Source organism: Streptomyces sp. NPDC059816, assembly GCF_042732055.1.
Classification (GTDB): Bacteria; Actinomycetota; Actinomycetes; order Streptomycetales; family Streptomycetaceae; genus Streptomyces.
The window spans coordinates 1-57671 of record NZ_JBHWIQ010000003.1 but is presented as its reverse complement, the minus strand read 5'-3'; the positions used below and the strand labels follow the sequence as shown (position 1 = coordinate 57671).

The window sequence follows — 57671 nt, the reverse complement described above, 5'->3', positions numbered from 1 at the left end:
GGCGGCCGTTCTCCATCGCCTTCACGTAGTCGATGTGATAGTTCGCCTCGTCGCTCAGCGCTTCCCGAGTGACCGACGAGACCTGGCGCCACAGCTTGATCTGATCGCCACAGTAGCTCCACGAAACGGGTGGTGTCGAAGCGTTGGTCATGGGCATTCCTCTGGCCAGGACAGGGTGGGGTCGTCGCGCGCTGTACCTGCGCGGTCACTTCCGGACGGTAGTACGACTCGACCACGCTGATCCCCATGGATCGTGCAAATCCCCCTCACCCCAGCACTTTTGAGTGGCGCTTCCCGCGAAACCCCCGCACGGTGGGCCTCTCGCGTCACCTCCTCGGCCGGCAACTGCACGCGTGGAAGGTCATGGACGACGTCAGCGACACCACCGTGTTGCTGGTGAGCGAGCTGATGACCAACGCGGTGTGTTACGCCCGGGTGCCGTACGGGCGGGACCTGGTGCTGCGGGCGCAGGTCGTGGACGACACCCTGCGCGTGGAGGTGACCGACGGCAGCGTGGCGATGCCGATCGCGCGCAGCGCCGGGCCGGAGGAGGAATCGGGCCGCGGACTCGCACTGGTGGAGGCGCTGTCGCACAGCTGGGGCGCCTTCCCGCGCCCCTACGGCATCGGCAAGACCGTGTGGTTCGAGATGGAACTGTTCGGCGCCGGGCCCCGAGGTGGGGTGGACCCGGCGGCCGGGTGAGGGGGCGTCACTCCCAGACGACCGACCAGATGGCCGTGCCCTCGGGCACCTTCGGGACCTCGCAGTAGCAGTCGGCGAGGCCGAGGAACACGTCCGCTTCGAATCCGTCGACCCACTGGGCGCAGACTTCCTCCTCGGCGTACGTGCACACGGCTATGCCCTCGGCGGCCAGCGTGCCGCTCGCGGTCTCCGCCGTCCGCGGGTGGAGCTGGACCCGGGTCCAGACGACGTCCTCGCGTTGGTCGATCTCCCGCAGGCGGGCGGCGAGTTCGGCGATCGGAGGGCGGCCGTAGCCCCACTGGTTGGGGCCGATGCACTCCTCGTCGGTGTTGCCCTCGAAGAACTCGTCCAACGTGAGCAGGGGCATCGGGCCGGTCCCGCCCGTGCGTCTTTTGACTTCGCTCGCGGTGATCATGGGACCGGATCGTCGCACGAGGGGCGGCCTCTTGGGGAGAGGTCGATGGTCACCCGTTTGCCGGACGGTAGGCAGGGCCCCGGACCGTGCGGCCCGCGATGACGTCCGTGCGGCGGCCGTCGCGCATGACGAACTTCCCGTCGATGAGGACGTGCGGGATGCCCGTGGGGTAGGCGCGCGGCACCTCGTACGTGGAGCCGGCGGCGACGGTGTCCGCGTCGAACAGGACGAGGTCGGCGCGGTACCCCTCACGGACCGTCCCCCGGTCGGCGAGGCGGAGCCGGGCGGCGGGGCGGGAGGTGAGGTGCGCGACGCACTCCTCCAGGGACAGGACGCCCAACTCGCGTACGTACTTGCCCAGGTACTCGGGGAAGGTCCCGTACGCGCGGGGGTGGGGCTTGGCGCCCTGGAGGATGCCGTCGGAGCCGCCGGTGTGGACCCGGTGGCGCATGATCGTCCGGACGTTCTCCTCGTGGCCGACGTGCTGGAGGATCGTCGCGCCGAGCCGGTCGTCGAGGAGCAGACGGCGGGCGGTGTCCCAGGGGGTTCGACCGGTCGCGGTGGCGGTCTGGAGGATCGTACGGCCGACGTAGTGCGTGTGCGCGGGATCGGTGACGCCGGAGATCTCGATGGTCTCCCACTCGACGGGCACCCCGTGGCAGCCGTCCGAGCCGATCTCCTCCAGGTGGTGGCGGATGCGTTCGGCGGTGGCGTCGTCCCGGAGCCGGTCGAGGGTCGCGTCGGGGCCGCCCTCGCTGGCCCAACTCGGGAGCACGGCGGCCAGGGTGGTGGAGCCGGGGGTGTACGGGTAGGTGTCGAGGGAGATGTCGGCGCCCTCGGCCAGCGCCTTGTCGAGGAGGTCCAGCAGGTCGCCGGCGCGGCCCTTGTTGACGCCGAAGTTCATGGTGGCGTGGGCCAGGTGCAGCGGACAGCCGGCCTCCCGGGTGAGGGCGACCATCTCCTCGTACGCCTGGAGGGCGCCCGCGCCGTAGCTGCGGTGGTGCGGGCAGTAGTAGCCGCCGTGTTCGGCGACCACCCGGCACAGCACGGTGAGTTCGGCGTCCTGGGCGTACATGCCGGGCGTGTAGGTGAGGCCGGAGGACATGCCCACGGCGCCCTCGCGCATCGCCTTGGCGGTCTCGGCGCGCATGAGGTCCAGTTCGGCGGGGGTGGGCGCGCGGTCCTCCCAGCCGACGGCGAGCATCCGGAGGCTGCCCTGCGGGATCAGGTACGCGGCGTTGACGGCGATGCCGCGGTTGCCGTCGGGGTCGGTGTGGGCGCGGTCGAGGCGGTCCAGGTACTCGCCGACCGAGCGCCAGTCGAAGTCGATGTCGGAGCCGTCGCCGTTCCAACCGGCGATGGCCCGGCGGATCGCGGCCAGGGTGGTGTCGTCGACGGGCGCGTAGGACAGCCCGTCCTGACCGATGACCTCCAGGGTGACGCCCTGCGCGGCCTTCGAGGTGTGCGCGGGGTCGCGCAGCAGGGCCAGGTCGGTGTGGGCGTGCATGTCGATGAAGCCGGGCGCCAGGGTGAGCCCGTCGGCGTCCAGGGTCTCCCCGCTGGTGGCGGGGGGTGGGCCGGTGCGGTGGATCTCCGCGATCCGGCCCGCCACGACGCTCACATGGGCCCGGTACGCGGGGACGCCCGTCCCGTCGGCCACACGAGCGTTCTTGATCACCAGGTCCATGCGTTTCCTCCGGGCTCGGGCTAGCGGAAGGTGCAGCGGGATAGAGGGGGCAGAAGGGCTAGAAGCACTGGAAGCGCTAGAAATACGTGCGGATGAAGTCGGTGACCGTGCCGTCCGCCTCGACCAGGGGGATCAGCTGCCACTTGTCGAAGGCGGTGCACGGGTGCGACAGGGCGAGGGAGAGCCAGTCGCCGACCTCCAGGTCGGCCTCGGGCGTGGTGACGAGCCAGCCGTGCTGGTCGGACAGGGCGGTGAGCGTCACCCCGGTCGCCGGGTGTTCGACGCCGTCGCGGTGCACGGTCCGGGTGGCCGGCAGGTCCAGGTCGTAGGCGGCGTCCCGCTTGCCGGCGTTGGTGAACGCCTGCTCCGGGGACGGCCGGGACACCACCTGCGTCCACAGCCGGAACGCCGGGTGCAGGGCGCCCTCCTCGGGGACCCGGTTGAAGGGCGTGACGTGCTCGTAGTGGCCCTCGTCGTGGGAGACGTACGCACCGGAGCGCAGCAGCTTCAGCGCCGGTGCGGAGAGCGCGGGGAGCTCCGCGAAGACGTCGGCGACCGCGTCGAACCAGGCGCTGCCGCCCGCGCTGACCACGATGTCGTCCAGCCCGGCGAAGCGGCCCGCCGCGTCGAAGGCGACGGCGAGCGCGTTCAGCCGGCGCAGCCAGGACCGCACCCGCTCGGGGTCGGCGCCCGGGACCTCGCCCTCGTAGCCGGCGACGCCGACGAGGCGCAGCGTGGAGGTGGCGGCGACGGCGTCCGCGACGGCCGCGCACTCGGCCTCGGTGCGGGCGCCGGTGCGGGCGCCCTCGCCCGCGCCGAGTTCCACCACCACGTCCAGGCGGCGGGCGGAGCCGGTCAGGGCCCGGTCCATCTGCTGCACGCCGCGCACCGAGTCGACGTAACACAGGAACCGGAAGTCGGGGTCGGCCGCGAGTTCGGCGGCCAGCCAGCGCAGGGCGGCCGGGTCGACGAGTTCGTTGGCGAGGAAGATCCGCTGCACGCCGAACGCGCGGGCCACCCGGACCTGGTGGGGGAGCGCCAGGGTGACGCCCCAGGCGCCGCGCTCGATCTGCCGGGCGAAGAGCTGCGGGGCCATGGAGGTCTTGCCGTGCGGGGCGAAGGCCAGGCCGTGGCGCTCGGCGTACTGCTCCATCAGCGCGAGGTTGTGCTCCAGGCGCTCGGCGGACAGCGCCAGGACCGGGGTGGTGAAACCGCCGGTGAACAGGTTGCGCCGCTGGGCCGCGAGGGCGCCGACGGTCAGGCCCTCGGCGTCCGGGGGCAGCCCCTTGAAGCGGTGGTCGACGCGTTCGGCGGCGAGTGCGGCCAGGGCGGCGGCGCGCTGCGGGGTCGCGGTCTGCTCGTCGTCGTTGACGGCGGCCATGGGAGCCTCCCGGGGTCGGGGCGAGGGTGCCTGGGGGTCTGCGACTTCCAGTGTGCGTTTTGCAACATGTGCAACACTCATTGCGTATGTCGCACGTAGCTGTCTAACATCCGAGCCGACGCCGGGTCAACGGAGCCCACCGGCCGATCGCCCGCCCCCCGACCGGTCCCACGGTCGGCCGACCACGAGCCGACGACCAGTGAGGAGCCCCACCGCCGTGACCGCATCCGGAGCCGCCACGCCCCGCGCCACCCCCGCCCCCGACGCCCCCCTGCGGTCGGACGGCGACCGGCGCGGCGACCGGCCGGACGCCGTCACCCTCGGGGAGTCGATGGTCACCTTCCTGCCCTCCGAGCCCGGCCCGCTGGAGGACGTCCCCTCCTTCGCCCGCGGCATCGGCGGCGCCGAGTCCAACGTGGCCTGCTCCCTCGCCCGCGCCGGCCACCACGTGCGCTGGATCAGCCGGGTCGGCGAGGACGGCTTCGGCGCCCACCTCGTCCGCGCCATCGGGGAACACGGCGTCGACACCAGCGGGGTCCGCCGCGACGAACACCGACCCACCGGGATCTACTTCCGCACCGCCGGGGAACGCGCCGTGCGCAAGGGCGAGGCACCCGGCGCGGACGGCGCCCCCCTCGCCGAGGTCGTCTACTACCGCGCCGGCTCCGCCGCCTCCGCGATGTCCCCCACCACCATGGACCTGCCCGCGCTGCTCGCCGGCCGCGTGCTGCACCTGTCCGGGATCACCGCCGCGCTCTCCGCCGACTGCCTCGCCCTGCTGGAAGAGCTGACCGGCCCCCGCGAGGACCGCCCGCTGCTCTCCTTCGACGTCAACTACCGCGTCAACCTGTGGCGCGACCACGAGCGCGCCGGCCGGGTGCTGCTGTCCCTGGCCCGCTCCTGCGACCTGGTGTTCGTCGGCGAGGACGAGGCCGCCGTCGCCTGGGGCGTCACCGGCGGGCCCGCCGCCATCCGGGCCGCCCTCCCCGAACCCGACCTCGTCGTCGTCAAGCAGGGCGCCCACGGAGCCGTCGCGCTCGCCGCCGACGGCACCCGCACCTTCGTCCCCGCCCTCACCGTCGACGTGGTCGCCCCGGTCGGCGCCGGCGACGCCTTCGCCGCCGGGTTCCTCTCCGCCACCCTGCGCGGGCTCCCCGTCCGCGACCGGCTCCGGCACGGCCACCTGATGGCCGCCGCCGCCCTCACCGTCCCCGGCGACCTCGCCGTGCCCCCGACCCGGGAACGCGCCGACCACCTGGCCGCACTCGACGACGCCGGGTGGGGGAGACTGCGACTCGGCCCCGGCTGGACCGACGCCGACCCCAGGGCCCAGGAGGAGGTACCCACCAGATGAGCCAGACCGTCGACCGAGCGCTGTCGATCCTGCCGCTGCTCGCGGAAGGCCCCGCCGACCTCGGCAAGGTCGCCGAACGCCTCGGCGTCCACAAGTCCACCGCCCTGCGGCTGCTGCGCACCCTCCACGAACACGGACTCGTCTACCGGCAGTCCGACCAGCGCTACCGGCTCGGCGCCCGGCTCTTCGCCCTCGCCCAGGAAGCCGTCGAGAACCTCGACGTGCGCGAGATCGCCCACCCGCACCTCGTCGCCCTCAACGAGAAGATCGGCCACACCGTCCACCTGGCCGTCTACGAGGAGAACGAGGTCCTCTACATCGACAAGGTGGAGAGCCGCTACCCCGTCCGCATGTACTCGCGGATCGGCAAGCCCGTCGCGATCACCGTCGCCGCCGTCGCCAAGCTGCTCCTCGCCGACCTCCCCGAAGCCGAGCGGCGCGCCATCGCCGAACGGCTCGACTACCCCATGTACACGTCCCGTTCGACGCCGAGCGCCGCCGCGTTCCTCCGGGAACTGGCCGCCGTGCGCGAACAGGGCTGGGCCACCGACCTCGGTGGCCACGAGGAGTCCATCAACTGCATCGGCGCACCCGTGCGCGGCACCGACGGGCGGCTCGTCGCCGCGATGTCGGTGTCCGCGCCGAACGTCGTCGTCACCGCCGACGAACTCCTCACCCTGCTGCCCCTGGTGCGGCGCACCGCCGACGCCATCAGCCGCGAGTACTCCGGCAACCCCCACCCCTCGGGGACGGGGGCGCCCGGTGCCGCCACCCCGGGCCCCGCCACCGGTGGACCCGGGCCGTCCCGTACCACCCCGACCGAGGAACGCCCATGACCGAGAAGACCGCCCTCACCCCCTCCACCCACACCACCCCGCCCGCGAAGTTCTCGCACGGTGTCCGCAAGGGCAACCTCCTCCAGGTCGCCGGCCAGGTCGGCTTCCTGCCCGCCGTCGAGGGCCAGCCCCCGACGCCCGCCGGCCCCACCCTGCGCGAGCAGACCCTCCAGACCTTCGCCAACGTCAAGGCGATCCTGGAGGAGGGCGGCGCCAGCTGGGACGACGTGATGATGGTCCGCGTCTACCTCACGGACGTCGACCACTTCGCCGAGATGAACGAGATCTACAACGCGTACTTCGAGGAGCAGGGCCTGACCGCCCCGCCCGCCGCGCGCACCACCGTGTACGTGGGCCTGCCCAAGGGCCTCCTCATCGAGATCGACGCGCTCGCCGTCCTCGGCTGACCGCTCGATCGTCCACGTCTCGCGTCGAGGGGCCGTCCCGGGCCTGAGTCCCCCGGGGGCAGTCCGCGGCCCCTCGACGCGGCGCCCGCCGTGCGCACGGCGCGCGCCGGCCGGTCCGGGTGCCCCCTCTTGCCACGGGGGCGCCCGGACCGCCACCGCACCACTGTGCCCGCCCGTACCGGGCCCGGTACGTGTTCCGCCAGGACCACCGGGCCCCGGGCTCCCCACGACTCACTGAGGCCCCACCACCGCACTCGTCACGGTGCGACGCCCCCGCAGGGCGCCGTGCCGCGATCCGTCCTGCCCGCAGCGCCGGTGAAGGTGTCCGACGGCCCCTCGTGCGAAGGGGCGAACGGCGTCGTACCCGACCGCCCGGCGCGCAACGGAAGTACGAGGCTCCCTCATGTATCCCCTGGCCGCCCCCACCTCCATAGCCGGGCCCGCGCTCGCCGCGGGCAGCGCCCCCGCCGCCACCGACCCGCCCACCACCGGTCTGCTGGCCCTGATCCCCGGCACCGCCGGACTCCTCACGGTCGCCGCCCTCGGCATCGCCCTGCTGCTGTTCCTGATCATCAAGGTCAGGCTCCAGCCGTTCGTGGCGCTGCTCACCGTCTCCATCGCGGTCGGCCTGGCCGCCGGACTCTCCGTCACCCAACTCTTCGGCACCGTCCAGAAGTCGGACGCCGTCTCGCTCATCGAGTCCGGAATGGGCGGCACCCTCGGCCACGTCGCCATCATCATCGGCCTGGGCACCATGCTCGGCGCCATCCTGGAGGTGTCCGGCGGCGCCGAAGTCCTCGCCTCCCGGCTGCTCGGCCTCTTCGGCGAGAAGCGGGCGCCCCTCGCGATGGGCCTGACCGGCGTCATCTTCGGCATCCCGGTCTTCTTCGACGTCGGCATCTTCGTGCTCGCGCCGATCGTCTACGCGGCGGCCAAGCGGGGCGGCAAGTCGATCCTGCTGTACTGCATGCCGCTGCTCGCGGGCCTGTCGATGACCCACGCCTTCCTGCCGCCGCACCCCGGCCCCGTCGCCGCCGCGGGACTCCTCAAGGTCGACCTCGGGTGGGTCATCCTGATGGGCGTCGTCGTCGGCGTGCCGGCCGTGGTCGCCGCCTGGGGGTACGCCGCGTGGATCGGCAAGCGGCTGTTCGTGCCCGTTCCGCAGGACATGGTCGAGGCGGCCGAGGAGTCGCGGGCCGCGCTCGCCGAGGAACAGCGCGCCTCCGGTACGGTGCCGACCGAGGCGCCCGTCCCGCTCGGCACGGTGCTGTTCATCATCGGCACCCCGCTGGTGCTGATCCTGCTGGCCACCTTCTCGTCCATCGCCTTCGACCCGTCCACCGCCCGTTCGGTGATCGAGTTCTTCGGGCACCCCTTCGTCGCCCTGACGATCGCCCTGCTGATGGCGTACTGGCTGCTCGGCGTGCGCCGCGGCTGGTCCCGCAAGTCCCTGGAGACGGTCTCCACCTCGTCCCTGAAGCCGGTCGGCAACATCCTGCTCGTCGTCGGCGCCGGCGGGGTCTTCGGGGCCGTGCTCAAGGGCAGCGGGGTCGCCCAGGCCCTGTCGGACACGTTCAACGACCTCGGGCTGCCGGTGATCGTGCTCGCCTACCTGATCTCGCTGGTGCTGCGGGTCGCCCAGGGTTCGGCGACCGTGGCGATCGTCACCACCGCGGGCATCGTCTGGCCGCTGATCGAGGCCGGGGACCACTCCCAGCCGTTCGTGGCCCTCGTCATCATGGCCATCTCGGCGGGCTCGATCTTCGCGTCCCACGTCAACGACGGCGGGTTCTGGATCGTCGCCAAGTACTTCGGCATCTCCGAGCGCGACACGCTGAAGTCCTGGACCGTCCTGGAGTCGGTGCTGTCGGTGGCCGGGTTCGCCGTCGCCGCGGTACTCAGCCTGTTCGTCTAGCCACCGGCACCGAAGGAACCGGCCTTTCCGGGCGTGTCCGTCACGATTGGGTACCCCGCTCATGCACGTCACAGGAATCTCGGCCATACTGCGGTGCCGTGGAGCCCATAGGCAAGAACCCCTCGCTCGTCGACGCCGCCGCCATCGACCCGGCGCACGTCCCCGGCCTCGCGACGCCCGTCGCGGTTCCCCAGCCGGGGGTGGTGGACCGCACGGAATCCGGCCCGGACCCGGACCCGGAGTCAGACCCGGAACCGGAAGCCGACGCGGCCTCCCGGGCGGAGGCGGACGACGACTCCTCGGACTCCGACTCCGACTCCGACTCCGCCGACGGTGAGTCCGGTGCGCAGGACGGGCCCGTGTTCGAGGTGTCCGACCGGCGCGGGTCGATCGTGGTGGACGAGACCGGTGTCCGGTTCACGCTGGACGACCAGGCCGCGGAGTGGACCTGGGACGAGATCGGCGCCCTGGAGATCACCACCGGCCGCTTCCCGCGCCGGTTGACGCTCTACGTCCACACCCCGGACCGGCGTTGGTACCCCAACGAGATCCGGGCCTCGTCCCGCGCCGAGCTCACCCGCTGGTCCGAGGAGCTGGACGCGGCGCTGGACGCCTGGTTCGACGACGCGGACGCGGATGACACCACCGAGGCCGAGGACCGCCCGGAGGTGGAGCCCTCGGAGCCCACAGAGCCCACGGACTCCGCGGACGCGACGGACGCGACGGATGCCGAGCCGGCCGCGAAGCCGGGGAAGCCGGGGAAGCCGGCCAAGAAGAAGGACTGAGGCACGGCAGGGGCCGGCTCGGGGAGACCCCGGGCCGGCCCTCGCGCGTCCCGCACGCGGTCGCCGCACCCCGAGCGCGGGGACGGCGGGCCTTGTGGGACGGGGGCGTCTGCGGTTCCTTGGAGGGATGGCCGAGACGACGGACACCCCCACATCCGTGCCGGAAGCCTCCGGTACCCCTCCGCGCAAGTCGAGTTGGCGCCACATCGGACCCGGCATCGTCGTCGCGGCGACCGGCGTCGGCGCCGGCGACCTGGTGGCGACCCTGGTCGCCGGCAGCAACTTCGGATACACCCTGCTCTGGGCGGCGGTCGTCGGCTGCCTGGTCAAGATCTCCCTCGCCGAGGCCGCCGGCCGCTGGCACCTCGCCACCGGACGCACCCTGTTCGACGGGTGGCACAGCCTCGGACGGTGGACCACCGCGTTCTTCGCCGTGTACGTGGTCGTCTGGGGCTTCGTGTACGGGGCCGCCGCGATGGCCTCCAGCGCGCTGCCGTTGCAGGCGCTCTTCCCGGACGGCTGGTCCCTGCGCACCTGGGGGGTGGTGTGCGGACTGGTGGGGCTCGCCTTCGTCTGGTTCAACCGGTACGCCGTGTTCGAGAAGGCCATGACCGTCCTGGTCGGGGTCATGTTCGTGGTGACGGTGTACCTCGCGGCGCGGGTGACCCCGAACCTCGGCGACGCGTTCGCCGGGCTGCTGCCCGTCCTGCCCGACGAGAAGGACGCGGTCCTCAACACGCTCGGCCTGATCGGCGGCGTCGGCGGGACGATCACCCTCGCCGCGTACGGGTACTGGGTCAACGCCAAGGGGTGGACCGGCCCCGGATGGATGAAGGTGATGCGGTTCGACAACCGGGTGGCGTACGCGACCACCGGGGTGTTCGTGATCTCCATGCTGTTCGTGGGCGCCGAACTGTTGCACTCCTCGGGCGTCGCCATCGCCAGCGGCGACCGCGGGCTGCTCGACCTCTCCGAGGTGCTGGAGGACCGCTACGGCACCGCCACCGCCAAGCTGTTCCTCATCGGGTTCTTCGCCACGTCGTTCACCTCGCTGATCGGGGTCTGGCACGGCGTCAGCCTGATGTTCGCGGACTTCGTCGGCCGACTGCGGGAGGGCCCCGCGGGCGGCACCGGCGCGTCGGTGGCCTCCGGCGAACGGCAGCGCTCCTGGGCGTTCCGCGGCTATCTGCTGTGGCTGACGTTCCCGCCGATGGTGCTGCTGTTCCAGGGCCAGCCGTTCCGTCTGGTGATCCTGTACGGGGTGCTGGGCGCCGCGTTCATGCCGTTCCTGTCGCTGACCCTGATCTGGCTGCTCAACTCCTCCCGCACCCCCCGTCAATGGCGCAACGGCCCGCTGAGCAACACGGTGCTCGGGCTCGCCGGGCTGCTGTTCGTGGTGCTGTGCGTCAAGCAGGTGCTCGACCAGCCGTGGGGCGACTTCTTCTGACGGCGCCCCCGGCTTCGGCTGCCCGGGTGGTGGGCGATCAGCGCTGCGCCCACCGCTCGGCACGGGCCCGCAGTTCCGGGTCGGCGTCCGCGAGGAGCCGGGCCACCGCCCGCAGTTCCCCGCTCCCGTCACGTGCCGTCAGCAGGCGTAGCGCGGCGACCCTGACGTGTCGGGGCCGCTCGGGCGCGGCACGCTCCAGGAGCCACTCGGCGGGCAGCCCGCGCGCCCACGGCAGCAGGGCCCTCGTCGTCTCGCGCACCACTCCGGGCGCCGGATCGTCCAACAGACGGCGCAGCCGGTCCCCGTGGGCGAGGTCCAGCTCCCGCAGCCCGGCGACCGCCCGGGCCCGTACCGCCGGCGCCGGGTGGGCGAGCAACGGCCACAGCAGCTCCGCGTCCGCCTGCTGGTGGCCCTCCGCCAGCCCGATCACCGCGCCCGGCGCCAGGTCCGGATCGTCGGGTGCCGCGCACTGCGCCCGGTACCACGTCCAGGGGTCGCCGCCGGCCTGCCGCACCACGTAACGGGCGCAGGCCCGCACCACCGACGAACGGTCGGCGAGGAAGGGCTCCGCCCGCTGCGGTCGGCCCGTACGGCGCAGGGCGGTGACCCCGGCCGAGCGGCAGCGCGGGTTGCGCGCGGACAGCAGCGGTCCGAGGACGGCCTCGTGGGCGTCGGCGGGGTGGAAGACGTCCGGCAGGGCCGCGAGGGCCGCCGTCGCGCACAGGTGCTGGACCACCGGGTCCTCGCCGCGCCGCGCGGCCGTCCGGGCCAGTTCGACGGGGTCCAGCCGCCCGGTCTCCACGGCGAGCCGGTACGCGTACCGCCGTACCCCGGGCTCGGGGGAGCCGAACAGGACGCGGAGCCGGTCGTCGGGCGCCGCGCGCAGCACCCCGTCGAGCAGCCGGAGGCCGAAGGCGCCCCGCTCGCCCCGGCCGACGAGGAACAGCAGCGGCGCCAGGGCGGTGGCCCAGTCGCCGTCGAGGGTCGCCTCCAGGAGCTCCCGGGCACGGGTACGCACCGGTTCCGCCCAGTCCGCGCAGCGGATCACCACCAGGGGCAGCAGGGCGGGCCGGGTCTTCGCGGGGTGCAGGGCGGCGGCCCGGACGCGTCCGTCGCGGTGGCAGAGGGCGAGGGCGAGGCGGGAGTCGTCGAGCAGCGCGGTGCCGGCGTGGAGCAGGGCGGGGCGCTCCCCTCCTGACTGCGGTCCCCCGGGTCCGTACCGGCTGCGCCACCGCACGCCCTCGTCCAGCGCCAACCAGTCGTACGGTCCCGGGTCCGGCAGCGCCTGCGCCAGCGGTACGCCCCGCGCCAGCAGCTCCGCGAGGGCACCTGCGTCGCGGAGGTCCGTCTCCCCACCCATGTCCGTCCCCGTCCCGTGGTCCGGAAGTGATCGTATTCCGGAGGCTTCGGCCGGCGCCGTGGCCGGGGTGGGGACGCACCGCAGCGCCGCCGGGGAACGGCGGCGCTGCGGGCGGGGTTCGCCGTGCAAGTGGGGGTGCACGGCGATCACCCACGGAGGCGGTGTCCCGGGCGGTCACCGGTGTGGGGCCCGGTGACCGCCGACGGTGAGCCCGCTAAGGGAGGCTGCGGACGTGGGGTCCGACCGTGTTGGACCAGGCGTTGCCGGCCGTGGCGTCCCAGTTGATCGACCAGGTCATCGCGCCCCGCAGTGCCGGGTAGGCCCGGGCGGGCTTGAAGGAACCGCAGTTGGTGAGCTTGGTCAGGCAGTCCAGGGCGTTGTTGACGACCGAGGGCGACACGTAACCGCCGCCCGCCGCGCGGGTCGAGGACGGCAGGCCGATGGCCACCTGCGAGGGGTCGAGACCGTTCTCGACCTGGATGCAGGTCAGCGCGGTGAGGAAGTCCACCGTGCCCTGGCTGTAGACCTTGCCGTCGCAGCCCAGCATGGCGCCGCTGTTGTAGTACTGCGTGTTGACGACGGTCAGGATGTCCTTGATGTTGAGCGCCGTCTTGAAGTACTCACCGGAGGTGGACTGCATGTCGATCGTCTGCGGGGCCATCGCGATGATCAGCGAGGAGCCCACCTTCGTCGACAGCGAGCGCAGCGCCTGCGTCATGTAGGTGGCGTTGAGGCCGTTCTCCAGGTCGATGTCGACCCCGTCGAAGCCGTACGACTGCATCAGTGCGTACAGGGAGTCGGCGAAGGCCGTCGCGGAGGCCGCGTCGTTGACCCGGACGGTGCCGAGTTCGCCGCCGACCGAGATGATGACCTTCTTGCCCGCGGCCTGCTTGGCGCGGATGTCGGCCCGGAACTGGGCGTCGGTGTACCCGCCGAGCTGGGCCGAGTTGAGGTTGAAGGTCACGGCGCCCGGCGTGCTGGTGGCGTCGGCGAAGGCCACGGCGATGATGTCGTAGTTGTCGCTGACCTGGGCCAGGGTCTGCACGGTGGCCTGGTTGTTGAAGTTCTGCCAGTAGCCCGTCACGAAGTGTTTGGGCAGCCCGGTGATCGGGCCGTCCTTCGCCGTGCGCCCCTTGACGGGCGGCGTGGACTTGCCGGACTCGCCGGCCGCGTTGGTCGCGGTGACCTGGAAGGTGTACTCGGTGTCCGCGGCGAGGCCGGTGACGACCGCCGAGGCGCCGGAGACGGACTGCACCTTGAGGCCGTCGCGGTAGACGTTGTAGCCGGTCGCGTTGGCGACGGGCTTCCACGACACGTCCAGGGAGCTCTTGGTGGCACCGCCGACCGCGACGTCCGTCGGGGGCACCGGGATGACGGTCTCCTCGCCGCCCCCGCCGCCGTCCGGGCCGAAGACCGAGACGTCGTCGACGAAGTACGCCGCGGCGCCGTACCAGCCGTGGGTGTAGACGTTGACCGAGGTGGTGTTGGCGCCGGTGGTGAAGCTGGTCGTCAGCTGCTTCCAACCGGAGGAGTCGGGCGTCCAGGTCGACACGTCGGTGGTGCCGGTGCCGGTCGCGCCGAGGTAGGCGAGGCCGCCCTGCACCCAGGCGCTCAGGGTGTACCGGGAGTTGGGCTTGACGGCGACGGTCTGGCTACAACGGGCGTTGTCGTGGCCCGCGGGGGTCGCCTTCAGCGCGGCGGCGCCGCTGCGGGCGGGGGTGGCCACGCTGGAGCCGGTGCCGGACGAGCACGTCCAGTTGGCCAGCCCGGACTCGAAGCCCGGGTTCTTGGCGTTGTTGATGTCCGCGGCGGCGGCGTCGGTCGCCAGCCCGGTGAGCGTCAGGGCGGATGCGGCGAGTACCGCGGACAGGGCTCCGGCCCAGGTCCTGCGGGCGGTGCTGTGGGGACGTCTGACACTGCCCGCGAGCGCGGGCGCGGGGGATCGGCGGTGCACTGGCTGCCTCCGGTGGGGTGGTGGCGAAACGAGTAAGCACGGATCACTGAACGCCGGTGTGGGGGCGTGCTGGAACAGGACGAGAACGTGGGGTCCGGGCGGCTGGCTGTCCGACCGGTGTACGTGGCGCATACGAAACGGTGGCCACCGTCGTTGTCCCAAGTTGGTCCAGACCAATCGGGGTTGTCAAGACCTCTGACGACACCCCGTGCCAGGCAAGAATGTCCCAAAGGGCATGCCGTCAAGGGGTGTTATTTCTGGCTTGAGTTCCTCTTAGGGTTGGCTTAGGGGTTGGTGGGCGGCGTGACGGGGGGTCGTGGACGGGTGACCAGGTGTGTCCCGCCCGACGCCCCTGGCAGCCCGTCACCCCCGGCGCCAAGGGGGTTCGCGGCACGGAACCAAGGCCTCCGCTTCACCCTGTGTCGATCGAATTCCTACGTGCCGTGAACTCATCTGATGAGATCGGGTGTTGAGCGGGCCACGCCGTGGATATGGTGCAGATGCAGACAGATGCAGGAGTGGCATCACAGTGGTGCGGTGAGGGCGGTCGTGTGACCACGCCGCCGGGAGGAAGCGGGGGTGTGCGGGTGCCGACCGCCATAGCCGTCACCAGTCCCGACCTGGTGCTGCCCGCCCTGGACCGGCACACGCCGTCCGCGGCCGTGCTGCGCTCCGCCGCGCCCGCCGAACGCAGCCGCGGCGAACGCAGCCGTGGTGAGCGCGCCGCCGGCAGGTCCGCCCGGCAGGGCCGCCCACCGGACGCGTACGGCCTCGAACAGTCCCTGACGGAGATGCACACCCTGATCGAGCACCACGGCCACGTGGTCGTGGTGTGCCCGGCCTCCGCGCCGCCCGCCGTCGTCAGACGGCTGCACACCGTGCGCTCCCTCCTGGAGACCGACCGCATCGCCCTGCTGCGGCCCGACCTGCCGCCGCTTGGCCTCGCCGTCCTCACCCTGCAACTGCGTCAACTCTCCATGTGCGACTTCAGCCCCGGAGTTCTCGCCTCCGCCGCGCGACTGCTCGCCCACTACATCTACGCCGGAGCGCTCCTCGGCTCCGTCGCCCGACTCGACCGGGTGCCCGTCGACCTCAAGACCCACACCAGGTCCTGGGTCCCCGGCTCCCAGTTCGCGGTCCTCGCCACCCCGCAGTCCGAACTCGTCCGGCTCACCGGCGCCCGGGGCGCCCCGCACGGCCCGGCCGCCGACGGCGAAGCCCCCGCCCTCACCGGCCCCGCCTTCGGCACCCACCTGTTCACCGCCGCCGGGCAACTCGCCCCCGACTGGGTCACCGACACCCTCGCCCCCGCCTGGCGGGTCCAGGGCGTCACCGAGACCCGGCTGCCCGCCGAGTCCCCCCACTGGTGGGCCACCGGCAAGGTCGTCGAGTTCGCCGCAGCCATCCCCGACATCTCCGTGCTCTACCAACTCGTCTCCTCGGTCCGCCGCGAACACTGCCGCTGGTGCGGACTCGAACTGATCGGCGACCGCTGCGGATTCTGTTCCGCGCCCCTCGCGCCGGCCCCCGAAGCGACCGGGTCCCCACGGACGGCCACCACCCGGGCGGCCCCCGCACTGCGCAGGCCCACCGCGGCCCGGGCCCTCACCGGCGGCCCCGTGTGAGCCGTACCGCCCGGCCCCGCGGCACCCCGGCCCGGCCCCCGCACCACCACCCCGTCCACACGCCCACGTTCCCGATCGAGGTAGTCCGGCCATGAACTCACGCCAGCGCCGTGGCGTCATCCTGCTGGTCCTCTCGGTACTGTGCGCCCTCGGCGCCTTCGCCGGGGTGCTGGCGGTGATCCGCGACGTGAACTCCAAGGTCGGACCCGAAGTCACCGCGTACCGCTTGAAGGGCGACGTCGCCCCCTACAAGACCCTGACCAGCAGCCAGTTCGAAAAGGTCAGCATGCCGAAGCGGTGGCTCTCCAAGACCGCCGTCACCGACCTGAACGCCATCCGCGGCAAGATCGCCGTCACCCGGCTGCGCGCCGGCTCCCTGCTCCAACACGACATGATCGTCGAACGGCCGGAACTCTCCGCCGGACAGCAGGAGATCGCCATCATGATCGACGCGGCCACCGGCGTCGCCGGGAAGATCACCCCGGGCGCGACCGTCAACATCTACGCCACCTTCGAGAGCGACGACGAGCGGGCCAAGCACCAGTCCAAGGTCATCGTCGAGAACGCCAAGGTCATCGACGTGGGCAAGCTCACCGCCCTCGACCCCGACCGCCGCGACCGGGCCCGCGCCACCAACGAAGCCGTCCCCATCACCTTCGCCCTCGGCACCGCCGACGCCCAACGCATCGCCTACGCCGAGTCCTTCGCCACCCACGTCCGGCTCGCCCTGGTCGCCCCCGGCGGCGCGGACGTCCGGCCCGACGACCGCACGTTCACCCTCGACGAGGACCGCTAGGAGCGCCGCGATGAGCGTCCGTGTGCTGCCCGCCGTGGGGGATCTGGAATCCGCCCGCGCCCTGTCGTCCCTGCTCGGCCAGCTGCCCGACGCCGACCCCGCGATCCCCGTGGCCGATACCACCGCCCTCCTCGACACCCTCGCCCGGCTCGCCGTCGAATCCCTCGACGAACTGCCCGAGGTCGTCCTCGTCCACGAACGCATCGGCCCCGCGCCCGTGCCCGAGCTGATCCGCGAGATCGTCCAACGGTTCCCCTCCGTCGGCGTCCTCCTCATCACCTCCGACACCTCCCACGACGTGCTCACCGCTGCCATGGACTCCGGGGTGCGCGGCATCGTCGGCCTGCCCCTCGACTACGACGCCCTCGCCGAACGCGTCCAGGCCGCCGCGACCTGGGCCACCGGCATGCGGCGCCACCTCGGCAGCGGCGACACCCCCTACGGCGGGCCCGGCGGCACCGTCATCAGCGTCACCGGAGCCAAGGGCGGCGTCGGCACCACCTTCACCGCCGTGCAACTCGCCCTCGCCGCCCGCGCCGGCGGCCACACCGTCGCCCTGGTCGACCTCGACCTCCAGTCCGGGGACGTCGCCTCCTACCTCGACGTCCAGTTCCGCCGCTCCGTCGCCGACCTCGCCGCCATCCACGACATCAACGCCCGCGTCCTGCACGAAGCGCTCTTCTCCCACGAGAGCGGACTCTCGCTGCTGCTCGCCCCCGCCGAGGGCGAACGCGGCGAAGAGGTCACCGACCGGGTCGCCCGCCAGGTCGTCGCCGCCCTGCGCAGCCGCTACGAGGTCGTCGTCATCGACTGCGGCACCCAGATGAGCGCCGCGGGCGCCGCCGCCGTCGAACTCTCCGACCGGGCGCTGCTCCTCGTCACCCCCGACGTGATCGCCATCCGCGCCGCCAAACGGATGGTCCGCCTCTGGGACCGGCTCCAGATCCGCAAGGCCGAGGAGACCACCACCGTCATCAACCGCCACGCCCGCGGCACCGAGATCCAGGCGTCACTGGTGGAACGCGTCACCGGCACGCGGGTCGCCCGCACCAGCGTGCCCGCCCACTTCAAGGAACTCCACGCCGTGGTGGACGCCGGCCGCGTCCACGACCTCGACCACAAGTCCACCGTCAAACAGGCCGTGTGGACCCTCGCCGCGGAACTCGGACTGATGGCCACCGACCCCGCCGACACCGGTCGCCGACGCCGCAGCGGCGGCGACCGCGGCGCGCTGGCCCTGCGCCGCCGCGCGGCCGGCGGCGACCGGGGCGCGGTCACCCTCGAATTCGCCGGCATGTTCCCGCTGCTGCTCGCCGTCATCGCCATCCTGTGGCAGTGCGCGCTGTACGGGTACACCTTCTCGCTCACCGGGAACGCGGCCGACGAGGGCGCCCGGGCCGCGACTGCCGCGGCGGCCTTCGGCGAGGGCGGCGAAGGCGCCTGCGTGGCCGCCGCGAAGCAGCACCTGCCCGCGGCCTGGCAGGGGGCGGACGTGTCCTGCGCCCGGGACGGACTGGTCTGGCGGGCCAGCGTCAGCGCCGAGGTGCCCGTCTTCTTCCCCGGAGTGAGCACCGGGTGGACGGTCGACGCGGAGGCCGGGGCGGCCGTCGAAGGCGACGAAGTCGCCGCGGGCGGTGCCCCGTGACCCCCCGCACGAGCGGGCGCCGCCCCCGGGCCGTGCGCACGAGGGTTCGGCCCGCTGCGCCCGCCCGGACGGGGCCGTCGTCGCCCCCGCCCGCCCGGACGGTGGTGTCGCGCCGTGCGTCTGCCCGCCTCGCGCCGCAGCCCTCCGCGCCCGCCCGGACGGGGGCACGTCGTGGCGGGTCCGTCCGTACGGGGCCGTGGCGTTCCCGGGCCCTGCACACGGGGGTCCGGCCCCCGGCGTCCGCCCGTACGGGGGTGCAGTCGCCCGCGCCCGCCCGGACGGGGCGGAAGCTCCCCGCGCCCGCCCTCGCGCGGGCGCGGCGCACGGTACCCGTACGGAAGGCCAGGACGCGTCGGGTCATGCCCGTCCGGGCAGGGGCGGGGTCTTCCCGGGTCCTACGGACGGCGGCGCGGCGCGCGGAGACGACGTGCCGAACGCGAAACCCGGCGGGAGCGCCCTCGCCCGGCGCTCCCCGCACACGCGGGGGTGGTCCCGAGGGGTACACCGAGTCGACCGGCACCGTGAAGCGCGCCCCGCGCGAGCGGGGATGGACCCACCAGCGGCGGGCAGCACCGCGAGTCCGCCTCGCGCGCACGGGCGTGCGGCGCCCCGTACCCGTACGCGCGGGGGTACGCCCCGCCACCCCCGCACCCGCGGGCGTACGTGGCGGCGCAACCGACCGTGCGCGGGTGGGGCGTGCCGGGCCCGTGCGTACGGGGCCGGGGCGCAGCCCGGGCGGCGGCCCCCGACCCCGCAGGACACCGCCCCGCCGCGTCCTCAAGGACGACCGGGGCGTCAGCGTGCTGGAGTTCGCAGGGTTCCTGCCGATCCTCCTGGTGATCGGCCTCGCCGCCATCCAACTCGGCCTGATCGGCTACGCGGCCGGCCAAGCCGGCTCGGGGGCCCGCGCCGCGGCCCGGGTGACCGCCCAGGGCGGCGACGGGGCCGCTGCGGGACGCGCCGCGATGGACAGCGGACTCGACGCCGACGTCGACACCGCGGACGACGGCGAACTCTCCCGGGCCACCGCCACCGTGACCGTCCCCGTACTCGTCCCCTTCGTCGGCTCCGGCTGGCAGGTCACCCGAACGGTCACCATGCCCACCGACGACTGACCCCCGACCCCCGACCACCGCCAGCCGACCCAGAGCCGTAGCACCGAACCGGAACCCGAACGGAAGGAGGAAGAGCCCATGAGCCTGCGCTCCCGACTGGCGGCCACCCCCCAGGAATCCGGCACGCCACGCGAGGACAGCCACCTCGTCGCCGTCTACCGGGCCAAACTCCTCGAAGAGATCGACCTCGCCGAGATGTCCTCGCTCGCCGCCGCCGACCGCCGGGTCCGGCTGGAACGCGTACTCGGCCACCTGATCAGCCGCGAGGGGCCCGTCCTCTCCACCAGCGAACGCGCCCAACTCATCCGCCGCGTGGTGGACGAGGCCCTGGGCCTCGGCGTCCTCGAACCGCTCCTCGCCGACGCGTCGATCACCGAGATCATGGTCAACGGACCCGACGCCGTTTTCGTGGAGCGCGCCGGCCGCGTCGAACAGCTGCCGCTGCGCTTCGCCTCCGACGAACAGCTCATGCAGACCATCGAACGCATCGTCTCCACCGTCAACCGGCGCGTGGACGAGTCCAACCCGATGGTCGACGCCCGACTGCCCACCGGCGAACGCGTCAACGTCATCATCCCCCCGCTGTCCCTCACCGGCCCCACCCTCACCATCCGTCGCTTCCCCCGCGCCTACACCCTCACCGAACTCATCGGCCTGGGCTCCCTCGACGAACAGATGCTGCTGCTCCTGTCCGCGTTCGTCCGCGCCCGCTTCAACGTCATCGTCAGCGGCGGCACCGGCTCCGGGAAGACGACCCTCCTCAACGCCCTGTCCGGACTCATCCCGGACCGCGAGCGCATCATCACCATCGAGGACTCCGCGGAACTCCAACTCCAACAGGAACACGTGATCCGGCTGGAGTCCCGCCCCCCGAACGTCGAGGGCAAGGGCCACATCACCATCCGCGACCTGGTCCGCAACAGCCTGCGGATGCGCCCCGACCGCATCATCGTCGGCGAGGTCCGCGGCGGCGAGACCCTCGACATGCTCCAGGCCATGTCCACCGGCCACGACGGCTCCCTCGCCACCGTCCACGCCAACAGCGCCGAGGACGCCCTGATGCGCCTCCAGACCCTCGGCTCCATGTCCGAGGTCCGCATCCCCTTCGAAGCGCTCAAGGACCAGATCAACTCCGCCGTCGACGTCGTCGTGCAACTCGCCCGACACGCCGACGGCTCCCGCCGCGTGGTCGAGATCGCGCTCCTCGTCTCCCACGGACGCGAACCCCTGCGCATCGCCACCGTCTCCCGCTTCGTCCCCCGACCCCCCGGCGCCGACCGGATCGTGCACGGCCACTTCGAACACCTGCCCCTGCCCCGCGCCGTCGCGGAGAAGCTGTACGTCGCCAGCGAACCGGTCCCGCCCGCCTTCGGAGTCGCCACCGAAGGCATCGCCCCGCCCCACACCAGGCAGGCCCTCGCATGAACCGACCCCCGCGGAGCCCGGCATGAGCGAACTCGCCCTCCTCGCCCTCGGCGCCACCCTGCTGTGCTGCACCCTCGCCATCGCCGGACTGCACAGCTGGGCCACCGGCCGCGCCCAACGCCAGGCCCTCGTCGACCGCCTCTCCGGCGGCCCCGTCCACGGCCCCGCGAGCCGCACCCGACGCTTCGTCGCCGTCGACCGCCGGCTGCGCCACACCCGCCTCGGCCGCGCCATCAGCCTGCGGCTCGCCGCCACCGGACTCGACCTCACCGCCGGCGAGTTCTTCACCTACGCCCTCGCCGGCGTCATCGGCCTCTGGCTCGTCGCGTCCTCCGCCCTCGCCCCCTTCTTCGGCCCCCTCGCCGCCGCCGTCGGCGTGTGGAGCGCCGTCATCTTCCTCAACTGGCAGCGACAGAAACGCATCGAAGCGTTCATCAACCAGCTCCCCGACGTCGCCCGGCTCCTCGCCAACGCCACCGCTGCCGGACTCGCCCTGCGCACCTCCCTCGCCATGGCCGCCGAAGAACTCGAAGCCCCCGCCGGCGAAGAGCTCTCCCTCGTCGCCGACCAGCTCACCCTCGGCCGCTCCGTCGACGACGCCCTCGGCGAACTCGCCCGCCGACTGCCCTCACGCGAACTCGTCGTCCTCGTCACCACCCTCGTCCTGTCCAACAAGGCCGGCGGCTCCGTCGTCAGCTCCCTGCGCAACCTCACCCAGACCCTGGAGGACCGCAAGGAGACCCGCCGAGAGGTGCGGACCATGCTGTCCGAGGTCAACGCGACCGCGTTCACCGTCCCCCTGCTCGGCCTGGGCTCCCTGCTCCTGGTCAACTCCTCCAACGAAGGCGCCCTCGCCCGGGTCACCGGCTCCCCGGTCGGCCAGGCCCTGATGCTGATCGCCCTTGGGCTCTACGCGGTCGGGTTCTTCGTCATCCGCCGCCTCGGCAAGATCGAAGTGTGAGAGGTTCCCCCCGATGACGATGACGGCCCTGCTGCTCGCCGCGCTCACGGGCGCCGCCGTGTTCGGCGCCCTCTTCGGCATCCGCCTGTACCGCACGGAGACCAAACTCCCCGGCGACCTCGCCCTGGCCCTGGAGGTCGGCGCCACCCGCGTCTCCACCACGGACTCCGCCGTCGACCGCCTCGGCATGCGCTGCGCCCCCCTCGTCCTACGCCTGATGGGCCCCAAACGCGTGGACGCCAAACGCCGCCGCATCGACCGGGCCGGCAACCCCGGCGGCCTCACCGTCGACCGGTACGCGGCCCGCCGCGCCGTCTACGGGGTGTTCGGCGTCGTCCTCGGACTCGTCTTCCTCAACAACGCACAGCCCCTGTTCGCCGCCCTCACCCTCGTCTTCGGCCTGTTCGCCGCCGACGCCCTCATCTGGCAGGCCGTCCGCGAACGCCGCGCCGTCATCGACCGCACCCTCCCCGACTTCCTCGACGTCCTCGCCGTCGTCGTCTCCGCCGGCCTCGGCTTCCGCCAGGCCCTCGACCGGGTCGCCGAACGGTACGAAGGCCCCTGGGCCGACGAACTGCGCATCACCCTGCGCCAGATGGACATGGGCGTCAGCCGCCGCCAGGCCTTCGACGAACTGCGCCGCCGCAACGACTCCGAACAGGTCGCCCAGTTCGTCTCCGCCCTCCAACAGGGCGAGGAACTCGGCTCCCCGATCGCCGAGACCCTCATCCAGATCGCCGGCGACATGCGCCGCACCGACGCCCAGAACGCCCGCCGCCGCGCCGCGAAGACCATCCCCAAGGCCACCGTGGTGACCCTGGTGTTCATGCTGCCCGCCACGATGATCCTCATCGCCACCGGCATGTTCCTCGGCTCCGGCAGCGACTTCGGCTCCATCCTGGGGCGCTGATGCGACACACCCCCGACCCCGCACCCCGCACGGCGTTCCCCCACCGCTTACGGGCCCGCCTCGCCCGCGCGCTCCACCACGGACGCCGCACCGGCTCCCCGCTCGCCACCCGGCCCGGACCCTGGCCCTCCGCCATCGAGGACGACGCACCCGCGCCCAGCCTCCGCATCCAGCTCAGCGCCCTCCAGGCCCTGTGCCGCCAGGTCTTCGGCGCCCGCCTCGCCATGATCGCCATCGGGGTGCCCTTCGCCATGGCCGGCGCCGCCGACGGCGCCCCCAGGTACGCCGTCCTCGCCGCCAGCATCGCCGGCTTCATGAGCTCCTACGCGATGCTCCGCGACTGGGAACGCTTCGGCCCCCGCGTCCTCGCCCACCCCACCCTGATGGGGGCGGACCTTCTCGTCGGCTCGATACTCCTGCTCACCGCGTCCCCCGCGTCCCCCCTCGGCTACGTCGCCGTCTGCACCCCCCTGCTGTCGGGACTCCTGTACGGCTGGCGCGGCGCCGGCGTCTTCACCGGCCTCCAGATCGTCGCGCTGCTCACCGCGTACCGCGCCTGGGAACACCGCCCCGGCACCGGGCCCAGCACCGCCCTGCTCGCCGGGTTCTGCGTCGCCGCCGGCATCATCGGCGTGACCCTGCGCAACCTGATGTTCCGGTTCGGCGCCGCCACCCGTGCCCTCGCCGAAGCCAACGCCGACCTCGCCGTCCGGGACGCCGTGGAATCCGAACGCGCCCGCCTCGCCCGCGAGATGCACGACTCCGTCGCCAAGACCCTGCACGGCCTGGCCCTGTCCGCCGAAGCCCTGGCCACCGGGGCGGACCGGGTGGACCCCCACGTCCTGCGGGCCCGCGCCGACGAGGTCGCCCACGCCGCCCGCCGCGCCGCCGCCGAGTCCCGCACCCTGCTGCGCGACCTCCGCGGCACGGAACCCCACCCGCCGCCCACCGACCTGCTCGCCGAACTGGACGCCGTCGTCACCGACTTCCGCGCCCGCACCGGCACGCCCGCCACCCTGCGCGCCGAACCGGCCCCCGCATCGACGTTCACCGTCCCAGCGCCCGCGGGCCACGAAACGGCCACCATCGTGGGCGAGGCCCTGGAGAACGCCCACCGACATGCCCGCGCCTCCCACGTCACCGTCACCGTCACCGGCGACGCCCGAAGCCTGACGGTCACCGTCACCGACGACGGCGACGGCATCCCCGGCAGCGCCCTCGGTACCCTCGCCCCCGGATCGGTACGACTCGCCGCACTGCGGGCCCGGGGCCGGTTCGGCTTGCTCGGCATGGTCGAACGCGCCGCAGCACTCGACGCGACCCTGACGATCACCCCGGCGGACCCCCGCCCGACCGCCCGGACCCCCGGCACCCGCGTCCGCCTGACCGTCCCCCGGCCCGCCCCGCCGACACGGCACCCGGCGTACCGCAACCGTCCCGTTCCCTCCCTGCTCCCGGAGGCCGACCATGCCCCCTGAGCCGCCAGCGCTGCGGGTCGTCGTCACCGACGACAACCCGGTCGTCCGGGCCGGACTCGCCGCCCTCCTCGGCACCCGCCCCGGCCTCACCGTCGTCGCCGAGGCCACGAACGGCGCGGAAGCCCTGACCGCGGTCCGACGGCACCGCCCCGACCTGGTCCTGCTCGACGTCCGCATGCCCGGTACGGACGGCCTCACCGCGCTTCCCGGACTCGCCCGCCTGGCACCGGTCCTGATGCTCACTTACAGCGCGGAACCCGAAACCGTCCGCGTCGCGCACCGGCTCGGCGCCCGCGGATACCTGGTGCACGGGGAGTTCACCACGGACGAACTCCTCCTGGCGGTACGGAGAACGGCGGACGGACACGGCACCTGCACCCCGTCGGCACGGGACGTGTGGTCCACGACGGGGTCCCCCACGGAGCCGGACGTCTCGGATCGCCCGACCCGTCCGCCCGGATCACCCCAACCTGCTTCGCAGGTGCAACGGTCTGTGGGAGAGTCGTGGTGGACCCGTGAGGGTCGCCCCCGCGAGCAACGCGGGGGCGGGCGAGGTCCGTTCGCTTTCGGTCTCAGCTCCAGGGAGGTGGAGGTCATGGATCTCATCGCGTCCGGCATGAACAACCAACAGATCGCCGCCACCTGTTTCATCAGCGAGAAGACCGTCAAGAACCACATCAACCGGATCTTCGCGAAGCTACAGAGCGGGAGCCGGAGCGAAGCGATCGCCCACTGGCTCGGAACCGCCCCGTCCTCCCTGCGGGAGGGGTGGTCCCGTTGACCCCCTCACCTGCGAGTTGGGCCCCAGGGCCCACGAGTCCGACCGTCCCCGTCCCGTACCTTTCCGTAGTCGGACGTGCACGGCACCCGGACGGAAGGACCCACGATGAGGACTCGCCTGACCACCTGGCGCCACCGGACCCTGACCCACCTGAGGGGCCCCGCACGCGACCGCGGCGCCGGCTTCGTGGAATACGCCGGCCTACTCATCATCATCGCGGGAATCTTCACCCTGATCGACAGCTTGGGTTTGGACGGGTTGATCTCGGGGGCGATCCTCGATGCGGTGAACAACGTCATCGGGGGTTGAGCCGTTCGCAGTTCCCTGCAACGGACCGAGGCCAGACGCTGCCCATCTACATCTGGACCACGGGAATTCTGCTCTTCGTCGCGTTCGGCTTCTTCGCTTTCGCTCAGGCTGCCTCTGCGCGCAACGGGGCGCAGTCAGCGGCCGATGCCGCTGCACTGGCAGCCGCGCAGGCGTCCCGGGAGGAGATGCTCGACGGCTTGGCGACCGCCATCGGTGGTGAAGAGGACTGGTTGGACTGGCTTACCGGGGATCTCCTCGAAGAGGCGGGGGCGCAGACCGCCGCAGAGCAGTTGGCCGGCGAGAACGATGCCAGTGTGACGGGATTCGGTCCGGCTGAGGTGAACGGCTATCCAGGATTTCAGGTGGAGATCGAGACCAACTACACGGTGGGCGAATCGATCATCCCCGGCACGGAGTCGATGCGGGCCCGGGCGCAGGCCACTGCCGTTCTGGAGCCGCGGTGTGAATTCGACGTGGACGCCGATCCCAGGGATGTCATCGAACTTGATTGCGACGGAGAGACTGTCGAGATCGATCCCCAGGAGTTTCGGCCGGAAGACCTGCCCGATGCGTCCGACCTGTTCTCCGTGTATCTGGCTGAGTGAAAGGAAGCAGTACCCATGAAGCTCCCCCACGCGAGGACGCGCAGAACACTGACCGCGGCGGCGTTCACTACTGGGCTGATCCTTGCTGGCGCGGCCTGTGGCGGGGGCGAGAGCGGTAGCGACGACGGAAAACGGGAATCCCGGCCGGCCTCGCAGTCGTCACAGGACCAGGAGAACGAGCCTACGGCTGATGACCAGTCCTCAACGCAGCCTGCGAACGATGTTCTCGGGGAGTCCAAAGGCGAGGGTGGACTGACGATGGCCATCACGTCAGCAGTTCGTGATCAGGGCGGATACATCACGGTCCAAGGAACCGTGACCAACGGAACCGGCAAGTCATGGGTCGCGGCCGGATGGCGCAGCGACGAGAACGAGTTGGTCAAGAACGGTGCTTCCATCGCGGGAGCCAACTTGGTGGACAAGCGCGAGGGAAAGAAGTACCTCGTCCTCCGTGACACGGAAGGGCGCTGCCTGTGCACCCGTTTCACAGGGGGAATCCTGTCCGGCGACACCGCCGAATGGTTCGCTCAGTTCCCCGCCCCGCCCGAAGGCACGACGAAGGTCGACTTCCAAGTGGGCTCCATGCCCCCCGCGTCCATCGAGATCAGCGAGGGCGAATAGCCGATGACCGACTCCGCCCCCACCCCCGGAGCCCCGCTGAACGTCCCCGACCGCGCCCCGCGCCCGGCGTCACGCACCCGTGCGATCGCCGCACCCGTGACGCTCGCCGCCCTCCTCTGTCTCCTCGTCACGGGAGCCCCGGCCGAAGCCGCCCCGAGCGACCCCAGCACCCCCCCCGGCAGCGTCTCGGACGGGGGACCCGCGCCCGAGGTGGACCCCGAGAGCCCGGGCCTGCGCCTCGCCGACGGGGCCAGCCTCGCGCCCGCCAAGGTGCTGGACATCAAGTCGGTGGTCGAGGAAATGGGCGGCGAGGAGCGGCGCGAGGACACCAACACGGAGGTGAAGTTCGCCCTCCAGGCCGAGGTGCTGTTCCCCAAGAACAGCCCGAAGCTGAACCCGGAGGCGCTGTCCCGGATCAAGGCGATCGCGGACGAGATCAGGAAACTGAAGGCGACGAACATCAGGGTCTTCGGCTTCACCGACGACCTCGGCTCCTACGAGCACGGCAAGCTGCTCAGCAAGCGCCGCGCCGACTCCGTCCACGACGCGCTCGCCGCCGACCTGGGCCCCGAGGTCACCTACGAGGTGCGCGGGTACAGCGAGGACTATCCGATCGCCGACAACTCCTCGGAGCAGGGGCGGCGGAAGAACCGGCGCGTCGAGGTGTCCTTCCCCCGCGGCGGGGCGGCGGCCGAGCCGAGCCGCGGCGGTGACGAGGCCGCGGGTTCGGCAGCCCCCTGAGGCAGTCGGGCCCGGACGTCGTCCCACCGGGCCCTTCGGATGCCCCCTCCGAGCGGGCCCGGGCGCCCTTCCCGCGCCCGCTCGGGAAACGAACGTGCCCGAGGTCCGGACCGGCAGTACTGTCGACGGGGTAAGTGATGAGCTGTCGTGAGGAGTTGTCCATGGGCAAGGGCCCGTACATCTGCGGTCTCGACGCGGCGGTCGACGTCGTCGGCGGCAAGTGGAAACCGCTGATCCTGTGGGCCCTGGACGACGCCGAGGGTCCGCTCCGGTTCGGTGAGCTGCGCCGCCAGGTGCCGGGGGTCAGCGAGAAGATGCTGATCCAGCAGCTGAGGGAGTTGGAGGCGGACGGGGTGGTGGACCGTGAGGTCTTCCCGGAGGTTCCGCCCCGGGTCGAGTACTCGCTCACGGAGATCGGGTCCCAGCTGAACTTCGCGCTGGGCCCGCTCGGCGAGTGGGGCGGTCGCAACATGTCCGCGATCGTCGCCCGCAAGCACCCCGAGTACGCGGCCTCCCTCCGATCCGCCGCCGTCCAGCCCGCCGCCGGCGAGGCTCCCCCCGCCGATCCCTCCCCGCGGGTCGCCGCGGCGGGGAACCCGGACGCGGACATCGACGTCGACCACCCGCGCGCACCCCGGGTGCTGCGTGCTCCCGGTACCGGCCGTACGCAGAGCGGTAGCCGCACTGCCCGCCCGGTGCGGGGCGTCGAGGAGGCCTGACGGGGACGGCGGGCCGGTGCGGGCCGTCGGTACGACCCGGGCGGCCGTTCCCGAACGACGTTCTCCACATCGTTATCGGGTGTGGCTCGATCCCCAGGTAAAGATAGCGTAAGTTCAGACCAAGGTAATTCGCGTGAGCAAAGCTGCGCGGGCGGCACCGTGCAGTGGAGGGGGCTGCGCGGTGCCGTGCGGCTTCCGGCACCGGACCCGCCGCTCGTGTTCCCGCTCCACGCCCGAGTCCTCGTTCCACGCCCGGCTTCCCGCTCCGCCACCCGCCTCCGCCACCCGCCTCCGGCGTCAACCTCACGCCTCGGGCGCCCTCGCCCCGGAGAGGGACGGCCACACCGGGCCACCGTCCCTCGACGGCCGCGCCGCGCCGCGCGCCACACCACTGCGCACCAGCGGTTTTCCTCCGCCAACCGTCCCCGTCACGCGTGCCACAGGCGCCCGGCGGGTGCCCGGGAAGACTGCGGAGAGTAGTTGTCGGCCGTCAATGCCCGCGATGCCGCATACGAAGGGTTATGGTGGAAGCCCCCCCTCGGGCCGGTCCGTATCCCCCCCCACGGACCGGCCCGTTTTCCTTTCCCGGCCGTGACGCCCCGGTCCTGCCCCCACCGCAGCGCCCCGGCCAGGCCCCCCACCGCAGCGCTCCGGCCGAGGCGCCCGCCCCCACGGCCCCACCGCAGCGCCCCGGCCAAGGCCCCCGACCGCAAAGCCCCGGTCAGAACCCCGGGCCCGGCGCCCCGACCGCAGCGCCCCCGCCGAAGGGGATCAGCCCCGTCCGGCCCAGATGTTCGTCCCGGGCGTCGACACCGCGTACTCGTCGATGTCCCGCAGTTCCTCCGCGGTCAGCGCCGGACCGCCCAGCGCGGCCACGTTCTCCTCCAACTGCCGGACGCTCGACGCGCCGATCAGCGCCGAGGTCATCCGCTCGTCGCGCAGCACCCACGCCAGGGCGAGCTGGGCGAGGCTCTGCCCGCGCCGCTCGGCGATGCCGTTCAGCCCGCGCAGCCGGCGCAGCACCTCCTCGCTGAGCAGGCCCGGGTCCAGGGACTTGCCCTGGGTGGCGCGGGATCCCTCCGGGATGCCGTTCAGGTACTTGCCCGTCAGCAGGCCCTGGGCCAGCGGCACGTAGGCGATGCACCCCATGCCCGCCGCCTCCAGCGTGTCGAGCAGGCCGTCGTCCTCCGTCCAACGGTTGATCATCGAGTACGAGGGCTGGTGGATCAGCGGCCGCACGCCCATCTCGCGCAGCAGCCGGGCCGCCTCGGCGGTCTGCTCGCTGGTGTAGGAGGACACCCCGACGTAGAGGGCCTTGCCCTGCTGGACCGCGGACGCGAGCGCGCCCATGGTCTCCTCCAGCGGGGTGTGCGGGTCGAAGCGGTGCGAGTAGAAGACGTCGACGTGGTCGAGGCCCATCCGGGCGAGGGAGGCGTCGAGCGAGGACAGCAGGTACTTGCGGGAGCCCCACTCGCCGTACGGGCCGGGGTGCATCAGATAGCCGGCCTTGGTGGAGATGACCAGCTCGTCGCGGTACGGGGCGAAGTCCTGGCGGAAGAGCTTGCCGAAGTTCAGCTCGGCCGAGCCGGGCGGGGGGCCGTAGTTGTTGGCCAGATCGAAGTGGGTGACGCCGAGGTCGAAGGCGCGACGCAGGATCGCCCGCTGCGTCGTCAGCGCGCGGTCGTCGCCGAAGTTGTGCCACAGTCCGAGGGAGACCGCGGGCAGTTTCAGGCCGCTTCGGCCGGAGCGCCGGTACTCCATGGAGTCGTAACGGTCCGGTCGCGCTCGGTAGAGGATGGTGTCGTCCATGGGCTCGAAACTACTTCAGTCGGGCCTCGCCCCCGGCTCGGCGGACCTCGTGCACACCGGTAGGGTGGCGCCCCTCGGGGACGGCTATTTCCACCAAGGGGCTGAACAGACGTGAACCTGCGCGACCTGGTGTATCGACTCTACGCGCGCCGGGTGGAGGGCCGCCTCGACCACGACCAGGTGCCCAAGCACATCGGGGTCATCCTGGACGGGAACCGGCGCTGGGCGAAGGCGTCGGGGGAGACCACCGCGCAGGGCCACCGGGCCGGGGCCGACAAGATCTCCGAGTTCCTCGGCTGGTGCGCCGAGACCGACGTCGAGGTCGTCACCCTGTGGATGTTGTCCACGGACAATCTGGACCGTCCGGAGGACGAGCTGGTACCGCTGCTCGGCATCATCGAGGACGCGGTGCGCGGTCTGGCGCGGGACGGCCGCTGGCGGGTGCACCACGCGGGGACGATGGACCTGCTGCCCGGCCCGACGCAGACGGTCCTCAAGGAGGCGGAACAGGCCACGATCGACAACACGGGGATACTCGTGAACGTCGCCGTGGGCTACGGCGGTCGCCAGGAGATCGCCGACGCGGTCCGCTCGCTGCTGCTGGACCACGCGCAGCGGGGCACCAGCTTCGAGGAACTCGCCGAGCTGGTGGACATCGACGTGATCTCCGAGCACCTCTACACGCGCGGCCAGCCGGACCCCGACCTGGTCATCAGGACCAGCGGTGAACAGCGGCTTTCCGGATTCATGCTCTGGCAGTCGGCGCACTCCGAGTACTACTTCTGCGAGGTCTTCTGGCCCGCGTTCCGCAAGGTCGACTTCCTGCGGGCGCTGCGCGACTACGCCGCCCGCCACCGGCGCTACGGCGGCTGACGCTCCCCCCGTAGGGCGGTCACCGGGGGCCGTGTCACGAGGTGTTCATCCACGTGCCTCCAACTGGTCTGGCATGGCGGCGCGTTTTGAAGGGAATAAGCCACCCAGGTCGGCATCCGAGCGGTATCGGTCGGCGGTACCGGGAGGGATGCCGTATCCAGCGGACGGCAGCAGGCCGCCCGCCCGGGAGGCTCTTTGCACCAGGTGCACCGTACGTACCGTACGGACGAGGCGGAGGGCCGGCGTCCGGCCCGCGCCCCGCGGCCCGAACCCGGTTCGTTCCTTCCCCGTGGGGTGTCGCAGGGGGCGTTCCACTGCCCCGGCGCTCCCCGACCTCATCCGAGGGGGTACGTCCTTCCGTGGTGACCAGCTCAAAGCGCCGTACGCCAGACCGGCGCACCTACGTCCTCGACACCAGCGTCCTGCTGGCCGACCCGAACGCGATGAGCCGTTTCGACGAGCACGAAGTCGTCCTGCCGGTCGTCGTCGTGACGGAACTGGAGGCCAAGCGCCACCATCCGGAACTGGGGTACTTCGCCCGGCAGGCCCTGCGGCTGCTGGACGACTACCGCGTCCGGTACGGCCGACTGGACGCCCCGCTCCCGGTGGGGGAGTTGGGCGGCACGCTGCGCGTCGAGTTGAACCACTCCGATCCGGGGGTCCTCCCGGCGGGGTACCGACTCGGCGACAACGACTCGCGCATCCTCGCCGTGGCCCGCAACCTCCAGGCCGAGGGGTACGACGTCACGGTCGTCTCCAAGGACCTGCCGCTGCGCATCAAGGCGTCCTCGGTGGGCCTGCTCGCCGAGGAGTACCGGGCGGAGTTGGCCATCACCGACTCCGGGTGGACCGGGATGGCCGAGCTGTCGCTCTCCGCCGAACAGGTCGACCTGCTCTTCGAGGGGGACGGCCTGTTCGTGCCCGAGGCCGCCCAGATGCCGGTGCACACCGGGCTGCGCATCCAGTCGGAGCGGGGCAAGGCGCTCGGCCGGGTCGCCGCGGACGGCCGGGTGCAGTTGGTGCGCGGGGACCGCGAGGCGTTCGGGATCAAGGGGCGCAGCGCGGAGCAGCGCATCGCGCTGGACCTGCTGCTCGATCCGGACGTGGGCATCGTGTCGATGGGCGGCCGGGCGGGTACCGGCAAGTCGGCACTGGCGCTGTGCGCGGGTCTGGAGGCGGTGTTGGAGCGCCGCCAGCACCAGAAGGTGATGGTCTTCCGGCCGCTGTACGCGGTGGGCGGGCAGGAGCTGGGCTATCTGCCGGGTTCCGAGGCCGAGAAGATGAGCCCGTGGGCGCAGGCGGTGTTCGACACGCTGTCGGCGGTGACGAGCCGTGAGGTGATCGAGGAGATCACCGCGCGGGGGATGCTGGAGGTGCTGCCGCTCACCCACATCCGGGGCCGTTCGCTGCACGACGCGTTCGTCATCGTGGACGAGGCCCAGTCGCTGGAGCGCAACGTCCTGCTGACGGTGTTGTCCCGGATCGGGGCGAACTCCCGGGTGGTGCTCACCCATGACGTGGCGCAGCGGGACAACCTGCGCGTCGGCCGGTACGACGGGGTGGTCGCCGTCGTGGAGAAACTGAAAGGACATCCGCTCTTCGCACATGTGACGCTCACCCGTTCGGAGCGTTCCCAGATCGCCGCGTTGGTGACCGAGATGTTGGAGGACGGACACCTGTAGGGGAGCTGGTCCTGATTGGCCCCCTTTCGAGGGGGTGTTGGGTGCCGCCCGGTGGGGACTCGTAGCCGAAAGGGCACGAGAGCCTAGCCGGGCGGCGGCCCGTGGTGGGGGAGTTCGGAACAAAGGCCCGAGTCGTGCCAGGTGTGATCTATCCCACTCAACCCGGAATTGCCTTGCGGTGTGCGGCTGCGGCAGAGTCTCAGTCCTGTCAGGCCCCGCATACGACACACCGTGCCGCCTTCCGGTCGCCAGAGCACCACCGGCGCCGTGGCACACTGCCGTACACCGAACTTCATAGAGCCCGTCGTATGCCGCCCGAGTACCACCGGGCGCTCCCGTCGCGGGAGTTGTCCACCGGGCCCGTGCCTCCCGTGACCCCGCAGTATCGGAGGCCAGTGCCAAGGGCACGATCGCGTCCGTGAGGGTCACCCGTGCGGGCGATGCTGGAAGGAAAACGTGTGAGCCGGATCTCCGTCCGGGGATTCGCTGTGGCCTCCGCCACCGCGGTCACCACAGTCGGCGCCGTCGTCGGTGTCGCCTCGGGCACCCCGCAGGAGTCCTCGAACGACTTCGAGGCGACGGCGAGCGACTCGACGCTCCTCGCGGACATCCCCTCGGGCCAGCAGGCCCAGGTCATGACCTCCTCGCTGACGCAGCAGGCGGACGCCCAGGCGATCGCCGCTGACTCCTCCGCGAAGAAGACCGCCGAGGAGACGGCCCGCGTCCAGGCCGCCAAGGACGCCGTCGCCAAGCAGAAGTCGGCCAAGGACGCCAAGGAGCGCGCCGCGGCCGAGGCGAAGGCCGAGAAGGAAGCCAAGGAGCGCGCCGAGAAGGAGGCCAAGGAGAAGCAGGAGAAGGCGAGTCGGTCCGACACGCGCACCGCCTCCGGCACCGGCAGCCTCCCGACCACCGCCAAGGGCTCGTACACCATCGCCGAGATCCAGGCGATGGCCCGTGCGGTGGTCCCTGCCGACCAGTTCCAGTGCTTCAGCAACATCGTGGACCACGAGTCCGACTGGAACTACAAGGCCGTCAACCCCTCCTCGGGCGCGTACGGGCTCTTCCAGGCGCTGCCCGCCTCGAAGATGATCTCCGCGGGTGCGGACTGGCAGACCAACCCCGCCACCCAGATCAAGTGGGGCCTCAGCTACATGGAGGGCCGCTACGGCAGCCCCTGTGGCGCCTGGGACTTCTGGCAGGCCAACCGCTGGTACTGAAGCCCGCCCCGCGTCGATCGCGGTTCAACCTTTCCGGGCCCCTCGCCGTCCTTCGGTGAGGGGCCCGTGGCATGTACCGTTGGGCGGGCTCCGGGGACACCCGGGGGGAGCGGTGCGCAACGTACGCAACGACGGACGTGCACGCGGGGTACGTGCCGGGCGCGAGAAGCACGGCGGACGGCGGGAAAAGGTACGGGTCATGTCGCGAGTGCCAGGCTGGTTGGGCCGGTGGGGAGCCGGGCTGACCGGTCTCGGCGCGCGGTGGGAGGCCCGACGCGACGCAGCGCAACGGCGGGACGACCCCGACGCGCCCGACGGGTCCGGCGCACCGGGCGGCAGCGGGCCCGCCACCACCGGTGACGGCAGGTCAGCGGCCCCCGCGGCGCCGGCCGGTGACCCGGCGGCCGGTCCGTCGACCCCCGTCACCTATCTGCCCGCCGTCACCGCGCGGCCCGATCCGGCACAGGCCGTGCCCTGGGGCCTGCGGGTCGCCGCCGAGGCGGGGTGGCGGCTGCTGGTCCTCGCCGGCGCGGTGTGGGTGTTGATGCGGGTCATCAGCGCCGTGCAACTCGTCATCCTCGCCTTCGTCGCCGCGCTGCTCATCACCGCCCTGCTCCAGCCGACCGTGGCGAAGTTGAAGCGCCACGGGGTGCCCCGGGGGCTCGCGACCGTGCTCACCGCGGTCCTTGGCTTCGTCCTCCTCGGGCTGGTCGGCTGGTTCGTGGTGTGGCAGGTGATGGAGAACATCGACCACCTCTCCGACCAGGTCCAGGACGGCATCGAGGAGTTGCGCAAGTGGCTCCTCAACAGCCCGTTCCATGTGACCGAGGATCAGATCAACGACATCGCGGGAACCCTGCGGGACGCGGTGGGCGCGAACACCGACTCCATCACCTCCGCGGGCCTGGAGGGCGTCACGGTCCTCGTGGAGGCGCTGACCGGCATCCTGCTGACGATGTTCTCCACGCTGTTCCTGCTGTACGACGGCCGGCGGATCTGGGAGTGGCTGCTGCGGCTGGTGCCGGGAGCCGCCCGGGAGGGCATCGCCGGTGCCGGGCCGCGCGCCTGGCGGACCCTCACCGCCTATGTGCGGGGCACGGTGTTGGTGGCGCTGATCGACGCGGTCTTCATCGGCCTGGGGATCTACTTCCTCGGGGTGCCGATGGCGGTGCCGCTCGCGGTGTTCATCTTCCTGTTCGCGTTCATCCCGTTGATCGGCGCGGTGGTGTCGGGGGCGCTCGCGGTGGTCGTCGCCCTGGTCACCCAGGGGGTGTTCACCGCGGTCATGACCCTCGCGGTGGTGCTCGCGGTGCAGCAGATCGAGGGGCACGTGCTCCAGCCGTTCATCCTGGGCCGGGCCGTGCGGGTCCATCCGCTGGCCGTGGTGCTCTCGGTGGCGACGGGCGGGCTGGTCGCCGGGATCGGCGGCGCGGTCGTCGCGGTGCCGCTGGTCGCGGTCACCAACACCGTCGTCGGATATCTGCGGGCGTACTCCCGCGGGTACGCGTTGCGCGGCTCGCCCGCGCCGCACGGGGCGACGGCCCTCGGTGTCGCACCGGTGGTTCCGGCGGCCTCCCGGCCGGCCGCCGAGTCCGCCGGGGAGGGCCCGGGCGCGGCACCGGGCCGGCCGGACGGCGAACGAGCCACCGGTGCCACTGGTACGAAGGCGCCGAACGGCGGCACGGGCGAGTAACACCCGGCCTGACCCGCTCTGACCCGCTCCGGGCGGGCCCGGTTCGGGTAACCGGATACGCGGAAGGGGCCCGTACGGCAGGTACGGACCCCTTCCCCGTGGTGCGGGGAGCAATGTGCTCGCTCAGCCGGCGAGCACGGCCTCCGAGTCCAGCGTGACGCCCACGGCCTGGATCACCGAGGCGATCTTGAACGCCTCCTGGATCACCCCGCGCTCGACGCCGGCCCCGCGCAGCACCTGCTCGTGCGAGTCGAGGCACTGGCCGCAGCCGTTGATCGCGGAGACCGCGAGGGACCACAGCTCGAAGTCGGTCTTCTCGACACCGGGGTTGCCGATGACGTTCATCCGCAGACCGGCGCGCAGCGTGCCGTACTCCGGGTCCGACAGCAGGTGCCGGGTGCGGTAGAAGACGTTGTTCATCGCCATGATCGCGGCGGCGGACTTGGCGGCGGTGTACGCCTCGGGGGAGAGGTTCTCCTTCGCCACCGGCTCCAGCTCGCGCAGCACGATCGGCGAGCGGGAGGCGATCGCGCAGGCCAGGACCGTGCCCCACAGCTGCTGCTGCGGGAGGTCGCTGTTGCCGATCACCGAACCGAGGTTCAGCCGCAGGTCCTTGGCGTAGTCCGGTATCGCGGACTTCAGTTCATCGAGGGCCACGGTCATTCACCGGCCAGCAGCGCGACGGGGTCCAGGGTGGTCTCGCCCTTGCTCCAGTTGCACGGGCACAGCTCGTCCGTCTGGAGCGCGTCGAGGACCCGCAGGACCTCCTTGGGGTTACGGCCGACGGAGCCCGCGGTCACCATGGTGAACTGGATCTCGTTGTTCGGGTCGACGATGAACACGGCGCGCTGCGCGAAGCCGTCCTCGCCCTCGACGCCGCAGTCCCGCATCAGCTCGTGCTTGGAGTCGGCGAGCATCGGGAAGGGCAGGTCGCGCAGGTCGGCGTGGTCCTTGCGCCAGGCGTGGTGCACGAACTCGGAGTCACCGGAGGCGCCCAGGATCTGCGCGTCACGGTCGGCGAACTCGTCGTTCAGCTTGCCGAACGCGGCGATCTCGGTCGGGCAGACGAACGTGAAGTCCTTCGGCCAGAAGAACACCACGCGCCACTTGCCCTCGTAGGTCTTGTGGTCGACCTGGGCGAACTCCTTGCCGGTCTCCAGGGAGACGCAGGCGGTCAGGTCGTACGGGGGAAACTGGTCGCCGACGGTGAGCACAGTGCTACTCCATGGTGCGTGAGGGGTTGGACAAATCCACCCTGTCACACAGCGCGACCGCCGGTGAAATCGATCAGTGCGGTCAGTGTGATCCGATTCGCCGATCAATGCGGCCGGGTGGTACATCTGGGGGAACGGCCAGGTCCGGGCAGGATCGGGGAAGTGTTCGCAGCGAGCCCGGATCGGATCGGGGCGGACCGAGCGGGACCGGTTCGGATCGCGTGATGGCAGATCGGAAGGAACGTACCAGTGGCGGCGAAGACGGGGACCGGTCGGGGCACCGGCGTGGCGGGCCGGGCCAAGCAGCCGAGCATCGCCCAGCTCCGGGCGTTCGCGGCGGTCGCCGAGCACCTCCACTTCCGGGACGCCGCGGCGGCGATCGGCATGAGCCAGCCCGCGCTGTCCGGAGCGGTGTCCGCGCTGGAGGAGACCCTGGGGGTACGGCTGCTGGAGCGGACCACCCGCAAGGTGCTGCTGTCGCCCGCCGGGGAACGGCTCGCCGTCCGGGCCAGGAAGGTGCTGGACGCGGTCGGCGAACTGCTGGAGGAGGCCGCGGCCGTCCGCGCCCCGTTCACCGGAACGCTACGGCTCGGCGTCATCCCCACCGTGGCGCCCTACCTCCTGCCGGCGGTGCTCCGCCTCACCCACGACACCTACCCGGAGCTGGACCTCCAGGTGCACGAGGAACAGACCGCGTCCCTGCTGGACGGACTCGCCGCCGGCCGGCTGGACCTGCTGCTGATCGCCGTGCCGCTCGGCGTGCCCGGGGTCACCGAGCTGCCCCTCTTCGACGAGGACTTCGTGCTCGTCGCCCCGCGCGGCCACGCCCTGGGCGGACGCGAGGGCATCTCGCGCGACGTGCTGCGCGAACTCGACCTGCTGCTCCTGGACGAGGGTCACTGCCTGCGGGACCAGGCGCTCGACGTCTGCCGGGACGCCGGACGCGAGGAGGGCCCCGTCTCGATGACCGCGGCCGGACTGCCCACCCTGGTCCAGTTGGTCGCCGGGGGACTCGGCGTGACCCTGCTGCCGAGGACCGCGGTGGACGTGGAGACCGCACGGGACGGACGGCTCGTCACCGGATGCTTCGCGGCGCCCGCACCCAGCCGTCGGGTCGCCCTCGCCATGCGCGCCGGGGCCGCCCGCTCCGCGGAGTACGCGGCGCTGGCCGCCGCCCTGCGCAGCAGCCTCACCGCCCTGCCCGTGCGGCTGCTGGACCCACCCGCGTAGGACGCACGACGGGGGGGTGCCCCCGACCGTTCGGCTTCGAACGGCCGGGGGCACCCCCCCCGTCGTGCACGGGCCCGTGACGGCTACTCGGTGCGCAGGCCCTCCGGGCGCATCAGCTTGATCAGCGCCGGCATGGACAGTGCGGTCACCAGCAGGACGACCCCCGCCGAGACCCCGGTCATCGCACCGATGCTCGACCAGGCGATGGAGAGCGGTTGCTGGACCATGAGCAGCAGCACCATGCCCAGCACCAGTCCGAAGAACACGGCCAGGACCAGTCCCAGCGCCACCGGGACCGCCGTCTGCCACAGCACCGACCAGGCCAGCGTCCGGCGCCGGGTGCCGAAGGCGACCAGGACGGCCAGCAGCTTCTTGCGCTCGCGGAGCTGTTCGATCTGCGAGACCAGCAGGCTCGCCCCGATCAGCAGCAGCACACAGGTCGCCCCGACGAACAGGCCCGTGCGGATGCTCGCGAACTGGTTGGACTCCTTGAGCAGGTAGTAGGTCATGGCCCCGGCGAACGGGCTGAGCTTGGCCGCCGTCGTGCGGACGTGCTCCATCGCGTCCGGTGTTCCCTTGTCGATCTGGACGAACATCCGGCTGTGCAGCACCGGCCTGAGGCTCTCGGGGAACGCGCCGGGTGTCGCGAGGATGCCGTCCCGCTCGTAACCGAGGGGATCGAGGGCCGGTTCGGCCTTCTTCAGCTCCTCGGGCAGGCGCCACTTCGCGTCGGCGGCCTTGACCTCGGCGGAGGGCGGGTCCACGAATATCGTGGCGCCCGGCTTGGCACGGGCCAGGGTCTCCTTGCCCTGATCGGTGTCGGAGTGCACGCGGAAGACGTCGCCGTCGCGGCACGAGGGGAGCTTCGCCACCTCGCGCAGCGCCGCGCAGTCACCGACGGCCACCTCCATCAGGGAGTCGTTGGGGTCGATCGGCCGGTGCGAGGCCCAGGCGGTGCTGATCCCCACGGTGCTCCGGACCCCGGTGGTGGAGTCCACGGCCTGCTGCGCCCGGTCGAAGGACACCGTGCTGGGGAAGGTCAGTTCCATCTGGGCGCGCTGGAGGTTGTGGCCGCTGTCCTGCGCGTAGTCCTCGTCGACCCCGGCGAACAGCATCTGGAGCGCGATGGCGCCGGCGACGGCCACGGCGATGCCGTTGACCATCCGGGCCGCCGTTCCGCTGCTGAGCTGGAGCCTGCGGGTGGCGAGCTGCCAGGCCACCGGTCCCCGGGCGATGCGGGCCACCACGGCCTCGACCACCCAGGGCAGCAGGGCCGTGACGCCGAAGAGCAGCAGGACCGTGCCGAAGACCACCATGTAGGTGTTGAAGTAGTCGCCGCTGCCCGTCCAGATCTGGGGGACGAGGATCAGCAGGCCGACGAGGGGCAGCAGCAGTCGCCAGAGCAGCCGTCGCGGGCGGGGGAGCGCGGCGCGCATCACGCCCAGCGGCTCGATGACCACTCCGCGCAGCGCCAGCAGGGTCACCCCGATGGCGGCGAGCGGCACGGCGATGACGACCAGTGCGGCCAGCAGCGGCGTGGGCGTGAGGTCTTCGGGGAAGACGGACATGTCCTGGACGGACATCCGGGCGGCGAGCTGACGTCCGGCGAGGAACAGTCCGGCGCCGACGACGAGCCCCAGCAGGGCGCCCGCGACGGCCTCGCCGGCGGCGATCCTGCGGATCATCCGGGAGTCGGCTCCGACCAGGCGCAGTGCGGCGAGCCTGCGGTCCCGGCGCTCGCCGCCGAAGCGGACGGCGGCGGCGACGAACACCGCCACGGGCATCAGCAGCACCACGAGGATGATCAGGACCAGCAGCATCAGGACCGGGTCGAGCGGTTCCGGGGTGGGCGGCGTGCCGAACGAGTCGAGCCGCACCACCAGGTGGCTGGCCTCGGCCTCGTCGAGGTCCTTGGAGCCGGCGTAGTAGGCGAGTTCGTGCGGGCCGATCAGGCCGGACCGGTCCACGGTGGCGGTGATCTCGTACGGGATGCGCTCGCGCAGCAGCTTGCCTTCGGGGGACTCCAGCAGTTCGCGCAGCGCGGGTGAGACGGCCATCTCGCCGGGGGCGGGGAAGGCGCTCAGCCCCGGGGGCAGCGGCGCGTTCGGGCCCTCCGGCTGGAGGAGCCGACCGCGGACGTCACCCTCGCGGAAGTCCGTGTTGGCCATCGCCAGCAGGAGCGTGTTGTCCTGGGGCCGGGTTTCGTCCGAGGTCGCGAAGTCCGAGCGGGCGGTGGAGCGGGCGTCGCGCTTGGCCATGGCGTCCGGCACCGAGCTGGCCAGCAGCAACAGGCTGACGCCGAGTCCGACGCCGACGGCGGTGAGCACGGTGCGCACCCAGGACTCGCGTCCGCCGGTGAGGGCGAAGCGCATGCCCATCGCCAGATCGCGCAGCACGCTCGTGCCGCCCGCGGCGGGCCGGGGCGGGCCGCCGGCGGCCCGAGGACGTGCGGGCCGGGTGTCGGTGGCCGTCATATGGCCCGCTCCATGTCGCGTGACTTGCCGTCGCGCACGACGACCTCACGGTCGGAGTAGGCGGCGACGCGTGCCTCGTGGGTGACCAGGACGACGGCCGCGTTGGTGGACCGGGCCGCGTCCGTCAGCAGTTCCATCACCCGCTCGCCGTTGAGGGAGTCGAGGGCGCCGGTCGGCTCGTCCGCGAACAGCACCCGCGGTCCGGTGACGAGCGAGCGGGCCACGGCGACCCGCTGGCCCTGGCCGCCGGAGACCTCGCCGGGCCGTTTGCCGCTGAGGTCGTCCACTTCGAGGCGGCGCATCCAGTCGATCGCGGCGGCCTCGGCCGGCTTGCGGGCGACCCCGCTCAGCCGCAGCGGCAGCGCCACGTTCTCCACGCAGGTCAGCTCGGGCACGAGCTGTCCGAACTGGAACACGAAACCGAACTCGGAGCGGCGCAGGGCGCTGCGCTGGGCGTCGGACATGGAGCTCAGCTCGCGGCCCTGGTACTGGATGGAGCCCGAGTCCGGGGTGACGATTCCGGCCAGGCAGTGCAGCAGCGTCGACTTGCCCGATCCGGAGGGGCCCATCACGGCCACCACCTCACCGGGGTGGATCGAGAAGTGGGCGCCGTCGAGTGCGGGGGTCGGACCGTACGTCTTGCGCAGGTCCGTCGCGGTCAGCAGGGAACCGGCGGGGGTCATGGGCGCACCTCCTGGGCGAGCTTGTCGAGGCGCGCGGCGGTCAGTTCCAGCCAGCGCAGATCGGCTTCGAGGTGGAACAGGGCGTGGTCGCAGATGAGCTGGTCCGCGAGGTCCCCCCGACGCTTGCGGTCGGTGAGGATGCGCATCATTCGCAGGTGTTCCGCGCGCTGTGTGTCGAGGACGTCGCCGGCGTTGCGGCGGGTGAGCAGCGCGAGGACGACCTTGGTGTACAGGGTCGACTGGAGGTACGGCTCCGGCTTCTCGGGGCTGGCGAGCCAGCGCTGGACGTCGGTGACGCCCGCTTCGGTGATTGCGTACCGCTTGCGCTCGGGACCCTCCCCCGCCTCTATCCCGTCGACCTCGACGAGACCGTTCTTCAGGAGGCGGGACATGGTCGAGTAGACCTGGCCGTAGTGGAGCGGGCGGTCCTGCCCGAACTTTTCGTCGAAGGCCCGCTTGAGGTCGTACCCGTGGCGGGGGCCGGACTCCAGGAGTCCCAGCAATGTGTGACCGATGGACATGCCGAGAACTATACGCACCACGTATACATGCCGTGTATACGTGGTGTGTATAGATCCGGTGCCCTGGTGCTTCGGGGTGGTGTTCTCCCAGGTCAGAGCCGATTGTCACAATTCTGTGGTGCTAGTCGCCGGGGGCGTCCGAGGAGCCGGGCGGTCGCCCTCGTCGAGCGATCGGACCCGCGGACCTGGGGAGCCTGTCGGCCTCCTTCAGCGCCTTGCGCAACAGGAACTCGATCTGCGCGTTGGCGCTGCGCAGCTCCGCGCCGGCCCACCGGGCGAGCGCCTCGTAGACCAGGGGGTCGAGGCGCAGCAGCACCTGCTTGCGCGGGGCGGCGGCCTTCCGGCGCGGGGCGGGGGGCTGCTCCGGGGCGTCGCCCTCGGCGGGGTCCCGGTCGTCGGGGGTCACTGGTACAGCGATCCCGTGTTGAGCACCGGCTGGGCTGCCCGCTCGCCACAGAGCACGACCAGCAGGTTGGAGACCATGACGGCCTTGCGCTCCTGGTCCAGCTCCACGAGGTCCCGTTCGGTGATCCGCTCGATCGCGGCCTCGACCATGCCCACGGCCCCGTCGACGATCAGCCGGCGGGCCGCGACGACCGCGCCGGCCTGCTGGCGCTGGAGCATCGCCGAGGCGATCTCGGGGGCGTAGGCGAGGTGGGTGAACCGCGACTCGATGATCTGCACCCCGGCGGCCTCGACCCGTGCGTACAGTTCGACGCCCAGCTTCTCGGTGATCTCCTCGGCGTTGCCGCGCAGCGAGAGCCCGTTCTCGTCGTGCGCGTCGTACGGGTATTCGATGGCGATGTGCCGCACGGCCGCCTCGGTCTGGGTGGCGACGAACTCCAGGAAGTCGTCGACCTCGAAGGTGGCCTGTGCGGTGTCCTCGACCCGCCACACCACGACGGCCGCCAGTTCGATCGGGTTTCCGTAGGCGTCGTTGACCTTGAGTACGGCGGTCTCGTGGTTGCGCACCCGGGTGGAGATCTTCTGTCGGGTGGTCAGCGGGTTGACCCAGCGCAGTCCGTCGGTGCGGATCGTGCCCCGGTAGCGGCCGAAGAGCTGGACGACCCGGGCCTCGCCGGGCGCGACCATGTTGAGCCCGCTCATCGCGATCGCCGAGAGGGTCGTCAGGGTGATGCCGCAGGCCAGCCCGGTCGCCAGGGCGGCGCCGTTCCCGCTGACCGCCCCGAGGACGATCAGGCCGGCGCCCACCAGCACCCCGGCGAGCCCGAACAGCAGGGCGCGTCCGCCGCCGACGCTGTGGGCCGGGAATTCGGTGACCCGCGGTGCCGGCATCTCGGGCAGTTCGCCCGGCTCCGTGCTCCGACGCGCGGTGCCCGCGCCGCCGTCGGTGACCTGATGCTCCGTACCCGGTCCCTGGTGCTCCTTGGGCATGGGTGCCCCCCGTTTCTTCGATGGGCCGAGGCTGGACGTCCCGCCCGCCCGGCGCCGCTCTAGCAAAGTGATATCACTTTAACCCGAACGGCAACCTTCCGCACCCCTCGGCGGTCGGTTCCTGGGGGGCGGGTGCTCATTGTCACGTCAGCAAATCGACTGATCTGCCGGAGTCTGTCCCGAGGTGCGGTGTTAGCTTGCAGAGCTGACCGCGGGTACGTGACCGGTGCACAGCGCAGCAAACAAGACGAGCAGTACGTACGAGACAGACGAGACGAATCGGAGCGAGCGGACCCATGGGGCGAGCGGAGGAACGACGGGCCCGGCAGCGTGCCGGGCGGCGTGCGCGGCGCGGACGTTCGACCAGCGGGGGTCGCACCGGCATACGCAGGTTCCTCACCTGGCGGAAGCTGCTCGGCACCTTCTTCGGCGTCATCCTGCTCGGCATGCTCGGCTTCGTCATCCTGTACATGGTGGTCGACGTCCCCGAGGGCAACGCCGACGCCAAGCGACAGAGCAACATCTACAAGTACCGCGACGGCACGATCCTGGCCCGCACCGGTGACATCAACCGGGAGATAGTCGACCTCGCCAAGGTGCCGGAGGACGTCCAGCGCACCTTCGTCGCGATCGAGAACAAGTCCTTCTACTCGGACAAGGGCGTCGACCTCAAGGGCACCACCCGAGGAGTGCTCAACACCCTGGCCGGCAAGGGCAAGCAGGGCGGTTCGACGATCACCCAGCAGTACGTCAAGAACTACTACCTCACCCAGGACCAGACCGTCAGCCGCAAGCTGAAGGAACTGGTCATCTCGTTGAAGGTCGACCGCGAGAAGTCCAAGGAGGACATCCTCGCGGGGTACATCAACACCAGCTACTACGGCCGCAGCGCCTACGGCATCCAGGCAGCCGCGCAGGCGTACTACCGGGTGGACGCCGAGGACCTCGACGTCGCGCAGGGCGCCTACCTCGCCGCCCTCCTCCAGGCCCCCAGTCAGTACGACTGGGCCGCCGCCTCCGACCGGGGCAAGCGACTGGTCACCGAGCGCTGGAACAAGGCCCTCGACAACATGGTCGAGAAGGGCTGGTTGGAGCAGGCCGACCGCCGGGCGCTGAAGTTCCCGGTGCCGAAGGAGCCGCGCCCCGCGCCCGGGATGAGCGGCCAGGCCGGCTACCTGGTGGAGGCCGCCAAGCGCGAGCTGGAGCAGCAGTTCGTCCGCGAGGGCATGACCCAGTCGCAGGCCGAGACGCTGGTCCAGGCCGGCGGCTGGACGTTCACCCTGAACATCGACAAGAAGAAGCAGGCCCTGCTGGAGAAGGCCGTCAAGGACGAACTCACCAGCAAGCTCGACCCGAAGGAACGCACCGTCGACGGCGACGTCCAGGCGGGCGCCGTGTCCGTCGACCCGAAGAGCGGGGCCGTCCTCGCCATGTACGGCGGGGTCGACTACGTCAAGCACTTCACCAACAACGCGACCCGCCGCGACTACCAGCCCGCCTCCACCTTCAAGCCGCTGATCTACGCCGCCGCGCTGGAGAACGACGCCGAGACCCAGGACGGCGAGGAGATCTCCGCCAAGACCGTCTACGACGGCGACAGCAGACGCCCCGTCGTGGGCAGCGACGTCGCGTTCGCCCCGCCCAACGAGGACGACGTCGACTACGGCGACGTCACCGTCCAGAAGGCCATGAACAAGTCGGTGAACTCCGTCTTCGCGCAGATGGGCGTCGACGTCGGCATGGACGACGTGATGCGCACGGCCGGCCTGCTCGGCATGGACGTCAAGGGCCTGGAGGCGGTGCCCGCACAGACCCTCGGGACCATGGGCGCCAGCCCCCTGGAGATGGCCGGGGTGTACGCGACCCTGGACAACCACGGCAAGAAGGTGAAGCCCGCCGTCCTCAAGTCCGCCAGCCACAAGGACCGCGCGGTCGACCTCCCCGACCCGGTCGGCGGCCAGGTCGTCGAACGCTCCACCGCCGACGCCGTGACCTCGGTGCTCACCGGAGTGGTCGACGACGGCACCGGCCGCGCCGTCCGCGACCCCCGGCAGGACGTGGCCGGCAAGACCGGCACCTCCGACGAGAACCGCTCCGCCTGGTTCTCCGGCTACACCCCCGACCTGGTCACCTCCGTCGGCCTGTTCGGCGAGGCGGCCAAGGACCGCAAGGGCGAGGACGGCAAGAAGGTCGCCCGCGGCTCGCAGACCAGCCTCAAGGGCGCGGTGGGCGGGGGCAGGGTCAGCGGCGGTGGCTTCCCCGCCAGGATCTGGGCCGCCTACACCTTCGAAGCGATGGGCGCTCCCAGCGAGTTCGACCTCGAAACGGACCAGGGCGCGGCCGTCTCCCCGCCCGCCGAGCCGAGCGACTCCCCGTCCTCCGAGCCGCCGTCCGCCCCCGCCTCGTCCGCCTCCACCTCCCCGGAGCCGGACCGCGAGACCAAGGAACCGGCGAGCCCCAGCACCGAGGCGTCCACGCCCCCGACCGACCCCGAGACCAACACCCCGCCACCGACCACCAGCCAGAGCCCCGACCCGGGCGACGGCGAGGAGACCCCGGAGCCGAGCACCTCGACCAGCCCCAGCGCCTCCGCCAGCCAGTCCGCCGAACAACCCCCCGCGCTCGGCGCGCCCGACGAGGGCTGATCCGCCGTACCCCCGCGGGGTGCGGGCGCCGCACCCCGCGGGGGTACGGCGCCCGGACCGTGGCTGCGGCGGTCAGCCGCCGTTGACGTTCGCGGCGATCCGGTCACCGAGCGCCTTGTCGATGTTGCGCCAGTACTGGACCGCCCGGTCGAGGACCGGACGGCTCACCCCGGCCGACAGGTGCCCGCTGACGTTGGAGACCAGCCGGTCCCGCGCCGCGTCGTCGAGGACCTGCCGCACCAGGGTCCCGGCCTGACCCCAGTCGTCGTCCTCCCGGTGCAGTGCGTACGCCTCGCGGACCATCTCGCCGGCCGACTCCCAGCCGGCGATCTCCCCGAACCGTGCGGTGTCCGCCGCCGGACCGCCGTACGAGTTGGGCGCGTAGGGCGCCGCCACGTTCGCGGGGTCGTACCGCATCGGGCCGTCCTTCGCGTACGAGCCGACCACCGAGTGCGGCCGGTTCGGCGGGAGCTGCGCGTAGTTCGGTCCGATCCGGTACCGGTGGGTGTCCGGGTACGAGAACAGCCGGCCCAGCAGCATCTTGTCCGGCGACGGGCCGATCCCCGGCACCAGGTTCGACGGCTCGAAGGCGGCCTGCTCGATGTGGACGAAGTAGTCCTCCGGATTCCGGTTCAAGGTCATCCGGCCCACCTCGACGAGCGGGTAGTCGCCGTGCGGCCACACCTTCGTCAGGTCGAACGGGTTGAAACGGTAGTCCGGCGCGTCCGCGAACGGCATGATCTGCACGTACATCGTCCAGGACGGCGGATCGCCCGCCTCGATCGACTCGTACAGGTCCCGGCGGTGCAGGTCCGCGTCGGTGCCCGCCAACGCGTCGGCGTCCGCCTGGGTGAGGAAGTCGATGCCCTGGTCGGTCTTGAGGTGGTACTTGATCCAGAACCGCTCGCCGCCCCCGTTCACCCACATGTACGTGTGCGAGCCGTAGCCGTTCATGAAGCGGTACGACTTGGGGACGCCCCGGTCGCCCATCAACCAGGTCACCTGGTGCGCGGTCTCCGGGGACAGCGTCCAGAAGTCCCACTGCATGTCGTTGTTGCGCAGACCGGTGCGCGGATGGCGCTTCTGGGAGCGGATGAAGTCCTGGAACTTCTGCGCGTCCCGCACGAAGAACACCGGGGTGTTGTTGCCGACCAGGTCGTAGTTGCCGTGGTCGGTGTAGAACTTCAACGCGAATCCGCGCGGGTCCCGCCAGGTGTCGGGGGAGCCCTGCTCACCGGCGACCGTCGAGAACCGCGCCAACATCTCGGTGCGCCGACCCGGCTGGAAGAGGTCCGCCTTGGTGAACTGGCTGACGTCATTGGTGACCTCGAAGAAGCCGTACGCGCCGCTGCCCTTGGCGTGCACCACCCGCTCCGGGACCCGCTCCCGGTTGAACTGGGCCATCTTCTCGATCAGATAGTGGTCCTGGAGCAGGACCGGCCCGTTCGAGCCGACGGTCAGCGAGTGCTCGTCGCTCTCCACGGGGATGCCGGCGTTGTTCGTCGTGTACGGGGCGGAATCCGGTGCCTCGGTCACGAGCGTCCTCCCATGCATGAGGGGGAGCCGGGGGACACGGGGGATGTCCCCCGGGGCGTGGTCGCTTCGTCCACCACGCCAGTCAACTCCGCCGACAGGAGGTCGGCAACATTTGGCCGCCCGACACGTGCCGGTGCGTGCCGGTGCGGGGTGCCGTCCCCGCACCGGACCTACGCCTGCGGGCCCGGGTTCCGGTTCAGCTCGAACCACACGACCTTGCCCGTACTGAGCCGGGTGGCGCCCCAGCGCCGCGCCAACTTGTTCACCAGGTACAGCCCCCGACCGCCCTCGTCGGTCGCCCGCGCCTGCCGCAGCCGCGGCAGCTGCGGGACGTCGTCGCCCACCTCGCAGCGCAGCACGTCCGTCCGCAGCAGCCGCAACGTCACCGGCCGAGACGCGTACCGCACCGCATTGGTCACGACCTCGCTGACCAGCAGCTCCACCGAGTCCGACAGTTCCTCCAGACCCCACCGGGCCAAGGCCACCCGGGCCAGGCGCCGGGCGCGGCTCGGGGCCTTCTCGTCCGGTTCCAGGAACCAGTACGCCACATCGCTCGGGGCGATCCCGTCGAAGCGGGCCGCCAACAGGGCGATGTCGTCGTCCCGGTCGCCCGGCCCCAGCATGTCCAGGACCTCGTCGCACAGGGCTTCCAAGGGCGGCGGATGGTCCGGGCCGGTGAGCTGCGCGGTGGCCGCCAACCGGGCCCGCAACTGCTCGATCCCGGCCACCACGTCCCGCAGCCGCGACTCGACGAGACCGTCCGTGTACAACAACAGCGTCGCCCCGGCCGGAGCATCGAGCTCCACCGCCTCGAAGTCGACGCCGCCGACCCCGATCGGCGCGCCCGCCGGCACCCGCAGCACCTCCGCCCGGCCGCCCAGGTGCAGCAGCACCGGCGGCGGATGGCCCGCGTTGGCGATGGTGATCCGGTGCGATACCGGGTCGTACACCGCGTACAGGCAGGTCGCCATCCGGTCGTGTCCGAGCCGCTGCGCCTGCTCGTCCAGGTGGTGCAGGACCTCCTGCGGCGGCAGGTCGAGACCGGCGAGGGTCTGCGCCGTGGTCCGCAGCTGACCCATGATCGCGGCCGAGGTCATCGAATGGCCCATGACGTCGCCCACGACCAGGGCGACCCGGCTGCCGGGCAGCGGGATCGCGTCGTACCAGTCACCACCGACCCGCGCCGTCTCGGCCGCCGGCAGGTACCGCGACGCCAGCCGCACCCCGGTCGGCCGGGGCAGGGTCTCCGGCAGCATGGTGCGCTGCAACTCGTCCGCGATGTACGCCTCGCGCCCGTACAGCACGGCCTTGTCGATGCCCAGCGCACTGTGCGTCGCGAGCTGCGCCGCCACCAACAGGTCCTCGCTGTCGAACGACACCCGGTCCGGACGGCGCAGGAAGATCGCCGCGCCGATCACCCGGCGGCGCCCGCGCAACGGCGCCAGGATCGTGTGCCGCCCGCCCGGCACCGTACGGGTCTCCCCGAGCAGCTCCGGCAGGGCGTCCAGGGCGTCCTCCGCGAACACCGGCCGCACCCCGCGCAACACCTCGGCGAGCGCCCCGCCGGGCCGCACCGTGCACAGTTCGGTCGTCCCGGTGGCGTCCAGGTCGAGCTGGAGGGCCGGCAGCGAGCCGCCCATCTCGGTGTCCCGCTCCTCGGGAATCCGGTCGGTGCGCCGCAGCCGCAGCACCACCGGGCCCATCGGCCGTTCGTCACCGACGGGCAGCGGATCGCGCAGGTAGACGAGGATCGCGTCCGAGAAGGTCGGCACGGTCGCCCGGCACAGCCCCATCACGATCTCGTCCAGGTCGAGGCCGCGGGCGATCCGCCGGGTGGCGGCGCCCACGAAGCGCAGCCGGTCGCCGTCCCGCCGCATGTGGGTCATCCCGGGCTGGACACCCGCCGCGGTCCCCGCGCCCCGCCGCTCGACGCCGTCGGGCGGCCCGGGACTCTCCGCGGACGAGGGGCCGCCGTCGCTCTGACGCGTCGCGCTCTGTCCGTGTTCCGTGGGGCCCTCCGGGTCGCTGCGGGTGTCACCGGGACTCTCGCCGTGGGTCTCCTGGCCGTCCGTGCGGACGCCGTCGTGCCCCGCCGGGCCCTCGTCCGGGGCCGGCCGGGCACGGTGGGCGGCCGAACCGTCGGCTCCGGGCTGGGCGTGCTCGGTGCCGGACTCCGCGTCGGCGCCGCCGCGCGCCCCGCCGGGGCGGGGCTGGGACGGCATCGCGGACGTCGTCCCGGGAGCGCTCGCCTCCGGGGACGTCTGGGCACGCAGCAGCGCCCCGCGGGGGTCCACGGGGGCAGCGGGAGGACCGGCCGTGCCGTACTGGCGGCCCTCAGGGGGGAGGGGATGCTCCGTCACGCGTGTCGAATCCGTCCGTCCGGGGCTGCGCACCGTGCGGCCAGGCGGTCACCGGGAGGTGCCGGAGCCGTCCGCGCGGCACACGGTGATCAGGTGCGTCGGCAGTTGAGGAACAGTTGGTGCTCGGGTGGTGCGTCCGCCCGCGAGGGCGCGTACGAAAGCAGGTCCTCGTCAGTGATCTCGAACCCGGCCTCCCGTACCACCTGGGACAGCTCTTCCCGCAGGAAGCCGGACACCCGGATGAAGTGGCTCATGAACGGGATCTCCGCATCATCCAGGTCAGCTTCCACCATGGACATCGCCAGGACTCCGCCGGGCTTCAGCAGCTGGTGGAACTGCCGCAACGCATAGGGTATTTCGGATCGGGGCAGCATCAACAGTGTGAAGAAGCACGTGATCCCGTCGAAGTGGCCCAAGCCGTCGGGCCCGGCGACGCGCAGCGTGGCCAGATCACGCTGCTGGAACTCCGCCTCGGGCACGTTCGTGCGGGCGAGTTCCAGCATGCCCTCGGAGAGGTCGACCCCGAGGACCGAGTGTCCGGCGTCCACCAGCTGGCGGGCGGTGGGAATCCCGGTGCCGCACCCCACGTCCAGCACCCGTGAACCCGGCGGCAGCTCGGCCAGCAGCCGGGACACCGCAGTGACCTGCCCCTCCTTGTGGGGGAAGGCCTCGTCGTAACGCCCACCGATGGCGTCGAACGCCTCCGCCTGGCCCGAACGGTCGGGAGCACCCTCGTCCGGTCCCTCGTAGGCCGCGTACGCCTCGTCGCGCTCGCTCACGTTCTGGCCACCCCTCGATGACATCCGGTCAGACCTCGCGCAAGCCCAAGGAGTTGCTGCTGTGCGCCCTTGTGGAGGACGATCCTACGGTTGACCCACGGGGGCGCATCAAGGGTCTCATGAGGACACATGCGCGGGCGTACGATCCCAGTCCTCGGGCAAGGCCGGAATCGGCCATACCGGATCGGGCCGCCACGCCGGCCAACCGTCCCGGAACGGTGCCCCCCACGCCCTGATCGCCTCGACCGCCGCGTCTCCCGCCTCCCGTACCCGGCGCGCCTGCCGCGGGGCCATCAGCCCGGCCCGCTGCGCCTGCGCGAACTCGTCCTCGTCGTGCCACCGCCAGCTGCGGTCGGGCTGCACGGAGATGTCCAGGAAGTGGTCCTCCGAGTCCACCCCGCCGTCCCAGCGGACACGTGGTTCCTCCAGGTTCACGTACCAGTTCTTGAACCGCCAGTCGGGGTGCCAGAACAGCCACACCGACCACGGCTCGCCGGGGCGGGCCAGCTTCAGCACGCCGGTGCCCGCCCAGCGGTCGCGCCGGACGGTACGGGGCTTGGTGTAGCGGGTCGCCAGCGGCTCCTCGTGCGGCGGGGTGCCGTCGGCGAGGACCGGGCGCACGCACTCGGTGCCCGGGGCCATCCACACGGCGAGGAGGTCCGGGGCGTCCCGGACGACGGTCACCGGACGGCAGATGTGGAACCCGTCGCCGCCGTTCGCCCGGTACCGCCACAGGATCTGGTCCCCCGCGTCCCACGATCCGCGCACCCCGTCTTCGCCCGTCATGCCCAGATAGTAGGTTCCCGGGCCGGGCGACGCGCCGAATACGTCATCCCGGTGGCCCACCGACGGCCCCGGTCACGCGTGTGAGGGACCCGGCGCCCGGCTCCGGGGTGCCCCGGGCCGGGCGTCACGCAGGTCAGGGGCGGGTCATGCGCAGGACGTCCAGCGCGGCGTCGAGCTGTTCCACGGTCAGGTCCCCCCGGTCCACGTACCCGCCCTCCAGCACCACCTCGCGGATCGTCCGGCGCTCGGCCAGCGCCCGCTTGGCGACCTTCGCGGCCTCCTCGTACCCGATGTACTTGTTCAGCGGCGTCACCACCGAGGGCGAGGACTCCGCGTACTCCCGGGCCCGTTCCCGGTTCGCGGTGATCCCGTCCACCGTGCGGTCGGCGAGCAGCCGCGAGGCGTTGGACAGCAGCCGGATGGACTCCAGCACGTTCTTGCCGATCACCGGCAGCATCACGTTCAGCTCGAAGTTCCCCGAGGACCCGGCCACCGTGATCGTGGTGTCGTTGCCGATGACCTGCGCGGCGACCATCAGCACCGCCTCCGGCACCACCGGGTTCACCTTGCCCGGCATGATCGACGACCCGGGCTGGAGGTCCGGCAGCTCGATCTCCGCGAGCCCGGTGCGCGGTCCGCTCGCCATCCACCGCAGATCGTTGGCGATCTTCGTCAGCCCGACCGCGATCGTCCGCAGCTGTCCACTGGTCTCCACGATCCCGTCCCGGGCGCCCTGCGCCTCGAAGTGGTCCCGGGCCTCGGTCAGCGGCAGCCCGGTGTCCGCGGCGACCTCGGCGATCACGGCCGCCGAGAACCCGGGCGGGGTGTTGATCCCGGTGCCCACGGCGGTCCCGCCCAGCGGCAGCTCCGCCAGCCGCGGCAACGAGGAGCGCAGCCGCTCCACCCCGTAGCGGACCTGCGCCGCGTACCCGGCGAACTCCTGGCCGAGGGTGACCGGGGTCGCGTCCATCAGATGGGTCCGCCCGGACTTCACGACGTCCGCGAACTCCTCCGCCTTGCGCTCCAGCGAGGCGGCCAGGTGCTCCAGGGCGGGGACCAGGTTCCGGGTGATGGCCGCGGTCGCCGCGATGTGGATCGAGGACGGGAACACGTCGTTGGACGACTGCGAGGCGTTCACGTGGTCGTTGGGGTGCACCTCATGCCCCAGCCGCTCGCTGGCGAGGGTCGCCAGCACCTCGTTGGTGTTCATGTTGGACGAGGTCCCCGAACCCGTCTGGAACACGTCCACCGGGAAGTGTGCGTCCCAGCGGCCCTCGGCGACCTCCGAAGCCGCCGCGACGATCGCCTCGGCGACGTCCCGGTCCACCACGCCCAGCTCGGCGTTGACCTTCGCCGCGGCGCCCTTGATCCGGGCCAGGGCCTCGATGTGGGCGCGCTCCAGACGCTGCCCGGAGATCGGGAAGTTCTCCACCGCCCGCTGGGTCTGGGCGCGCCACTTCGCGTGGGCCGGCACCCGCACCTCGCCCATCGAGTCGTGTTCCACCCGGTAGTCGTCTCCCGTGGTGGTGCCGGTGCGGTCGTCGTGAGCGGTCGCCATCTCGTCTGGCCTCCTGGGTGGGCCGGTCCGTGGGTCGGGCCGGTGCGTCGGGTCGGTGCTCGGGGTCCCCGCCTTGGTGAGCGGACGGCTCCGCCCCACCTATTCCCCGCCGACCCGACTTTCCCGTCCGTCCCACGCCCCACGGGGGACGCGCGGTCCGGCGCAGCGGTCAGCCCAGGCCCGGGCCCCGTACCGGGATGGAGGTGAAGGTGGGGGCGGGGGCCGGGTCCTTGAAGAAGTCGTTGCCCTTGTCGTCCACCACGATGAACGCCGGGAAGTCCTCGACCTCGATCCGCCAGACGGCCTCCATGCCCAGCTCCTCGTACTCCACCACCTCGACCTTCTTGATGCAGTCCTGGGCGAGCCGGGCGGCCGGGCCGCCGATGGAACCGAGGTAGAAGCCGCCGTGCGCCCCGCACGCGTCCGTGACCTGCTGGGAACGGTTGCCCTTGGCCAGCATGACCTTGGAACCGCCCGCGGCCTGGAACTGCTCCACGTAGCTGTCCATGCGGCCCGCCGTGGTGGGGCCGAAGGAGCCGGAGGCGTAGCCCTCGGGGGTCTTCGCGGGACCGGCGTAGTAGACCGGGTGGTCCTTGAGGTACTGCGGCACGCCCTCGCCCGCGTCCAGCCGTTCCTTGATCTTCGCGTGGGCGATGTCCCGCGCGACGACCAGCGGCCCGGACAGCGACAGCCGGGTCTTGACCGGGTACTTGGTCAGCTCGGCGAGGATGTCGTCCATCGGCTGGTTGAGGTCGATCCGGACGACGTCGCCCGACTCGGCCAGGTGGGCCTCGGTGGTGTCGGGCAGGAACCGCGCCGGGTCGGTCTCCAACTGCTCCAGGAACACGCCTTCCGCAGTGATCTTCGCGACGGCCTGGCGGTCGGCCGAACAGGACACGGCGATGGCGACCGGCAGCGAGGCGCCGTGCCGCGGCAGCCGCACCACGCGCACGTCGTGGCAGAAGTACTTGCCGCCGAACTGCGCACCGATCCCGATCCGCTGGGTCAGTTCGAAGACCTTCTCCTCCAGCTCCTCGTCGCGGAAGCCGTGGCCGAGCGGGGAGCCCTCGGTGGGCAGGGCGTCCAGGTAGTGCGCGGAGGCGTACTTGGCGGTCTTCAGCGCGAACTCGGCCGAGGTGCCGCCGACCACGATCGCCAGGTGGTAGGGCGGGCACGCGGCCGTGCCCAGGGAGCGGATCTTCTCCTCCAGGAACTTCATCATGGAGGTCTCGTTGAGGACGGCCTTCGTCTCCTGGTACAGGAACGACTTGTTGGCCGAGCCGCCGCCCTTGGCCATGAACAGGAACTTGTACGCACCGCCGTCGGTGGCGTACAGCTCGATCTGCGCGGGCAGGTTGGAGCCGGTGTTCTTCTCGTCCCACATGGTGAGCGGGGCCATCTGCGAATAGCGCAGGTTCAGCTCGGTGTACGCGTCGTAGATGCCGCGCGACAGCGCCTCTTCGTCGCCGCCCTCGGTGAGGACGTTCTGCCCGCGCTTGCCCATGACGATCGCCGTGCCGGTGTCCTGGCACATCGGGAGCACCCCGGCGGCGGCGATGTTCGCGTTCTTCAGCAGGTCCAGGGCGACGAACTTGTCGTTGCCGGAGGCGTCCGGGTCGTCGATGATCCGCCGCAGCTGGGCGAGGTGCGCCGGCCGCAGGTAGTGCTGGATGTCGTGGATCGCCTCGGCGGCGAGCTTGCGCAGCGCCTCGGGCTCCACCTTCAGGAACGTGCGCCCGTCCGCCTCGAAGGTGCTGACACCCTCGGCGGTCACCAGGCGGTACGGCGTGTGGTCCGCCCCCAGCGGAAGCAGATCGGAGTACGCAAACTCTGGCATGACGCCCATTCCTTAACTCAGCGGCCCTGAGCGCCCCCGGCGTCGGCGGCGCACCGTTCAGCGTAATCCGCGGCCCCCGGCAACCCGCCCCGGGGTGGACGCGTCCCTCCCTTCGCAGGTACGGCTTCCGCCACGGCCCCTAGTCGCGATCTATCGCGTCTGGGTAATCTGGGTTCGTGGACCTCGAAAAGCGCCCAACAGCCCAGGAACCGGCCCCGTCGAAGCCCGTGGGGCTCCGCGCCTCGGACGCCGACCGCGACCGGGTCGCGGACATCCTCCGGGAGGCGCTCGCGGAGGGGCGCCTCACCGCCGAGGAGCACTCGGAGCGGGTGGAGGGGGTGTACAGCGCCAAGACGGTGGCCGAGCTGGCACCGTTCGTCCAGGACCTGCCGGCCGGTGCCCAGTTCGCCCCGCCGCGCCCGGTCCCGCAGCAGGTGCCCGCCCGGCCCCCGGTCGGCGGGGTGCCGTTCGCGCCGCCGGAGAACCTGGTGGCCGTGTTCAGCAGCAGTAGCCGCCGGGGCCGCTGGCGGGTCTCCCCGCGCACGCACGCCTACGCGATCTTCGGCAATGTGGAGATCGACCTGAGCGAGGCGGTCTTCGAACACCCGCACATCATGATCAAGGCGTTCAGCCTCTTCGGGAGCGTCGAGATCGTCGTCCCCGAGAACGTCTCGCTGCGCGGCAACGGGGGCGGGATCCTCGGCAACTTCGAGGTGGACACCGTCGACTCGGCCGAACCCGGTGCGCCCGTGGTCCACGTGGACGGCTGGTCGGTCCTCGGCAACATCGAGGCCACCGCCCGCAAGGGCCGCCGGATCGTCGACGCGCTGAAGGACCGCCCGGGGGACCGGGTGCGCAAGCACCTCGGCCTCTGACGTCCGACGACTCCGGCTGACGCGCGAGGGCTCCGGCACTGGTCCGTACCTGTCCGAGAACACCTCTGTACGGGAACGCAGTGCATAGGCGCACGCACAGCGGGTAGGGCTTGCTCCATCGCCGCTCCCTTGCGAAGCCGTCGTCAGGAGTAGATCGTGCTGCATCCGCCGCATCAGAACTTGCAGGTCGCCGCCGTTCCACCACAGCGGCTACCAGCACAGGATCGGGATCAGGACTCCCCGTGGCACACGGAAGCGGTCTGTCGCCGGGACGAGGCGGGGCTCTTCTTCGCGCCGTCCAAGGAACCCACCGCGGCCAGGCTCTCCCGCGAGGAGGCCGCCAAGGGGGTCTGCGCCCGCTGTCCGGTGATGATCGAGTGCCGGGAGCACGCGCTGCTCCAGCCCGAGCCCTACGGGGTGTGGGGCGGGCTGACCGCCGCCGAGCGCAGGGTGGTGCTCGCCCGTCGGCGCAGGCGGGACGTGGAGCTGAAGAAGGCGGCGCACGCGACGGACCACATCGCGGCGGCCGGCTGACCGCTCCCACGCGCGGGGCGGCCACGTCGCGCGGGTGCCCCGTCGGACTGCGTACGCCGACGGGGGTGCCCTCCCGCACAGCAGGGCACCCCCGTCGCCGTACCGGGGTCCACGGCCGCAGCCGTGGTGGTACGGGGGCTACTTGGCGCGGTCGAAGTCGATGGCGCTGTACGCGCGCAGCTTCGCGAGCCGGTGCTCCGAGTCGATCTGACGGATGGTGCCGGACTTGGAGCGCATCACCAGGGACGAGGTGGTCGCCGTCTCGGAGCGGTAGCGCACCCCGCGCAGCAGTTCGCCGTCCGTGATGCCGGTCGCCACGAAGAACACGTTGTCGCCGGAGACCAGGTCGTCGGTGTGCAGCACCCGGTCGAGGTCGTGCCCGGCGGCGATCGCCCGCTCCCGCTCCTCGTCGTCCTTCGGCCACAGTTTGCCCTGGATCGTGCCGCCCAGGCACTTCATGGCGCAGGCCGAGATGATGCCCTCCGGGGTGCCGCCGATGCCGAGCAGCAGGTCGACACCGGTGCCCTCGCGGACGGCGAGCACCGAACCGGCCACGTCGCCGTCGGAGATCAGCTTGATCCGGGCGCCGGTCTCCCGGATCTCCTTGATGACCCCCTCGTGGCGCGGCCGGTCGAGGATGACGACGGTCACGTTCTCCGGCGAGGAGCGCTTGGCCTTGGCGACCCGGCGGATGTTCACGGCGACCGGGGCGTCGATGTCGACGTAGTCCGCGGCCTCGGGGCCGGTCACCAGCTTGTCCATGTAGAAGACGGCGGACGGGTCGAACATGGCGCCCCGGTCGGCCGCCGCGAGGACCGCCACCGCGTTGGGCATGCCCTTGGCGGTCAGGGACGTCCCGTCGATCGGGTCCACGGCGATGTCGCACTCGGGGCCGGTGCCGTCTCCGACGCGCTCCCCGTTGAAGAGCATCGGTGCCTCGTCCTTCTCGCCCTCCCCGATGACGACGATGCCGTTCATCGAGACGGTGGAGACGAGGGTCCGCATGGCCCGGACGGCCGCGCCGTCGGCGCCGATCTTGTCGCCGCGCCCGACCCAACGGCCCGCGGCCATGGCGGCGGCCTCGGTCACCCGGACGAGTTCCAGGGCCAGGTTGCGGTCCGGGGCCTCGGACGGCACTTCGAGTTCGGTCGGCAACTGATGATGTTCGGTCATCGAGACGCACCTTTCTGATACGACGACGGCCGGATGAGGGTGTAATGCGACTCTATCCGCAGGTTGCAGCAATGAGCAGGGGGGGCCACGTTTGAGCGGCCTGCGGGCGGGGGCATCGCCGCGGGGCCGGTGCCGGGGGCGGGAAGGGCACCTGCGACGATGGGAGGCGTGGCAGGAACGAGCCGACTCGGCAAGCAGAGCGTACGGAACATGATGCTGTCCCTCTCGGTGGCAGTGCTCTTCGCGGGATTCATCTGGTTGTTCCTCCCGCACGACGGCGACAAGGACCCGGTGCTGAAGCCGGTCGACTACCGCGTCGAGCTGGTCACGGCCCAGCGTGTGGCGCCCTACCCGGTGGCCGCCCCCAAGGGGCTGGACGGCGAGTGGCGGGCGACCTCCGTCCGCTACCGGGGCTCCGAGTCCCACCACTGGCACCTCGGCTTCCGCTCGCCCGACAACAAGTACGTGGCCGTGGAGCAGTCCACCGAGAAGCCGCGCACGTTCGTGGAGCGGGTCACCCGGGGCGCCCGTGACACCGGTGCCACCCAGGCCGTCGACGGTGCGACCTGGCGCAAGTACGAGGGCGAGCGGTACGACGCGCTCGTCCGCACCGAGGACGGGGCGACCACCGTCGTCCTGGGGTCCGCCTCCTTCACCCGGCTCGGCATGATGGCGGGATCGCTCGGCGCGTCCTGAACCGTCCCGCCCGGCGGGATCGACGTAGGCGAGTGGGGGGCGGGCGCCGGGGCGGGGGCCCCCCCCCCGACGAAGAGGGGGGCCGGGGGGGGGCCGGGGGGGGGGCCGGGTGGGGTGGCAGGGGGGA

50 protein-coding genes and 1 pseudogene (1 of these 51 running past the window's edge) are annotated in these 57671 nt (G+C 71.9%); 30 read left to right on the top strand and 21 right to left on the bottom strand.

What is annotated here, in order from left to right; translation table 11 throughout:
* Positions 1-151: the 5' end (the start) of a helix-turn-helix domain-containing protein gene (locus tag ACFV88_RS05070; protein ID WP_385486153.1), read on the bottom strand. It extends 662 nt beyond the left edge of the window; 151 of the gene's 813 nt are visible here — the first part of the coding sequence; it begins with the start codon at positions 149-151; the stop codon falls past the left edge of the window.
* Between the two features lie 95 nt (positions 152-246).
* Between ACFV88_RS05070 and ACFV88_RS05065 the strand changes: the two genes are divergently transcribed.
* Complete coding sequence (locus ACFV88_RS05065; RefSeq protein WP_385486151.1) at positions 247-702, top strand: ATP-binding protein; 456 nt, start codon at positions 247-249, stop codon at positions 700-702.
* Positions 703-709: 7 nt separating this feature from the next.
* On the opposite strand, the gene ACFV88_RS05060 is transcribed toward ACFV88_RS05065, so the two are convergent.
* From ACFV88_RS05060 to ACFV88_RS05050, 3 genes are all read right to left on the bottom strand, one after another.
* Positions 710-1117, bottom strand: coding sequence for a hypothetical protein (locus ACFV88_RS05060; RefSeq protein ID WP_385486149.1), 408 nt, complete (start codon positions 1115-1117; stop codon positions 710-712).
* A gap of 49 nt (positions 1118-1166) precedes the next feature.
* The gene (locus tag ACFV88_RS05055) at positions 1167-2804 is read right to left on the bottom strand and encodes an amidohydrolase family protein (RefSeq protein ID WP_385486147.1); all 1638 of its coding nucleotides are present in this window, start codon (positions 2802-2804) and stop codon (positions 1167-1169) included.
* 76 nt (positions 2805-2880) lie between these two features.
* Positions 2881-4185, bottom strand: coding sequence for an alanine racemase (locus ACFV88_RS05050; RefSeq protein ID WP_385486145.1), 1305 nt, complete (start codon positions 4183-4185; stop codon positions 2881-2883).
* A gap of 217 nt (positions 4186-4402) precedes the next feature.
* On the opposite strand from ACFV88_RS05050, the gene ACFV88_RS05045 reads away from it, so the two are divergent.
* The 6 genes from ACFV88_RS05045 to ACFV88_RS05020 all read left to right on the top strand — a co-directional run bounded on the left by ACFV88_RS05045 (position 4403) and on the right by ACFV88_RS05020 (position 10929).
* The gene (locus ACFV88_RS05045) at positions 4403-5539 is read left to right on the top strand and encodes a sugar kinase (protein ID WP_385486143.1); all 1137 of its coding nucleotides are present in this window, start codon (positions 4403-4405) and stop codon (positions 5537-5539) included.
* Positions 5536-6375, top strand: coding sequence for an IclR family transcriptional regulator (locus ACFV88_RS05040; protein WP_385486141.1), 840 nt, complete (start codon positions 5536-5538; stop codon positions 6373-6375). The genes ACFV88_RS05045 and ACFV88_RS05040 overlap by 4 nt, the downstream gene beginning before the upstream one ends.
* Positions 6372-6782: a RidA family protein gene (locus ACFV88_RS05035; protein WP_385486139.1), complete on the top strand. Its 411-nt coding sequence runs from the start codon at positions 6372-6374 to the stop codon at positions 6780-6782. Before ACFV88_RS05040 ends, ACFV88_RS05035 begins: the two co-directional genes overlap by 4 nt.
* Before the next feature lie 403 nt (positions 6783-7185).
* Positions 7186-8697: a GntP family permease gene (locus ACFV88_RS05030; protein ID WP_385486137.1), complete on the top strand. Its 1512-nt coding sequence runs from the start codon at positions 7186-7188 to the stop codon at positions 8695-8697.
* A gap of 98 nt (positions 8698-8795) precedes the next feature.
* Positions 8796-9482 carry a hypothetical protein gene (locus ACFV88_RS05025; RefSeq protein WP_385486135.1) on the top strand — a complete coding sequence of 229 codons (687 nt, stop codon included), beginning with the start codon at positions 8796-8798 and terminating at the stop codon, positions 9480-9482.
* A 127-nt stretch (positions 9483-9609) separates the two neighbouring features.
* The gene (locus ACFV88_RS05020; RefSeq protein ID WP_385486133.1) at positions 9610-10929 is read left to right on the top strand and encodes an Nramp family divalent metal transporter; all 1320 of its coding nucleotides are present in this window, start codon (positions 9610-9612) and stop codon (positions 10927-10929) included.
* A gap of 37 nt (positions 10930-10966) precedes the next feature.
* On the opposite strand, the gene ACFV88_RS05015 is transcribed toward ACFV88_RS05020, so the two are convergent.
* Positions 10967-12289: a hypothetical protein gene (locus ACFV88_RS05015; protein WP_385486131.1), complete on the bottom strand. Its 1323-nt coding sequence runs from the start codon at positions 12287-12289 to the stop codon at positions 10967-10969.
* Between the two features lie 214 nt (positions 12290-12503).
* Positions 12504-14243 carry a chitinase gene (locus tag ACFV88_RS05010; RefSeq protein WP_385486130.1) on the bottom strand — a complete coding sequence of 580 codons (1740 nt, stop codon included), beginning with the start codon at positions 14241-14243 and terminating at the stop codon, positions 12504-12506.
* A gap of 587 nt (positions 14244-14830) precedes the next feature.
* On the opposite strand from ACFV88_RS05010, the gene ACFV88_RS05005 reads away from it, so the two are divergent.
* The 14 genes and pseudogenes from ACFV88_RS05005 to ACFV88_RS04940 form a co-directional block, all read left to right on the top strand.
* The gene (locus ACFV88_RS05005; RefSeq protein WP_385486724.1) at positions 14831-15868 is read left to right on the top strand and encodes a hypothetical protein; all 1038 of its coding nucleotides are present in this window, start codon (positions 14831-14833) and stop codon (positions 15866-15868) included.
* 91 nt (positions 15869-15959) lie between these two features.
* Positions 15960-16664 (top strand): Flp pilus assembly protein CpaB, encoded by a 705-nt coding sequence (cpaB, locus tag ACFV88_RS05000; protein WP_385486128.1) that lies wholly within the window; start codon positions 15960-15962, stop codon positions 16662-16664.
* A 10-nt stretch (positions 16665-16674) separates the two neighbouring features.
* Positions 16675-18309 carry a CpaE family protein gene (locus ACFV88_RS04995; protein WP_385486126.1) on the top strand — a complete coding sequence of 545 codons (1635 nt, stop codon included), beginning with the start codon at positions 16675-16677 and terminating at the stop codon, positions 18307-18309.
* A 707-nt stretch (positions 18310-19016) separates the two neighbouring features.
* Complete coding sequence (locus tag ACFV88_RS04990) at positions 19017-19424, top strand: TadE/TadG family type IV pilus assembly protein (protein WP_385486124.1); 408 nt, start codon at positions 19017-19019, stop codon at positions 19422-19424.
* A gap of 78 nt (positions 19425-19502) precedes the next feature.
* Positions 19503-20849 carry a CpaF family protein gene (locus tag ACFV88_RS04985; protein WP_385486122.1) on the top strand — a complete coding sequence of 449 codons (1347 nt, stop codon included), beginning with the start codon at positions 19503-19505 and terminating at the stop codon, positions 20847-20849.
* A gap of 22 nt (positions 20850-20871) precedes the next feature.
* The gene (locus ACFV88_RS04980; protein ID WP_385486120.1) at positions 20872-21810 is read left to right on the top strand and encodes a type II secretion system F family protein; all 939 of its coding nucleotides are present in this window, start codon (positions 20872-20874) and stop codon (positions 21808-21810) included.
* Positions 21811-21829: 19 nt separating this feature from the next.
* Positions 21830-22720, top strand: coding sequence for a DUF5936 domain-containing protein (locus tag ACFV88_RS04975; protein ID WP_385486722.1), 891 nt, complete (start codon positions 21830-21832; stop codon positions 22718-22720).
* Complete coding sequence (locus tag ACFV88_RS04970; RefSeq protein WP_385486118.1) at positions 22720-24198, top strand: sensor histidine kinase; 1479 nt, start codon at positions 22720-22722, stop codon at positions 24196-24198. The genes ACFV88_RS04975 and ACFV88_RS04970 overlap by 1 nt, the downstream gene beginning before the upstream one ends.
* The gene (locus ACFV88_RS04965) at positions 24188-24979 is read left to right on the top strand and encodes a response regulator (protein ID WP_385486116.1); all 792 of its coding nucleotides are present in this window, start codon (positions 24188-24190) and stop codon (positions 24977-24979) included. The genes ACFV88_RS04970 and ACFV88_RS04965 overlap by 11 nt, the downstream gene beginning before the upstream one ends.
* Before the next feature lie 105 nt (positions 24980-25084).
* Positions 25085-25288 carry a hypothetical protein gene (locus tag ACFV88_RS04960; protein WP_385486114.1) on the top strand — a complete coding sequence of 68 codons (204 nt, stop codon included), beginning with the start codon at positions 25085-25087 and terminating at the stop codon, positions 25286-25288.
* Positions 25285-25893: a pilus assembly protein TadG-related protein gene (locus tag ACFV88_RS04955; RefSeq protein WP_385486112.1), complete on the top strand. Its 609-nt coding sequence runs from the start codon at positions 25285-25287 to the stop codon at positions 25891-25893. The genes ACFV88_RS04960 and ACFV88_RS04955 overlap by 4 nt, the downstream gene beginning before the upstream one ends.
* Positions 25894-25908: 15 nt before the next feature.
* The gene (locus tag ACFV88_RS04950) at positions 25909-26514 is read left to right on the top strand and encodes a hypothetical protein (protein WP_385486110.1); all 606 of its coding nucleotides are present in this window, start codon (positions 25909-25911) and stop codon (positions 26512-26514) included.
* A gap of 3 nt (positions 26515-26517) precedes the next feature.
* On the top strand, positions 26518-27255 hold the full coding sequence (locus tag ACFV88_RS04945) for an OmpA family protein (RefSeq protein ID WP_385486108.1): 738 nt from the start codon (positions 26518-26520) through the stop codon (positions 27253-27255).
* 161 nt (positions 27256-27416) lie between these two features.
* Positions 27417-27749: pseudogene (locus tag ACFV88_RS04940) on the top strand (winged helix-turn-helix transcriptional regulator); the annotation flags it as partial.
* A gap of 996 nt (positions 27750-28745) precedes the next feature.
* On the opposite strand, the gene mgrA reads toward ACFV88_RS04940, so the two are convergent.
* Positions 28746-29783, bottom strand: coding sequence for an L-glyceraldehyde 3-phosphate reductase (gene mgrA / locus ACFV88_RS04935; protein ID WP_385486106.1), 1038 nt, complete (start codon positions 29781-29783; stop codon positions 28746-28748).
* A 111-nt stretch (positions 29784-29894) separates the two neighbouring features.
* On the opposite strand from mgrA, the gene ACFV88_RS04930 reads away from it, so the two are divergent.
* From ACFV88_RS04930 to ACFV88_RS04915, 4 genes are all read left to right on the top strand, one after another.
* A complete protein-coding gene (locus ACFV88_RS04930) occupies positions 29895-30656 on the top strand; it encodes an isoprenyl transferase (protein ID WP_385486104.1) in 762 nt (253 codons plus the stop codon).
* Positions 30657-31015: 359 nt separating this feature from the next.
* The gene (locus ACFV88_RS04925) at positions 31016-32338 is read left to right on the top strand and encodes a PhoH family protein (RefSeq protein WP_385486102.1); all 1323 of its coding nucleotides are present in this window, start codon (positions 31016-31018) and stop codon (positions 32336-32338) included.
* 458 nt (positions 32339-32796) lie between these two features.
* Positions 32797-33555: a transglycosylase SLT domain-containing protein gene (locus ACFV88_RS04920; RefSeq protein WP_385486100.1), complete on the top strand. Its 759-nt coding sequence runs from the start codon at positions 32797-32799 to the stop codon at positions 33553-33555.
* Positions 33556-33754: 199 nt separating this feature from the next.
* Complete coding sequence (locus ACFV88_RS04915) at positions 33755-35248, top strand: AI-2E family transporter (protein WP_385486098.1); 1494 nt, start codon at positions 33755-33757, stop codon at positions 35246-35248.
* 123 nt (positions 35249-35371) lie between these two features.
* Here ACFV88_RS04915 and ACFV88_RS04910 read toward each other — a convergent pair whose 3' ends face one another.
* Positions 35372-35905 carry an alkyl hydroperoxide reductase gene (locus tag ACFV88_RS04910; RefSeq protein WP_385486096.1) on the bottom strand — a complete coding sequence of 178 codons (534 nt, stop codon included), beginning with the start codon at positions 35903-35905 and terminating at the stop codon, positions 35372-35374.
* A gap of 2 nt (positions 35906-35907) precedes the next feature.
* Entirely contained in the window at positions 35908-36462 is a 555-nt protein-coding gene (locus ACFV88_RS04905; RefSeq protein ID WP_385486094.1) for a peroxiredoxin, read from the bottom strand.
* 249 nt (positions 36463-36711) lie between these two features.
* Between ACFV88_RS04905 and ACFV88_RS04900 the strand changes: the two genes are divergently transcribed.
* On the top strand, positions 36712-37692 hold the full coding sequence (locus tag ACFV88_RS04900) for a hydrogen peroxide-inducible genes activator (protein ID WP_385486092.1): 981 nt from the start codon (positions 36712-36714) through the stop codon (positions 37690-37692).
* Between the two features lie 83 nt (positions 37693-37775).
* Here ACFV88_RS04900 and ACFV88_RS04895 read toward each other — a convergent pair whose 3' ends face one another.
* From ACFV88_RS04895 to ACFV88_RS04875, 5 genes are all read right to left on the bottom strand, one after another.
* The gene (locus ACFV88_RS04895; RefSeq protein ID WP_385486090.1) at positions 37776-40166 is read right to left on the bottom strand and encodes an FtsX-like permease family protein; all 2391 of its coding nucleotides are present in this window, start codon (positions 40164-40166) and stop codon (positions 37776-37778) included.
* Positions 40163-40849: an ABC transporter ATP-binding protein gene (locus ACFV88_RS04890; RefSeq protein WP_385486088.1), complete on the bottom strand. Its 687-nt coding sequence runs from the start codon at positions 40847-40849 to the stop codon at positions 40163-40165. Before ACFV88_RS04890 ends, ACFV88_RS04895 begins: the two co-directional genes overlap by 4 nt.
* Complete coding sequence (locus ACFV88_RS04885) at positions 40846-41370, bottom strand: PadR family transcriptional regulator (RefSeq protein WP_385486086.1); 525 nt, start codon at positions 41368-41370, stop codon at positions 40846-40848. The genes ACFV88_RS04890 and ACFV88_RS04885 overlap by 4 nt, the downstream gene beginning before the upstream one ends.
* 121 nt (positions 41371-41491) lie before the next feature.
* Positions 41492-41776: a hypothetical protein gene (locus ACFV88_RS04880; RefSeq protein ID WP_385486084.1), complete on the bottom strand. Its 285-nt coding sequence runs from the start codon at positions 41774-41776 to the stop codon at positions 41492-41494.
* Positions 41773-42666, bottom strand: coding sequence for an SPFH domain-containing protein (locus tag ACFV88_RS04875; protein WP_385486720.1), 894 nt, complete (start codon positions 42664-42666; stop codon positions 41773-41775). The genes ACFV88_RS04880 and ACFV88_RS04875 overlap by 4 nt, the downstream gene beginning before the upstream one ends.
* Before the next feature lie 395 nt (positions 42667-43061).
* On the opposite strand from ACFV88_RS04875, the gene ACFV88_RS04870 reads away from it, so the two are divergent.
* Entirely contained in the window at positions 43062-45410 is a 2349-nt protein-coding gene (locus ACFV88_RS04870) for a transglycosylase domain-containing protein (protein WP_385486082.1), read from the top strand.
* A gap of 72 nt (positions 45411-45482) precedes the next feature.
* On the opposite strand, the gene ACFV88_RS04865 is transcribed toward ACFV88_RS04870, so the two are convergent.
* From ACFV88_RS04865 to ACFV88_RS04840, 6 genes are all read right to left on the bottom strand, one after another.
* Positions 45483-46964: a catalase gene (locus ACFV88_RS04865; protein ID WP_385486080.1), complete on the bottom strand. Its 1482-nt coding sequence runs from the start codon at positions 46962-46964 to the stop codon at positions 45483-45485.
* A 152-nt stretch (positions 46965-47116) separates the two neighbouring features.
* On the bottom strand, positions 47117-49306 hold the full coding sequence (locus ACFV88_RS04860) for a SpoIIE family protein phosphatase (RefSeq protein WP_385486078.1): 2190 nt from the start codon (positions 49304-49306) through the stop codon (positions 47117-47119).
* A gap of 89 nt (positions 49307-49395) precedes the next feature.
* On the bottom strand, positions 49396-50109 hold the full coding sequence (locus ACFV88_RS04855) for a class I SAM-dependent DNA methyltransferase (RefSeq protein WP_385486076.1): 714 nt from the start codon (positions 50107-50109) through the stop codon (positions 49396-49398).
* Positions 50110-50202: 93 nt separating this feature from the next.
* Complete coding sequence (locus ACFV88_RS04850) at positions 50203-50871, bottom strand: DUF402 domain-containing protein (RefSeq protein ID WP_385486074.1); 669 nt, start codon at positions 50869-50871, stop codon at positions 50203-50205.
* Positions 50872-51004: 133 nt separating this feature from the next.
* Positions 51005-52429 carry a class II fumarate hydratase gene (locus ACFV88_RS04845; RefSeq protein WP_385486072.1) on the bottom strand — a complete coding sequence of 475 codons (1425 nt, stop codon included), beginning with the start codon at positions 52427-52429 and terminating at the stop codon, positions 51005-51007.
* A gap of 169 nt (positions 52430-52598) precedes the next feature.
* A complete protein-coding gene (locus ACFV88_RS04840) occupies positions 52599-54275 on the bottom strand; it encodes a fumarate hydratase (protein ID WP_385486070.1) in 1677 nt (558 codons plus the stop codon).
* 167 nt (positions 54276-54442) lie between these two features.
* Between ACFV88_RS04840 and ACFV88_RS04835 the strand changes: the two genes are divergently transcribed.
* Positions 54443-55141, top strand: a complete 699-nt coding sequence (locus ACFV88_RS04835; protein ID WP_385486068.1) for a DUF1707 domain-containing protein — start codon at positions 54443-54445, stop codon at positions 55139-55141.
* Between the two features lie 156 nt (positions 55142-55297).
* Positions 55298-55675, top strand: a complete 378-nt coding sequence (locus tag ACFV88_RS04830) for a WhiB family transcriptional regulator (protein WP_385486066.1) — start codon at positions 55298-55300, stop codon at positions 55673-55675.
* A 138-nt stretch (positions 55676-55813) separates the two neighbouring features.
* Here the strand turns inward: ACFV88_RS04830 and glpX are convergent, their stop codons facing one another.
* Positions 55814-56848, bottom strand: a complete 1035-nt coding sequence (glpX, locus tag ACFV88_RS04825) for a class II fructose-bisphosphatase (protein ID WP_385486064.1) — start codon at positions 56846-56848, stop codon at positions 55814-55816.
* Positions 56849-57007: 159 nt separating this feature from the next.
* Here glpX and ACFV88_RS04820 point away from each other — a divergent pair, with 159 nt between their 5' ends.
* The gene (locus ACFV88_RS04820; RefSeq protein WP_385486062.1) at positions 57008-57544 is read left to right on the top strand and encodes a DUF4245 domain-containing protein; all 537 of its coding nucleotides are present in this window, start codon (positions 57008-57010) and stop codon (positions 57542-57544) included.
* Positions 57545-57671 lie beyond the last annotated feature (127 nt).

Bases quoted from the DNA above. Each gene is read 5' to 3' on its own strand.
- ACFV88_RS05065 (WP_385486151.1), top strand. From the start codon at position 247: ATGGATCGTGCAAATCCCCCTCACCCCAGCACTTTTGAGTGGCGCTTC.
- ACFV88_RS05060 (WP_385486149.1), bottom strand. From the start codon at position 1,117: ATGATCACCGCGAGCGAAGTCAAAAGACGCACGGGCGGGACCGGCCCG.
- ACFV88_RS05055 (WP_385486147.1), bottom strand. From the start codon at position 2,804: ATGGACCTGGTGATCAAGAACGCTCGTGTGGCCGACGGGACGGGCGTC.
- ACFV88_RS05050 (WP_385486145.1), bottom strand. From the start codon at position 4,185: ATGGCCGCCGTCAACGACGACGAGCAGACCGCGACCCCGCAGCGCGCC.
- ACFV88_RS05040 (WP_385486141.1), top strand. From the start codon at position 5,536: ATGAGCCAGACCGTCGACCGAGCGCTGTCGATCCTGCCGCTGCTCGCG.
- ACFV88_RS05035 (WP_385486139.1), top strand. From the start codon at position 6,372: ATGACCGAGAAGACCGCCCTCACCCCCTCCACCCACACCACCCCGCCC.
- ACFV88_RS05030 (WP_385486137.1), top strand. From the start codon at position 7,186: ATGTATCCCCTGGCCGCCCCCACCTCCATAGCCGGGCCCGCGCTCGCC.
- ACFV88_RS05020 (WP_385486133.1), top strand. From the start codon at position 9,610: ATGGCCGAGACGACGGACACCCCCACATCCGTGCCGGAAGCCTCCGGT.
- ACFV88_RS05015 (WP_385486131.1), bottom strand. From the start codon at position 12,289: ATGGGTGGGGAGACGGACCTCCGCGACGCAGGTGCCCTCGCGGAGCTG.
- cpaB (WP_385486128.1), top strand. From the start codon at position 15,960: ATGAACTCACGCCAGCGCCGTGGCGTCATCCTGCTGGTCCTCTCGGTA.
- ACFV88_RS04995 (WP_385486126.1), top strand. From the start codon at position 16,675: ATGAGCGTCCGTGTGCTGCCCGCCGTGGGGGATCTGGAATCCGCCCGC.
- ACFV88_RS04985 (WP_385486122.1), top strand. From the start codon at position 19,503: ATGAGCCTGCGCTCCCGACTGGCGGCCACCCCCCAGGAATCCGGCACG.
- ACFV88_RS04980 (WP_385486120.1), top strand. From the start codon at position 20,872: ATGAGCGAACTCGCCCTCCTCGCCCTCGGCGCCACCCTGCTGTGCTGC.
- ACFV88_RS04975 (WP_385486722.1), top strand. From the start codon at position 21,830: ATGACGGCCCTGCTGCTCGCCGCGCTCACGGGCGCCGCCGTGTTCGGC.
- ACFV88_RS04970 (WP_385486118.1), top strand. From the start codon at position 22,720: ATGCGACACACCCCCGACCCCGCACCCCGCACGGCGTTCCCCCACCGC.
- ACFV88_RS04965 (WP_385486116.1), top strand. From the start codon at position 24,188: ATGCCCCCTGAGCCGCCAGCGCTGCGGGTCGTCGTCACCGACGACAAC.
- ACFV88_RS04960 (WP_385486114.1), top strand. From the start codon at position 25,085: ATGAGGACTCGCCTGACCACCTGGCGCCACCGGACCCTGACCCACCTG.
- ACFV88_RS04950 (WP_385486110.1), top strand. From the start codon at position 25,909: ATGAAGCTCCCCCACGCGAGGACGCGCAGAACACTGACCGCGGCGGCG.
- ACFV88_RS04945 (WP_385486108.1), top strand. From the start codon at position 26,518: ATGACCGACTCCGCCCCCACCCCCGGAGCCCCGCTGAACGTCCCCGAC.
- mgrA (WP_385486106.1), bottom strand. From the start codon at position 29,783: ATGGACGACACCATCCTCTACCGAGCGCGACCGGACCGTTACGACTCC.
- ACFV88_RS04915 (WP_385486098.1), top strand. From the start codon at position 33,755: ATGTCGCGAGTGCCAGGCTGGTTGGGCCGGTGGGGAGCCGGGCTGACC.
- ACFV88_RS04895 (WP_385486090.1), bottom strand. From the start codon at position 40,166: ATGACGGCCACCGACACCCGGCCCGCACGTCCTCGGGCCGCCGGCGGC.
- ACFV88_RS04890 (WP_385486088.1), bottom strand. From the start codon at position 40,849: ATGACCCCCGCCGGTTCCCTGCTGACCGCGACGGACCTGCGCAAGACG.
- ACFV88_RS04885 (WP_385486086.1), bottom strand. From the start codon at position 41,370: ATGTCCATCGGTCACACATTGCTGGGACTCCTGGAGTCCGGCCCCCGC.
- ACFV88_RS04875 (WP_385486720.1), bottom strand. From the start codon at position 42,666: ATGCCGGCACCGCGGGTCACCGAATTCCCGGCCCACAGCGTCGGCGGC.
- ACFV88_RS04870 (WP_385486082.1), top strand. From the start codon at position 43,062: ATGGGGCGAGCGGAGGAACGACGGGCCCGGCAGCGTGCCGGGCGGCGT.
- ACFV88_RS04865 (WP_385486080.1), bottom strand. From the start codon at position 46,964: ATGCATGGGAGGACGCTCGTGACCGAGGCACCGGATTCCGCCCCGTAC.
- ACFV88_RS04855 (WP_385486076.1), bottom strand. From the start codon at position 50,109: ATGTCATCGAGGGGTGGCCAGAACGTGAGCGAGCGCGACGAGGCGTAC.
- ACFV88_RS04850 (WP_385486074.1), bottom strand. From the start codon at position 50,871: ATGACGGGCGAAGACGGGGTGCGCGGATCGTGGGACGCGGGGGACCAG.
- ACFV88_RS04845 (WP_385486072.1), bottom strand. From the start codon at position 52,429: ATGGCGACCGCTCACGACGACCGCACCGGCACCACCACGGGAGACGAC.
- ACFV88_RS04840 (WP_385486070.1), bottom strand. From the start codon at position 54,275: ATGGGCGTCATGCCAGAGTTTGCGTACTCCGATCTGCTTCCGCTGGGG.
- glpX (WP_385486064.1), bottom strand. From the start codon at position 56,848: ATGACCGAACATCATCAGTTGCCGACCGAACTCGAAGTGCCGTCCGAG.
- ACFV88_RS04820 (WP_385486062.1), top strand. From the start codon at position 57,008: ATGGGAGGCGTGGCAGGAACGAGCCGACTCGGCAAGCAGAGCGTACGG.